Annotated in this window: 50 protein-coding genes and 1 tRNA gene; 36 read left to right on the top strand and 15 right to left on the bottom strand. The window is 71.3% G+C overall.

Translation table 11 applies throughout. The features are described from left to right. Positions 1-692: 692 nt before the first annotated feature. The 6 genes from BMZ92_RS33225 to BMZ92_RS33200 all read right to left on the bottom strand — a co-directional run bounded on the left by BMZ92_RS33225 (position 693) and on the right by BMZ92_RS33200 (position 9053). Positions 693-1622 carry an N-acetylmuramic acid 6-phosphate etherase gene (locus tag BMZ92_RS33225; RefSeq protein WP_091515899.1) on the bottom strand — a complete coding sequence of 310 codons (930 nt, stop codon included), beginning with the start codon at positions 1620-1622 and terminating at the stop codon, positions 693-695. A 20-nt stretch (positions 1623-1642) separates the two neighbouring features. Then, positions 1643-2635 (bottom strand): MurR/RpiR family transcriptional regulator, encoded by a 993-nt coding sequence (locus BMZ92_RS33220; RefSeq protein WP_177228982.1) that lies wholly within the window; start codon positions 2633-2635, stop codon positions 1643-1645. A gap of 253 nt (positions 2636-2888) precedes the next feature. Next, entirely contained in the window at positions 2889-4634 is a 1746-nt protein-coding gene (locus BMZ92_RS33215) for a serine hydrolase domain-containing protein (RefSeq protein ID WP_091515896.1), read from the bottom strand. Positions 4635-4641: 7 nt separating this feature from the next. Further along, on the bottom strand, positions 4642-5880 hold the full coding sequence (locus BMZ92_RS33210; protein ID WP_091515944.1) for an exo-beta-N-acetylmuramidase NamZ family protein: 1239 nt from the start codon (positions 5878-5880) through the stop codon (positions 4642-4644). Further along, on the bottom strand, positions 5877-7673 hold the full coding sequence (locus BMZ92_RS33205; protein WP_245783405.1) for a glycoside hydrolase family 3 protein: 1797 nt from the start codon (positions 7671-7673) through the stop codon (positions 5877-5879). Before BMZ92_RS33205 ends, BMZ92_RS33210 begins: the two co-directional genes overlap by 4 nt. Before the next feature lie 549 nt (positions 7674-8222). After that, complete coding sequence (locus tag BMZ92_RS33200) at positions 8223-9053, bottom strand: HAD family hydrolase (RefSeq protein ID WP_091515891.1); 831 nt, start codon at positions 9051-9053, stop codon at positions 8223-8225. Positions 9054-9508: 455 nt separating this feature from the next. Between BMZ92_RS33200 and ssd the strand changes: the two genes are divergently transcribed. From ssd to BMZ92_RS33160, 8 genes are all read left to right on the top strand, one after another. After that, complete coding sequence (gene ssd, locus BMZ92_RS33195; protein WP_091515888.1) at positions 9509-10579, top strand: septum site-determining protein Ssd; 1071 nt, start codon at positions 9509-9511, stop codon at positions 10577-10579. Further along, on the top strand, positions 10576-11784 hold the full coding sequence (locus tag BMZ92_RS33190) for a TadA family conjugal transfer-associated ATPase (protein WP_091515886.1): 1209 nt from the start codon (positions 10576-10578) through the stop codon (positions 11782-11784). Before ssd ends, BMZ92_RS33190 begins: the two co-directional genes overlap by 4 nt. Continuing rightward, a complete protein-coding gene (locus BMZ92_RS33185) occupies positions 11772-12545 on the top strand; it encodes a type II secretion system F family protein (RefSeq protein WP_091515883.1) in 774 nt (257 codons plus the stop codon). The genes BMZ92_RS33190 and BMZ92_RS33185 overlap by 13 nt, the downstream gene beginning before the upstream one ends. A gap of 131 nt (positions 12546-12676) precedes the next feature. Further along, entirely contained in the window at positions 12677-13102 is a 426-nt protein-coding gene (locus tag BMZ92_RS33180; RefSeq protein ID WP_425425887.1) for a type II secretion system F family protein, read from the top strand. 39 nt (positions 13103-13141) lie between these two features. Continuing rightward, the gene (locus tag BMZ92_RS33175; protein WP_091515878.1) at positions 13142-13369 is read left to right on the top strand and encodes a DUF4244 domain-containing protein; all 228 of its coding nucleotides are present in this window, start codon (positions 13142-13144) and stop codon (positions 13367-13369) included. After that, positions 13369-13737 (top strand): TadE family type IV pilus minor pilin, encoded by a 369-nt coding sequence (locus BMZ92_RS33170; RefSeq protein WP_091515876.1) that lies wholly within the window; start codon positions 13369-13371, stop codon positions 13735-13737. Before BMZ92_RS33175 ends, BMZ92_RS33170 begins: the two co-directional genes overlap by 1 nt. Further along, positions 13724-14062, top strand: a complete 339-nt coding sequence (locus BMZ92_RS33165) for an Rv3654c family TadE-like protein (protein WP_091515874.1) — start codon at positions 13724-13726, stop codon at positions 14060-14062. The genes BMZ92_RS33170 and BMZ92_RS33165 overlap by 14 nt, the downstream gene beginning before the upstream one ends. A 350-nt stretch (positions 14063-14412) precedes the next feature. After that, complete coding sequence (locus BMZ92_RS33160) at positions 14413-15036, top strand: bifunctional DNA primase/polymerase (protein WP_091515872.1); 624 nt, start codon at positions 14413-14415, stop codon at positions 15034-15036. Here the strand turns inward: BMZ92_RS33160 and BMZ92_RS33155 are convergent. Continuing rightward, complete coding sequence (locus BMZ92_RS33155; RefSeq protein ID WP_177228981.1) at positions 15006-17951, bottom strand: DEAD/DEAH box helicase; 2946 nt, start codon at positions 17949-17951, stop codon at positions 15006-15008. The genes BMZ92_RS33160 and BMZ92_RS33155 overlap by 31 nt on opposite strands. A gap of 235 nt (positions 17952-18186) precedes the next feature. Between BMZ92_RS33155 and BMZ92_RS33150 the strand changes: the two genes are divergently transcribed. Next, complete coding sequence (locus BMZ92_RS33150; protein ID WP_091515869.1) at positions 18187-20478, top strand: sodium-translocating pyrophosphatase; 2292 nt, start codon at positions 18187-18189, stop codon at positions 20476-20478. A 136-nt stretch (positions 20479-20614) separates the two neighbouring features. Continuing rightward, on the top strand, positions 20615-21211 hold the full coding sequence (locus BMZ92_RS33145) for a hypothetical protein (RefSeq protein WP_245783404.1): 597 nt from the start codon (positions 20615-20617) through the stop codon (positions 21209-21211). Here the strand turns inward: BMZ92_RS33145 and BMZ92_RS33140 are convergent. Then, positions 21201-21968: a MerR family transcriptional regulator gene (locus tag BMZ92_RS33140; RefSeq protein WP_091515865.1), complete on the bottom strand. Its 768-nt coding sequence runs from the start codon at positions 21966-21968 to the stop codon at positions 21201-21203. The two genes, BMZ92_RS33145 and BMZ92_RS33140, sit on opposite strands and share 11 nt — an antisense overlap. A gap of 121 nt (positions 21969-22089) precedes the next feature. Here BMZ92_RS33140 and BMZ92_RS33135 point away from each other — a divergent pair, with 121 nt between their 5' ends. Continuing rightward, positions 22090-22680, top strand: coding sequence for a hypothetical protein (locus BMZ92_RS33135; protein ID WP_091515862.1), 591 nt, complete (start codon positions 22090-22092; stop codon positions 22678-22680). Here the strand turns inward: BMZ92_RS33135 and BMZ92_RS33130 are convergent. Then, the gene (locus BMZ92_RS33130) at positions 22649-23485 is read right to left on the bottom strand and encodes a S1 family peptidase (protein ID WP_091515859.1); all 837 of its coding nucleotides are present in this window, start codon (positions 23483-23485) and stop codon (positions 22649-22651) included. The two genes, BMZ92_RS33135 and BMZ92_RS33130, sit on opposite strands and share 32 nt — an antisense overlap. Before the next feature lie 313 nt (positions 23486-23798). Here BMZ92_RS33130 and topA point away from each other — a divergent pair, with 313 nt between their 5' ends. The 5 genes from topA to BMZ92_RS33105 all read left to right on the top strand — a co-directional run bounded on the left by topA (position 23799) and on the right by BMZ92_RS33105 (position 31510). After that, entirely contained in the window at positions 23799-26546 is a 2748-nt protein-coding gene (topA, locus tag BMZ92_RS33125) for a type I DNA topoisomerase (RefSeq protein ID WP_091515939.1), read from the top strand. A 55-nt stretch (positions 26547-26601) separates the two neighbouring features. After that, on the top strand, positions 26602-27387 hold the full coding sequence (locus BMZ92_RS33120) for an ESX secretion-associated protein EspG (RefSeq protein ID WP_091515857.1): 786 nt from the start codon (positions 26602-26604) through the stop codon (positions 27385-27387). Between the two features lie 114 nt (positions 27388-27501). Further along, positions 27502-28008: a hypothetical protein gene (locus BMZ92_RS33115; RefSeq protein WP_091515937.1), complete on the top strand. Its 507-nt coding sequence runs from the start codon at positions 27502-27504 to the stop codon at positions 28006-28008. 110 nt (positions 28009-28118) lie between these two features. Next, complete coding sequence (locus BMZ92_RS33110) at positions 28119-30185, top strand: bifunctional MFS transporter/dTMP kinase (RefSeq protein WP_177228980.1); 2067 nt, start codon at positions 28119-28121, stop codon at positions 30183-30185. A gap of 134 nt (positions 30186-30319) precedes the next feature. Continuing rightward, positions 30320-31510 carry a DNA polymerase III subunit delta' gene (locus BMZ92_RS33105; protein WP_091515855.1) on the top strand — a complete coding sequence of 397 codons (1191 nt, stop codon included), beginning with the start codon at positions 30320-30322 and terminating at the stop codon, positions 31508-31510. A gap of 45 nt (positions 31511-31555) precedes the next feature. On the opposite strand, the gene BMZ92_RS33100 is transcribed toward BMZ92_RS33105, so the two are convergent. Further along, positions 31556-33190 carry a hypothetical protein gene (locus tag BMZ92_RS33100; RefSeq protein WP_177228979.1) on the bottom strand — a complete coding sequence of 545 codons (1635 nt, stop codon included), beginning with the start codon at positions 33188-33190 and terminating at the stop codon, positions 31556-31558. 116 nt (positions 33191-33306) lie between these two features. On the opposite strand from BMZ92_RS33100, the gene BMZ92_RS33095 reads away from it, so the two are divergent. After that, a tRNA-Thr gene (locus BMZ92_RS33095) sits at positions 33307-33380 on the top strand. A 59-nt stretch (positions 33381-33439) separates the two neighbouring features. On the opposite strand, the gene BMZ92_RS33090 is transcribed toward BMZ92_RS33095, so the two are convergent. Further along, complete coding sequence (locus tag BMZ92_RS33090; protein ID WP_091515852.1) at positions 33440-34291, bottom strand: helix-turn-helix domain-containing protein; 852 nt, start codon at positions 34289-34291, stop codon at positions 33440-33442. 104 nt (positions 34292-34395) lie between these two features. Between BMZ92_RS33090 and BMZ92_RS33085 the strand changes: the two genes are divergently transcribed. After that, complete coding sequence (locus BMZ92_RS33085) at positions 34396-35151, top strand: SDR family oxidoreductase (protein ID WP_091515850.1); 756 nt, start codon at positions 34396-34398, stop codon at positions 35149-35151. A 1-nt stretch (position 35152) separates the two neighbouring features. Here the strand turns inward: BMZ92_RS33085 and BMZ92_RS33080 are convergent, their stop codons facing one another. Together BMZ92_RS33080 and BMZ92_RS33075 are read right to left on the bottom strand one after the other, a co-directional pair. Continuing rightward, positions 35153-35770: a class I SAM-dependent methyltransferase gene (locus BMZ92_RS33080; RefSeq protein WP_091515927.1), complete on the bottom strand. Its 618-nt coding sequence runs from the start codon at positions 35768-35770 to the stop codon at positions 35153-35155. Next, the gene (locus BMZ92_RS33075; RefSeq protein ID WP_091515847.1) at positions 35767-36399 is read right to left on the bottom strand and encodes a Pr6Pr family membrane protein; all 633 of its coding nucleotides are present in this window, start codon (positions 36397-36399) and stop codon (positions 35767-35769) included. The genes BMZ92_RS33080 and BMZ92_RS33075 overlap by 4 nt, the downstream gene beginning before the upstream one ends. A 93-nt stretch (positions 36400-36492) precedes the next feature. Between BMZ92_RS33075 and BMZ92_RS33070 the strand changes: the two genes are divergently transcribed. The 3 genes from BMZ92_RS33070 (at position 36493) to BMZ92_RS33060 (ending at position 38982) form a co-directional block, all read left to right on the top strand. Beyond that, positions 36493-37074, top strand: coding sequence for a TetR/AcrR family transcriptional regulator (locus BMZ92_RS33070; RefSeq protein ID WP_091515844.1), 582 nt, complete (start codon positions 36493-36495; stop codon positions 37072-37074). Between the two features lie 10 nt (positions 37075-37084). Next, entirely contained in the window at positions 37085-37606 is a 522-nt protein-coding gene (locus BMZ92_RS33065) for a gamma carbonic anhydrase family protein (RefSeq protein ID WP_091515924.1), read from the top strand. A gap of 107 nt (positions 37607-37713) precedes the next feature. Continuing rightward, positions 37714-38982 (top strand): serine hydroxymethyltransferase, encoded by a 1269-nt coding sequence (locus BMZ92_RS33060; RefSeq protein ID WP_091515843.1) that lies wholly within the window; start codon positions 37714-37716, stop codon positions 38980-38982. A 55-nt stretch (positions 38983-39037) separates the two neighbouring features. Here the strand turns inward: BMZ92_RS33060 and BMZ92_RS33055 are convergent, their stop codons facing one another. Next, complete coding sequence (locus BMZ92_RS33055; RefSeq protein WP_091515840.1) at positions 39038-39553, bottom strand: inorganic diphosphatase; 516 nt, start codon at positions 39551-39553, stop codon at positions 39038-39040. Between the two features lie 164 nt (positions 39554-39717). On the opposite strand from BMZ92_RS33055, the gene dacB reads away from it, so the two are divergent. From dacB to folK, 13 genes are all read left to right on the top strand, one after another. Next, a complete protein-coding gene (dacB, locus tag BMZ92_RS33050; protein WP_245783403.1) occupies positions 39718-42093 on the top strand; it encodes a D-alanyl-D-alanine carboxypeptidase/D-alanyl-D-alanine endopeptidase in 2376 nt (791 codons plus the stop codon). Positions 42094-42113: 20 nt separating this feature from the next. Then, complete coding sequence (locus BMZ92_RS33045; RefSeq protein ID WP_091515837.1) at positions 42114-43175, top strand: zinc-dependent metalloprotease; 1062 nt, start codon at positions 42114-42116, stop codon at positions 43173-43175. Continuing rightward, on the top strand, positions 43162-44118 hold the full coding sequence (gene tilS / locus BMZ92_RS33040) for a tRNA lysidine(34) synthetase TilS (protein ID WP_091515835.1): 957 nt from the start codon (positions 43162-43164) through the stop codon (positions 44116-44118). The genes BMZ92_RS33045 and tilS overlap by 14 nt, the downstream gene beginning before the upstream one ends. 3 nt (positions 44119-44121) lie before the next feature. Beyond that, the gene (hpt, locus tag BMZ92_RS33035; RefSeq protein WP_091515832.1) at positions 44122-44676 is read left to right on the top strand and encodes a hypoxanthine phosphoribosyltransferase; all 555 of its coding nucleotides are present in this window, start codon (positions 44122-44124) and stop codon (positions 44674-44676) included. Between the two features lie 117 nt (positions 44677-44793). After that, a complete protein-coding gene (locus tag BMZ92_RS33030; protein WP_091515829.1) occupies positions 44794-45162 on the top strand; it encodes a hypothetical protein in 369 nt (122 codons plus the stop codon). Positions 45163-45178: 16 nt separating this feature from the next. Further along, positions 45179-46558, top strand: a complete 1380-nt coding sequence (locus BMZ92_RS33025) for a hypothetical protein (RefSeq protein ID WP_091515828.1) — start codon at positions 45179-45181, stop codon at positions 46556-46558. After that, entirely contained in the window at positions 46555-47409 is an 855-nt protein-coding gene (locus BMZ92_RS33020; RefSeq protein WP_091515825.1) for an ESX secretion-associated protein EspG, read from the top strand. Before BMZ92_RS33025 ends, BMZ92_RS33020 begins: the two co-directional genes overlap by 4 nt. Then, a complete protein-coding gene (locus tag BMZ92_RS33015) occupies positions 47406-48212 on the top strand; it encodes an ESX secretion-associated protein EspG (RefSeq protein WP_245783402.1) in 807 nt (268 codons plus the stop codon). The genes BMZ92_RS33020 and BMZ92_RS33015 overlap by 4 nt, the downstream gene beginning before the upstream one ends. A gap of 192 nt (positions 48213-48404) precedes the next feature. Continuing rightward, positions 48405-50741, top strand: coding sequence for an ATP-dependent zinc metalloprotease FtsH (gene ftsH / locus BMZ92_RS33010; protein WP_091515821.1), 2337 nt, complete (start codon positions 48405-48407; stop codon positions 50739-50741). Then, positions 50731-51333, top strand: coding sequence for a GTP cyclohydrolase I FolE (gene folE, locus BMZ92_RS33005; protein WP_091515914.1), 603 nt, complete (start codon positions 50731-50733; stop codon positions 51331-51333). Before ftsH ends, folE begins: the two co-directional genes overlap by 11 nt. Before the next feature lie 35 nt (positions 51334-51368). Beyond that, a complete protein-coding gene (gene folP, locus BMZ92_RS33000) occupies positions 51369-52169 on the top strand; it encodes a dihydropteroate synthase (RefSeq protein WP_091515918.1) in 801 nt (266 codons plus the stop codon). Continuing rightward, positions 52162-52521: a dihydroneopterin aldolase gene (gene folB / locus BMZ92_RS32995; protein ID WP_091515910.1), complete on the top strand. Its 360-nt coding sequence runs from the start codon at positions 52162-52164 to the stop codon at positions 52519-52521. Before folP ends, folB begins: the two co-directional genes overlap by 8 nt. Continuing rightward, positions 52518-53009, top strand: a complete 492-nt coding sequence (gene folK, locus BMZ92_RS32990; RefSeq protein WP_091515819.1) for a 2-amino-4-hydroxy-6-hydroxymethyldihydropteridine diphosphokinase — start codon at positions 52518-52520, stop codon at positions 53007-53009. The genes folB and folK overlap by 4 nt, the downstream gene beginning before the upstream one ends. A gap of 87 nt (positions 53010-53096) precedes the next feature. Here folK and BMZ92_RS32985 read toward each other — a convergent pair whose 3' ends face one another. After that, on the bottom strand, positions 53097-53996 hold the full coding sequence (locus BMZ92_RS32985; RefSeq protein WP_091515817.1) for a MerR family transcriptional regulator: 900 nt from the start codon (positions 53994-53996) through the stop codon (positions 53097-53099). A 53-nt stretch (positions 53997-54049) separates the two neighbouring features. On the opposite strand from BMZ92_RS32985, the gene BMZ92_RS32980 reads away from it, so the two are divergent. Continuing rightward, the gene (locus BMZ92_RS32980) at positions 54050-54511 is read left to right on the top strand and encodes a DUF3180 domain-containing protein (RefSeq protein WP_091515814.1); all 462 of its coding nucleotides are present in this window, start codon (positions 54050-54052) and stop codon (positions 54509-54511) included. 69 nt (positions 54512-54580) lie between these two features. Continuing rightward, on the top strand, positions 54581-56662 hold the full coding sequence (locus tag BMZ92_RS32975; RefSeq protein ID WP_143250003.1) for a DUF6779 domain-containing protein: 2082 nt from the start codon (positions 54581-54583) through the stop codon (positions 56660-56662). The last annotated feature ends 641 nt before the right edge of the window (positions 56663-57303 follow it).

Here is a 57303-nt window from a genome sequence, read left to right as displayed (position 1 = left end):
TCAGCGTCGCTTCCCGTTGCCCACCGGGTTCGTCACGACGGACGTGATGCCCTTGACGGCAGTGATCCATTTCGTCCGGGAATTGGTGGACGAGTGCGGCTTCAACAGAGCCCGCCCGACAACCGTCCGCTTGGCTTTGCCGCCTTTGCGACTGCCCTTGCGTCGGTTTCTCGCCCTGGCTTGATTCTCGGCAGCTGTAGTACCGGGAAGGTAGCGGCCCACACGTTCCCCGAGGTGATGCTTCGGGTGAAGCGTCGCATTCAACTCAAGCGCGACTGACCCGCGGCGACCGCTCACCTTTTCACCGGCGAGATTCCGTTGTCCATCACCCAGACAGTGGCAACACACCGCTTCTGCGCAATAGTGTCCGCACTTCGGGCAATCCCACATTCGCGCCACGCAAACCCCCAGGCCATGTGCAAGCTGGTTGTGCTGATCCAGTCGCACGGGAGTTGACAGCCGTTACGCATCTTCGTTTGGAAGGTACAGCGAAATCCAGGGACGAGGAGGGCGCTTTCGCGGCAGACACCGATCGCCTCAAGAAGTGCCCTGACGCGGTAGCTTGCGCCACCCGGCCCCCATGTTCAAGAGCGGTTTCAGTACGGGTTCCGCCCCCATCCGCCGCCGTACGCGAGCGTGATCGAGAAAGCGCTTTCCGGGACCGCGACCCGCGAGCCGCGGTCCGGGAAGTGCTACGCCGAGCAGGCCGCGCAGGCGTCGACCGCTTCGCGGACGTGGCCACCGCTCGCCGCGAGCATCGCGGTCGCCGTGGGGGCGTCCACTCCGCACAGCAGGTGCATCAGCGCCACCTTGAGATCACCGTCCGCCTGGGCGAGTGCGTCGGCGCATTCGCGTTCGCCCGCGCCCGTCGCCTCCCGGAGGATGCGCAGCGTCCGGCCGCGCAGCTTCGCGTTCGTGGCGCGCATGCTCACCATCAGGTTCGAATACGTCCGGCCGAGCTTCACCATCGTCGCCGTCGAAAACGCCGTGAGGATCTGCTTCTGCGCCGTCCCCGCCTTCATCCGCGTGGAACCGGCGATCACCTCAGGCCCGGTGTCGACCGCGATCAGCACTTCCACCCCGGCAGGGCGCATCGCCCGCGGGTTGCCGGACACGAGCGCGGTGTGCGCACCTTTGCGGTGCGCGGCGAGCAACGCGCCCAGCACGTACGGGGTGCGCCCGGACGCGGTCAGCCCGAGCACGAAATCACCCGGCTCGACCGACGCCGAAAGCTCCTCGGCGCCTGCCTTCGCGTCGTCCTCGGCGTTCTCCACCGCGCGCTGCAGCGCCTGCGCGCCACCGGCGTGGTGCGCGACGAACCAGTCCTCCGGCACGTTGTAGGTCGGCACGAGTTCGGCGGCGTCCAGGACGGCGAGCCGCCCTGACGTACCAGCGCCGACGTAGTGCACGCGGTGCCCGTTCCGCAGCGCCTCCACCGCGTAGTCCACGGCGTCCGCGAGTTGCGGCAGCACCGCGGCGACGGCTTCGGGCACCCGGCGGTCCTCGGCGTTGATCACGCTGAGGATCTCGCGAGTCGGCAGGCGGTCGATGTCTGTCGTCCGGGGATTGCGTTGCTCGGTCGGGGAATCGACGTGCACTACCTGACTCGGCACCGTCATCATGCGCCTCATTTCAGTTCTGCTCACTTACCGGTTTCACGGGGACGCCTCCTGCCGTCCGGCCGCACGCCGAGCCGGTGCGCGCCGACCGCTTCCCTGGTGGCGTCCAGCGCCTGGGAAGCGGCCTCCATGTGGCGCTGGGCCACACCGATGAACAGGCAGTCGATGACCGTCAGCTGCGCGATGCGGCTCGCGGTCGCGCCGGAACGGAACGTGGTTTCCCGCGCGGCCGTGGTCAGCACGTAGTCCGCGACCTCGGTGATCGGGGAGCGCGGGAAGTTGGTCAGCGCGACGGTGGTGGCACCGTGCTCACGCGCGACCCGCAGTGCCTCGACCGTGTCGGTGGTCGCGCCGGTGTGGGAAACGCCGATCGCGACGTCGCCGGGGCGGAGGACCGCCGCCGAGGTGAGCATGATGTGCGTGTCGGACCACGCGAAGGACACGCGTCCGATGCGGTGCAGCTTCTGCTGCAGGTCGGCCGCGACGAAGGCGCTCGCGCCCACGCCGTAGACGTCCACGCGGCCGGCCTCGGCGAGCGCCTCGATCACGTGCTCGAGCGTCGCGATGTCGAGCTGGTCGGCGGTCTCCTCGACGGCACGGGCATCGGCGAAGCTGACCTTGCCGACGACCGCGGCGAGGTCGTCGTCCACGCCGATCTCCCCGCCCAGGTTCCTGGTCGACCGCGCCTCGGTCCGGGCGGTGTCGGCAGCGAGAGCGATGCGTAACTGCGGGTAACCACCGACGCCGACGGCCTTGCAGAATCGGGTGACTGTGGTTTCGCTCGTGTTCGCCGCGAGCGCGACCTCGGTGATGCTCCGGCGGGCCACGGCCGACGGGTCGTCGAGCACGACCTTCGCCACCCGCTGCTCGGCACGGGCCAAACCGGGCAGAAGCGACCGAATCCGCACCAACGGGCTGCTTTCAGGCTCTCTGCCTGCGGGAATCGCTTCCGTCGGTGCCGACGCGGTTACGGAATCGGTACCCGACTCCGTGGGAAAGTTACCAACCGTAGGCATTTGAGACAAGGCTACCCACATCCTTCGGGATGATCGCAACTCGCCCGCCCCTGCACGGCCGAGCTGCGCTGACTCAGTTGCCCAGAAAGTCGCCAACCAGGTCAAAGTTGTTAACGTCGAGTTGTTAACGACTTGGCAACTTGTTGTGGTTCCCGAAACAGCCGACGATCGTCGGTAGCCCGCCCGTTCGTCCAGTGCTAGAGGACGCCCGGCCGCATGGTAAGCCGCTTCCGGCTCGAAATCCCGATCTCGGCTAGCGTGAGTTTCGCACCCAGCCGATCGCTGAGAGTGACGTAGAGCGCGCTTCGTCATCCAACAGAGTGCTGTTGTTGCTGGTTATTCGGACACCGTCCACAGCGACGCCCCGGCCGGTGTAGGAGGTGTCCGTGGTGTAGCGCCAGCGAAGAATCACCCGGGCGGACGCCGGTACTTCTGCCGTCACCCGCCACCAAGATCGATGCCCGTGTCCGCTCAAAGACGTGACCGTGCCGGGCGGAGCGCCACGACCAGCGGCGTGTAACGGCACCGCTTGCCATGTAACGCCGTCTTCGCTGGCCTCCAGAACGAGCGGATCCGTGGCTTCGGTGTCGACGAAGGCGTCGAATTCGACCCGCGTCGCGCCAGGGGGCTGTAACACCGGTGTCGTCAGGGTGCCGGTGCTCGAATTGCCCAGACCGCTGAACCACGCCTCCGGCCCGTGCACGGGCTCGACCGCCATCGCCTTGGCGAGCGCCGTCGCCCAGGTCTCGCGGGCCAGGTTGATCGACCCCCAGTTCCGCGAGGGGTGCACCCGGTTGGTCAACAGGATCGCGATCGACCGCGACTCCGGATCCAGCACGAACGTCGTCCCGGTGAACCCGGTGTGCCCCGCCGTCACCGGCGAGGACAAGGCGCCCATGTAGAACATCTGGTCCAGCTCGAACCCGAGGCCGTGCTCGTTCCCCGGGAAGGCCTGGTTGTGGTTCGTCAGCATCTGCTGCACGGTCTCCGGGCGCAGGATGCGCGCATCCCGGTAGCTGCCGCCGTTGAGGATCGCCTGTCCGAGCACCGCCATGTCCCCTGCGGTGGAGAAGATGCCGGCGTGCCCGGACACGCCCCCGAGTGCCCACGCGTTCTCGTCGTGGACCTGCCCCCGCACGAGGCCACGCGGCGGGTTCGTCTCGTACTCGGTCGCGGCTATCCGGTCGAGCTTGCTCGCCGGCGGGTTGTAACCGGTGTCGGTCATGCCCAGCGGCTGCGTGATGCGGTCGTGCACCACCTTGTCCAGCGGCGAACCCGTGAGCTGCTCGACCAGGAACCCCAGCGTCATCAGGTTGATGTCGGAGTACAGGTACGCGGTACCGGGCGGGTGCACGAGCGGGCTGTCGAGCACCGCCTTCCGGCGCGCGGGGATGTCGGCGTACCCCTGCCAGAGCGAAGGACTGGGGTCGGCGTCGAGCCCGGACGTGTGGGTCAGCAGCTGCTGCACCGTGACGTCCTGCTTGCCGTTCGCCGCGAACTCGGGCAGGTAACGCGCCACCGGCGCGGAGAGGTCGACCTGACCGGACTCGACCAGCTGCATCACGGCGATCGACGTGAAGAGCTTGGTGATCGACGCCATGTCGAAGATCGTGTCGGGGCGCATCGGCACCTGTTGTGCGGCAGGAAGTTCGGTGCCCGCGGCGTCGGCGTAGCGCAACGCCTGCCCCGTCGCGTACTGGTCGACGATCACCCCGTCGTGCGCCAGGAGCCCCACGGCGCCGGAGAAGCGCGGATGCCCTGTCTCGCGATCGCTTTGCGTCCAGTTCTCCAGGAACTGCTCGGCCGCGTGGATCGGGGCCCCGTCGAGACCGACCTCCGCGGGCGCACCCGGCCGCAAGACGGTGTTGGCGGGCGCGAAGCCCTGCTGCGGCCGGTCGAACCGGCCCACCCACGGCTGGTGCACCTCGGCGATGGCGCTCGCTCCTGGCAGGGTCAGGGCCGCGACGAACAGCGCGACCACGAGTTTGCCGATACGCATGACAACCTCACCAGTAGATCAAGTAGGGCCGTCGGCGGCTCACGAACCCCGCCAGCTCGGCCTGCCACGACCCGACGACCTCGTCCACCCCGGCACCCGCGTCGATCATCGTGCGCAGCCGGCCGGAGCCGGACAGCTTGTCGATCGCCAGGTCCGGCCGCCAGCCGAACAGGTCGGGGTGCAGCTTCTTCGCGGTCACCAGCATCGCCACGGCTGTGCGGATGGCGTCGAACGAGTGCGGCTCGGTGACCGTCAGCTGTACGCCCCCACAGGTCTCGTTGACGAACTTGCCGAACGTGGGCACGAAGTAGGTCTCGCGGAACTCGACGCCAGGCAGGTGCAACGCGGAAAGAGCGTCCCGCCACCGCCAGTCGACGCCCGGCGCACCGATGATCTCGAACGGACGGGTGGTGCCGCGTCCTTCGGAGAACAGGGTGCCCTCGAACAGGCAGAGCCCGGGGTACACGAGCGCGGTGTCCGGGGTGGGCATGTTCGGGCTCGGCGGGATCCACTTGAGCCCTGTCTGGCCGAACAGCATGTCGCGCCGCCACCCGCGAACCCCCACGACCTCCAGGTCGAGGTCCGCGGACGGCAGGAATTCACCGGTGAAGAACCGGGCGAGCTCACCGACCGTCATCCCGTGCTGCTGCACGATCGGCTGCAGGCCCACCCCGGAAGCGAACCGGGGATCGAGCATCGGCCCGAGCGCCGTGCCGCCGACCGGGTTCGGCCGGTCGAGGACGACGAAGGTGGCGCCGACGCGAGCCGCGGCGACCATCGCCGTGTACATGGACCAGATGTAGGTGTAGAAGCGGGCACCCACATCGGCGATGTCGAAGACGATCGTGTCCACCTCGGCCTTGGTGAACATCGCCGCGAGGCTGTCCGCGCTGGCGCCGTACGCGTCGTACACCGGGATTCCCGTGCGGGGGTCGGTGTAGTTGCCCTCCGAACCACCTGCCTGGGCGCTGCCCCGGAAGCCGTGCTCGGGACCGAAAGCCGCGGCCGGACGGACTCCCGCCGCAACCATCGAGTCGACGATGTGGGTGAAGTCGGCCAGCACGCCTGTGGGATTGGACAGCACCCCGACCTTGCGGCCCGCGAACCTGCGCCAGCCCTGTGCCGCGAGCTGATCGGCGGCCGGGACCACCCCGGGCGGAACGGCTTCGGCGATCGCCGAACCCCCGGCGAGCAACGGGGTCGCGACGGCACCTGCCGCGAGGAACCCGCGACGGTTGAGGCTCACCACGTCAGCCCCGTCCCGAAGGGGTACAGGACGGTCCGCCCGTCACTGCCCGCCGGGATCGACACCGGCAGCTTGCCCTGCGGCGAGATCTTCCCGAGCAGCACCATGGCCAGCGAACGCATCGTGACGTCGCGCCAGTCATACGTCGCCACCCACGTCGGCACGTCGGCATAACCCGGGTCGTACGGCTCCTGGACGGTGACCGCGACGACGGGTTTGCCGGTAGCCAGCAGACTCCGGACCAGATCCTGTTGCGCCGTCGACGTCCGCAGCCCGTTCGTCAGGACCACCACCGTGTCGGACCGCTGCGCCGCGGAGACCGCCTCGTCGATCTGGCTCGCCGTCGGGCTCGCACCCGTGGACACCGCCGTGCCGCCGAGCTCCTTCGCCAGGGTGGCGACCGGTTCCGCCGGATAACCGGGATAGCTCGGGTTGTTCCAGCCCGCGACCAGGATCCGGCCCGGGTTCTTGAGCGGCAACAGCCCGGCGTCGTTGCGCAGGACGGTCGTGGTGCGGTCGGTCAGCTGCTGGATCGCCGCCAGGTGCTCGGGTGTGCCGACCGTGCGGTTCACCGCCCGCTCGTTGACCAGTGGCTTGGCGAGGATGCCGCGCTTGATCTTGAGTTCCAGGATGCGCAGCACGCTCTGGTCGATGCGCTGCTCGGTGAGCCTGCCGCTCCTGACCGCGTCGAGCACGCCGTTGATCGCGACCCCGAGGTCCGGCGGCATCAGCATCTGGTCCACGCCCGCTTCGAGCGCCAGCACGGGGATCTCCGAGTCGGGGTGCAGCTGCCGGACGCCCGCCATCTGCAGCGAGTCGGTGACCACCACACCCTGGTAACCGAGTTCGTTCCGCAGGATGCCGGTCATGATCGGCTTCGACAGCGTGGCCGGCTCTCCCGACGGGTCGAGGCTCGGCACCGTGATGTGGGCGGTCATGATCACGTCGATACCCGACTTGATGGCCGCCTGGAACGGCGGCAGGTCGATCTGCCGCCACTGCTGCTCCGTGCGGCTGATCACCGGCAGGCCCGTGTGGCTGTCCGTCGCCGCGTCACCGTGCCCGGGGAAGTGCTTGGCCGCGGAGGACACGGTCTGCGTCGCGGGCCCGGCGTCCTGGTACCCCTCGACCTCGGCGGCGACGAGCTCTCCGGTCAGCGCGGGGTCCGCCGAGAACGAGCGGGACCCGATGATCGGGTTGAGCGGGTTCGAGTTCACGTCGGCGTCCGGCGCGAAATCCTGGTTGATCCCCATGGCACGCAGTTCGTGCCCGTTGATCGCGGCGAGCCGCCTGGCGTCCTCGGCGCTGCGGCCCGCGCCGACCGCCATGTTCGCCGGGTACTCCGTTGCCGGCGCGGCGATCCGCGTGACGCGGCCGCCCTCCTGGTCGATCGAGACGATCAGGGGCAGGCGCGCTCCGGAGGACAGGGCCGCGCGCTGCAGGCCGTTGGACAGCTTCGCGACCTGGACGGGGTCGTCGACGTTGTCCGTACCCGCGTTGTTGAAGTAGATGACCCCGCCGGGGTGGTAGCGCTCGACCACCTGGGCCGGGGTGTCGACGCCGTACTTCGTGCGGTTGCCGGGGTCGGCCTGGTCCGCGGACTTGCCCCACACGTCGGCGACGAAGAGCTGCCCGACCTTCTCCTCGAGACTCATCCCCCGCAGCAAGGCAGCGGCCTGCCGGTCGACACCCGGAACCCCCGGTTGCGCACCCGCCTGTCCGGCGGCACCGACCCCGGTCACGACGAGCAGACCGGCGACGAGCGCGGCGAGCGCATGGTTCCTCCGGATCACGAACGGCCTCCCTCCAGTGCCGGCCACCGCGGAAATAATTCCACCGGAAGCGGCCGGTACGGGGAAGCTACTCACTCGCCGGGACGCAGGTCAACGCTCGTATGTCTTTCGGCGTACGCCGTTTCGGGGTAAGGGGTTCGGCCCCGACCCGGCGTTCCTGCGGTGCGGCGGCGTGCGGAACGCCGGGCGTCGGGGAACCACCCCCCGAACGTGCGCGGGCGCCGCCGGCGGTGAGGCCGGCGGCGCCCGCCGGCGCGGACCACTCGGGTGACCAAGCGTGCAACTCGTGTCGTACCTACGTGGACTCGGCGTCCGGCGTCCCGGCACGCAGTCCCTCGACGACAAGCCTCCCGCGGCGCGCTGCGCGTGGGTGCCCGGAGGTCCGCGCACGGAGATCTTTCGGGGTGGATCGGGGCTCATCTTCGTCCCGTTCCCTGGCCGACAAGATGTCCGCACTCACTTTGTACCCAGTGATGGCGGTCACTTCAAGGGGTCTGTCGAGTGCACCGGTACAGAGACTCGATTCGGTGATGAGAGCACGCTGAGCGACTATTCTGGACTGCCGCCGCGCTTGCGCCGGGCCAGTCCGTACCAGGTCACGCCGGCCGCGGCCATCGCTCCCAGGCCGACTCCGACGGCGAGTGTCGTGGCGGACGGCGCGGGGATGCGGTTCCGCAGGGAAACCGGGTTGTCGAAGGTCAGGATCGGCCAGTTCCGTTCGGTCGCGAGCCGTCGCAGCGCGCGATCCGGGTTCACCGCGAACGGGTTGCCGACGACCTCCAGCATGGGCACGTCCGTGCTCGAGTCCGTGTACGCGAAGCAGCGCGACAGGTCGTAGCCGTGATCCGCGGCCAGCTGCTTCGCCGCGACGGCCTTTTGCTCGCCGTAGCAATAGAAATCGACCTGACCCGAGTACCGGCCGTCGACGACCTCCATCCTCGTCGCGACGCTGCGGGTGGCGCCGATCATGTCCGCGATGGGCGTGACGACCTCCTCGCCCGCGGCGGACAGCACGATCACGTCGTGCCCCTGCGCCTTGTGCGACGCGATCAGCTCGGCGGCCTCCTCGTACACGAGCGGATCGACGATGTCGTGCAGCGTCTCGTTCACGATCGCGCGAACCTGGGCCACGTCCCAGCCCGTGCAGAGCGCCGAGATCTCCGCGCGCATCCGCTCCGTCCTGCCCTCGTCCGCGCCGGACAGCGAGAAGACGAGCTGTGCGTACGCGCTCTTCAGCGCGGCTCGCCTGCTGATGAGGCCCTGCCGCATCAGCGGTTTGCTGAAGGCGAGCGCGCTGGACGACGCGATGATCGTCTTGTCGAGGTCGAAGAAGGCCGCGACGGGGCCTGTGCTCGCCGGCGAGCTGGTCGGTTCTGCCACCCGTTCAGGATAGAAGCTTTCCGCCAGCGCGCCGGTGAGGTGACGACGGGTGCTTGCCCCGGCGGGTGAATCCGTTACCCCGCTTGGAAAACGTTTGCTGGTGACGTTATCGAATTGTGGGTCTGCCGAAAGGCGCTCGGGCGCTGGTCCCGGAGTTACAGTGGGGCGACCGGTGATCCACCGGCTTGGTTCAGCCCGACCCCCCGGGGCTGAACCCCCGGCGACCCCCGCCCCTCCCCCCTGGCGGGGGTCGCCTCTTCCCTGGTCGGGACACTCCTGTTGATTTCGCCCATCAGTGCGAATCCTGTGCGGGGTGAATCACGATCCAGCGAGTTGTCCACAACACCCCGGTTGTCCACAGCCTGCCCAACTCCTTCTTGTCCTTCCCCGCTCCGCCGGGCAAGGCTGTTCCCAACTCGATTTCCTTCCCGTGAACCGCTTTCCTGGGGGTAGCGATGACCGACGTCCGTCCGCTCGTGATCGTGTCCGACGAGGCACTGCTCGACGAAGTCCTGCGGCTCGCCGCCGCGGTGGGGTGCGCCGTCGAGCGCGCACCGGACCTGGCTTCGGCGGGCGCCGCGTGGGCGAGGGCGCCGTTGGTGCTCATCGACGAGGAGGTCGTGGAAGGCGAGGTCGGATTGCCCCCGCGGGCGAAGGTCTTCCTCGTCACGAAGGGCGAACCGAGCAAAAGTACCTGGGCGAGTGCTTTCGCGGCCGGAGTGGAGGAGGTGCTGTCCCTGCCCGATGCCGAGCCGGTACTCGTCGGTGCGCTGGCCGACGTCGCGGAGGGGCCGGGTGTGCCGGGTGGTTGCGTGGTGGGTGTGATCGGCGGTCGCGGTGGTGCGGGCGCTTCGGTGTTCGCCTCGGCGCTCGGCATGGCTGCCGGGCAGGACGGTGCGCTGCTGGTCGACTGTGACCAGCTGGGTGGCGGGCTCGATCTCGTGCTCGCGGCGGACGCGGCGGAAGGCGCACGTTGGCCCGCGCTGTGCTTCGACGGCGGCCGCGTTCCCATCGAGGCGCTGCGCTCGGCGTTGCCCGAGCACCGGCATCGGCTCGGGCGGTTCCCCTTCGTCTCCTGTGACCGCAAGGGTGATGGGCCGACGAGCCAGGCCGTGGCGTCCGTTGTGGACGCAGGTCGCCGCGCGGGGATGGCGGTGGTCTGCGATCTGCCACGGCACCTGAACGCGGCGGGCAGGGCCGCCGTCCAGCGGGCGGATCTGATCGCACTCGTGGTGCCTGCCGAGGTGCGGGCGTGTGCGGCCGCGCGGCGTGTGGTCGAGGGACTGGGCGTGGACAAGGTACGGCTCGTGGTCCGCGGTCCCGCGCCGGACGGGCTCATGCCGCAGGACGCGGCCGAGCACATCGGCATTCCCCTGTTGACGTCGATGGCCCCGGAGCGGTACCTCGACCGTCACTTGGAACGCGGGGAGTTCGTGCCTCGTCCGCGGAGCCCGCTGATCACCGCCGCCCGGATCGTGCTCGCGGCGGCACGCCAATGGGCTCGCCCGCACGAGGTGGCGGCGTGAAGGGGGAGTTGCTGGAGCGCGTCCGTCTCCGGCTCGCGGGCAGCGGCGCCCCGACGGACCCGATGGCGCTCGCGGAAGCCGTGCGTGCGGAGGCCGGCCGTCCGGTCGGCCACGGGGAAGTGCTCGACGCGCTCCGGGTGCTTCGCCACGAGTTCACCGGAGTCGGCCCGCTGGAGTCCTTGCTCAGCGAAGGAAGCACCACCGACGTGCTCGTGACAGCGCCTGACGAGGTGTGGGCGGACGGCCCGGAAGGCTTGCGGCGCACGGATATCCGGTTTCCCGACGAGGAAGCTGTTCGCAGGCTGGCACAACGGCTGGCGCTCGCGGCGGGCCGGAGGCTCGACGACGCGCAGCCCTATGTGGACGGTTGGCTGCCCGGCAGCGGGCCACGCGGACGGGTCCGCCTGCACGCTGTGCTACCGCCCGTGGCGGCGGATGGCACGTGCATCTCGCTCCGGGTCCTGCGGCCCGCGGTGCACGACCTCGAGACACTGAGGACGCTCGGCACCTTCGACACCGCGGGCGCCGCACTAGTCAAAGCCGTCGTCGACACCCGGCTGGCGTTCCTGGTCACCGGCGCGACCGGGGCGGGCAAGAGCACGCTGCTGGCGGCCATGCTCGGCGCCGTCGCGCCGCAGGAGCGCATCGTTTCCGTCGAGGACGCGGGCGAGTTGCAGCCGGAACACCCGCAATTCGTCCGTCTGATCGCCCGTCCGCCCAACATCGAGGGCGCCGGTGAGATAACCCTGCGCGATCTCGTGCGGCAGGCGCTGCGCATGCGGCCGGATCGGCTGGTGGTCGGCGAGGTCCGCGGACGTGAAGTCTGTGAGTTGCTCAACGCGCTCAACACGGGCCATGAAGGGGGCGCGTGCACCGTACACGCGAACTCTCCGTCGGAGGTGCCCGCTCGCCTCGAAGCGTTGGCGGCACTGGGAGGTCTGTCCCGCGATGCCCTGCACAGCCAGCTCGCCGCGGCCGTGCAGGTGGTCCTGCACATGCGCCGGGACGGTGCCGGCAGGCGCCTGGCCGAAATCGGGGTTCTGACCCGGGAAGACAACGGCGATGTCCGCGTACTGCCGGTTTGGTCGAACGGCAGCTGGACGAAGCGCCGAGTTCTCCTGACCAGCCTGCTGAAAGGCCGCGGAGTCCGCTTCTGCCAGGGCGGGCTCCTCCAGGAAGCGGAGGGGGAGTCATGCCGGACGTGATGCTGGTTTGTGTGGCCGCCGCCCTTTTGCTGTGGCCCGCGATCAGACCGCCCAAAGCTCGCCTTGCCGCGCTCACGCGCGTCGAGCCGCGTCGGCGCTCCGCCACTCTGGATCGACGCTGGTTGGTGGCACTTGCGGTGGTGCCGGTCGTCGCGCTGTCGGGGCCTGTGGGCGGCGTGGGAGCGGCATTGCTGGTGCTGGCCGTGCACTGCCACCGGAAGGCGCGGAAGCGATTCCGGGCCGAGGTGACGACCGCGAATTCAATGGCAGAAGCGCTCCAGGCCCTCGTGGCCGAGCTCCGCAGCGGTGTCTCGGCGGTCACCGCTGCCGAGCGAGCTGCCCGCGATGCTCCGGCCCCGGTCGCGCCGGCGTTGCGTGCGCTGGCTGTCTCGGCGCGGTTCGCCGTCGACCTTCCTCGGGGCGCGGAACCGCACGACCAGGTCGCACAAGCCTGGACGCTCAGCCGGCGGCACGGGCTGCCGCTCGCCGAGTTGCTCGACGCCGTCCGGCGGGACGTCGTCGCCCAGGCCCGCTTCATGACGAGAGCCGACGCGAACATGGCTGGGCCACGAGCCAGCGCCGTCGTACTCGCGATCCTGCCCGTGGTCGGGGTGCTGCTCGGAGAGGCGATCGGAGCGCATCCCCTGCACGTCCTCGTCGCCACCCCGCCGGGGCAGGTCGTCCTCATGCTCGGCTCGGTACTGCTCCTGGCCGGGGTCGTCTGGAGCGAGCGTCTGACGAGGCTTGGAGTGGCGCGATGAACAGCGCGAGTCTCGCCCTCGTGGCCGCTGCCCTGCTGGTACTGCCCGCACGGAGGAAGTACACGTCGTCTCTCGGCCGCCGCCCGAAGCCTTCGAGTCTTCCTCGACTGCGGAAGCGCCGGTCCAGGCCCGTGTGCCTCGCAGGAACGTGGGACCTGTTCGCCGCCTGTCTGCGTGCGGGGCTGCCGATTCCGACGGCGTTGTCCGCGGTCACCGGAGATCTGACTGGTCCCGACGCCGACGCTCTGCGAGCGACCGCGAACCTGTTGCGCCTCGGTGCCTCTCCCGCCGAAGCATGGGCGCCGGCGCGAGCCGGTCCGGGCACCGCGGAGCTCGCGAGAGCAGCTGAGCGCACGGCGCGCTCGGGAAGTGCGCTCGCGGATGTCGCGGAAGAACTGGCGGACCGGCTCCGGGCCGCACTGGTTGACGAGGCGGAGGCCAAGGCCCAGCGAGCCGGGGTGCTCATCGCCGGGCCGCTCGCGCTGTGTTTCCTCCCCGCCTTCCTCTGCTTCGGGGTGGCACCGGTCGTACTCGGGCTCGTAAGCCAGTTCACCTGAACCAACCGCTACTCGAACAACTACGGAAAGGACCCAGGCATGTACTGGCAGGCAACCGGGCGTCACAGCCAGCGCAAGATCCGCTGGTGGCGTCGCTGGCTCCGCCCCTTCACGAAGGCGGACGACGGGATGAGCACCGTCGAATACGCGATCGGCACCGTGGCCGCGGCGGCGATAGCGGCAGTCCTCTACAGCATCCTGAGCGGTGACACGGTGGTCTCGATCCTGACCAACCTGATCATGAGTTCGCTGTCGTTGAAGACCTGATGACCGGAACGGCGACTCATGAGCGGGATCGTGGCGCTGTCACCGTCGAGGCAGCGATCGCTCTCACCGCGCTGACGCTCGTGTTCGGTTTGCTGCTCGCCGGCCTCGTCGCGGTGGTCGGGCAAGTGCGGTGCACCGACGCGGCAGGTGAGGCGGCTCGTCTCGCTGCCCGAGGAGACCGGACCGGCGCCGAGATGGCCGCGGCGCGGATCGCCCCCGTGGGAGCGCGGATCACCATCGAGGCGACGGGAGAGGAGGTCGTGGTCGAGGTGGCGGCCGAACCGATCGGCGGCCTGCTTCCCGGCGTCCACCTGCGGGGGCGCGCTTACGCACTGCTCGAGCCTGGAGTTCCCGATGCTCCGGGATGACAGGGGCGTGGCGACGGTCTGGACGGCGGTGGCCACCACCGCGCTGGTGGCCACCGCGGGGCTGCTGTTCTCGCTCGGCTCGGTGATCGTGACCCGGCACCAGGCCGCCGCGGCCGCGGATCTCGCGGCGCTCGCCGCGGCGGGACGCGCCGAACAAGGCGATCTCGCGTGCCAGGCCGCGGAGGCCGTGAGCAGGCGGATGGGGGTCCGGCTCGTCGTCTGCCGTTTCGAGGAGTGGGATGCGCTCGTCGAAGTGGAGGCCGACGTACCGGGCGCCTGGGGAAGCCTTTCGGCGCGGGCGAGGGCGGGACCGGCGGCGCGATGAGCGGCATCTGCCGCGGCGAACGGAATCACCGCGGCAGCGGATGGACGGTCGGTCCCGAGCGGCGAGCGGTCGGGTGGCCGAACGGGACGAGTGGTGGTCGAGGGCGTGAAACCCCTTGTAGGGCAAGGAAGAAGTGTGTGATGGCTCACGATCGGGGGACAAGCCTCGATGCCGTTGGTCGTCGCGCGGTGATCGACAGCGGGCCTTCAGCGCGGGCGGTGGTGCGACGTTCACTCGTCGTTCCGGAGCGGCCGGTTGTCGAGCGCCCACTTCCGGCACTCTGCAAATTGCCGTTTATTGAGATCAGAAAGCCACCGCGGGCGGTGGAGCGAACGAGGAGTTGTTGACGGATGTTGGACACGGATTGGTCGGATAGCTGGCGGGACGCGTTCCGCATCGAGCTGCGTGCCGAGGCGATCGGACTCGCCTGGCACGGGTGGCCGGTGCTGCCCGGCACGGTTCCGGCGAACGAGGCCGGTGCCGAGGCGTGGTCGGGACCGGTGCCGGTGCACCACGACTGGGCCGACCGGCTCGGCGCCCACCCGGGCGAGGTCGCGCAGTGGTGGAGCGGCAACCCGTACAGCCTGCTGGTCGGCACGGGCTTGGTGCTGGACGCGGTCGAGGTCGACGTCGAGCTGGGCAAGCGCGCCGCGCGTCTGCTCCGCGCGACCGGTCACCCCGCGCCGATCGTCGCGACGCCGGACGGTCGCTGGCTGTTCCTGACCACGGTGGCAGGCAACCTCCCCGAGCAGCTCGCCACCAGCGGTGAGGTGCGGTGGCACGGTGAGGGCAGCTGGATCCCGCTGCCGCCCACCCCGTTCCAGCACGGTGTCGTGCACTGGCGCGTCCGGCCCGACGTGTGGAGCTGGCGTCTGCCGGAGGCCGATGTCGTGCACTCGGTCCTCATCCGCGCTCTCGACCAGTCCGCTGCCGCGGACCGGGCTCAGCTCGTCGCGGCGGTGTCCGCGGCCTGAACCTCCACGTGGCCGTACCGGCTCCCGTGCTGACGCACCGCCCCGAGCACGGTGTCCAGTACAGCCACCGCCCCCGCCTTGTCCAGTGGGTCGTTGCCGTTCCCGCACTTCGGTGACTGCACACAGGACGGGCATCCCGCCGGGCACTCGCAGGAGACAATGGCCTCCCGCGTAGCGGCCAGCCAAGGGACCAGAGCGGCAAAACCGCGATCGGCGAATCCCGCGCCTCCGGGATGGCCATCATGCACGAACACCGTCGCCTCCCCGGTGTCAGCGTGCAGCGCGGTCGACACCCCGCCGATGTCCCAGCGGTCGCACGTAGCGAAGAGCGGTAGCAGGCCGATCGCCGCGTGCTCGGCGGCATGCAGGGCGCCGGGGATGCGCGCGGGCTCCAGCCCAGCGCCCCCCGGCGTCCTGCCACTTCCCCCGCCAGTCCTCACCGGAGGCGCCCCGGTCTCGGCCGGATCCCCGCCGTTCCCCGCCGAACGCGCGCCGGTTCCGATAGGACGCTCGCCGGTTCCCGTCAGCCGCTCGCCGGTCTCGGCCGGGTCCGTGCCCGCAGCGACCGCAGGTACGCCGTCCTCCGCCGCGAGTCCGCCGATTCCCGCCGAACGTCGGTTGGCTTCAACCGCACGGGCGCCGCTCCCGGCCGGAGTTTCACCGCTGCCGGGCAAAGCCCCGTCGCTCCGGGCGGCGGCCCCGCCGCGCCCAGCCGCAGCCTCGCCGCTCCTGGCCTCGCCGACCCCGTCGGCGAGCCTCGCGGCCACCCCAGCACGCACCTCCCCAGCCGCCACCGCCCGTCGCGCCTCGGCTCCCGCCACCGGCCGTCCCGCCTCCCCAGCCGCCACCGGCCGCTGGGCCTCGGCTTCCGCCGCCGGCCGTCCCGCCGTCGGCCGCCGGGCCTCGGCTCCCGCCGCCGGCCGCTGGGCCTCGGCTCCCGCCACCGCCCTTCCCGCCTCGGGCTCGGCCGCCATCCGGGCGCCCTCGAGGAGCTCATCCGAGATCGTGTACCAGACCGCGCGGGTTTCCAGGCGCTGGGCGGGCAGGTCGAGCGCCACCTGGTCCAGGATTTCCCCAGAAGGACGGCGGCGCAGGTAACCCACCACCTGCGAAGTCACCGCCACGTCGCCCAAGCAGACCGTTACGCCGCCGTAGTCCACCCGCTCCTGCACGGCCAGGACGCTGATGTCCGCCAGCTCGCGCGCCGACGTCGTCCACTCCGGGTCCTCCGCGTGCACCAACGCCACCCCGGCCTCGAGATCCAGCTCGTCCACCACGTACGACGACCCCTGGTGCAGGTACACCGCCCCCGGGTGCACCGTCGCGCACGCCGAACCCGGGTCGACCGTGCCCAGCAACCGCGACGTGTCCGCCTCGACCACCGCGATCTGGTCCCCACCGGACCCACGGATGTCGACCTCGTACTGCGGCCTGTCCCGCGACGTCCAGTACCAGCCGCTCGGTCGCCGGCGCAGCACCTTGTCCGCCACCAGCGCGTCCAGGACGCCTCGCGCCGCGTCCCCGCCGAACGTGTCCAGCTCCTGCGCCGTCAGCGGCAACTCTGCCGCCGCACACGCCAGCTGCGGCGCCAGCACGTACGGGTTCGCGGGATCCAGCACCGCCGTCTCCACCGGGCGCTCCAGGATCGCCGCCGGGTGGTGCACCAGGTACGTGTCCAGCGGATCGTCGCGCGCGACGAAGACCACCAGCGCTTCGTCACCCGACCGGCCCGCGCGACCCGCCTGCTGCCAGAACGACGCGAGCGTGCCCGGATAACCCGCCAGCACCACCGCGTCCAGCCCCGCGATGTCCACACCCAGCTCCAGCGCGTTCGTCGTCGCCACGCCCAGCAGCTCACCGGACAGCAACGCGCGCTCCAGCTTCCGGCGCTCCTCCGGCAGAAAACCCGCGCGGTACGCCGCGACCTGCTCCGCCAACGTCGGGTCCACTTCGGACAGAATCCGCCGCGCACCCAGCGCCGTCAGCTCCGCGCCGCGCCGCGACCGCACGAAAGCCAGCGTGCGTGCGCCCTCCACCACCAGCTCCGCCAGGATCCGCCCCGCCTCGGCCCCCGCGGACCGGCGCACCGGCGCCCCGTTCTCCCCCGAAAAGTCCTCCAGCAGCGGCGGTTCCCACAACGCGACCGTCCGCGCCCCACGCGGCGACGCGTCCTCCGTCACCGCCTCGCATTCCTGCCCGATCAGGCGTGACGCGAACTCCGCGGGCGAAGCCGTCGTCGCGGACGCCAGCACGAACACCGGCGACGACCCGTAATACCGCGCCACCCGCTGCAGCCGCCGCAACAACAACGCCACGTGCGACCCGAATACGCCGCGATAGCCGTGGCACTCGTCGACGACGACGTACTTCAGCTTCCGGAACAACCGCGACCACCGCGCGTGCGAGGCGAGGATGCCGCGGTGCAGCATGTCCGGGTTCGTGAACACCCACCGCGCGTGCGCCCGCACCCAGTCCCGCTCCGCCATCGGCGTGTCCCCGTCATAGGACGCCGCCCGCACTCCCGCGATTTCCAGCTCCGACACCGAACGCAACTGGTCGGCACCCAGCGCCTTCGTCGGCGACAAGTAGAGCGCGCACGCCTTCTCGTCCTCGACCAGGTCCGACAGCACCGGCAGCTGGTACGCCAGCGACTTGCCCGACGCCGTGCCGGTCGAGATCACGACGTTGCGGCCCGCGTGCGCGAGGGACGCGGCCTCGATCTGGTGCGCCCACGGCTGGTCCACCCCGCACTTGCGGAGCGCGGCGACCACGTCCGCGTCGGCCCACTCGGGCCAGTCCACGCAGCGGGCCCGCCGAGCCGGCTGCTCGGCCACGTGCGTCACCGGGTTCGCCGACTCCGGGATCCCCGCCGTGACCCGGCCCAGCAACCGGCGGGCGCGCTCGATCTCCGCCACGAATCCAGGATCGCACACGTGTACGACAGCCCCGCCGCATCACGCGTTGATCATGAACAGTGAGCAGACTCACATGCACGCAGCGTGTTCATTGCGGGACGCCCTGACCGTGGCGAAGTCACTACCAATACACTCCGGCAAACCGACACCACTTGTGGTGTACATCCCATGCCAGCGTCGGCATTGCTTCCGCGGTGAGGCCGTCGCTGGTGCAGGCGACGTTTCAGGAGGACGGATGTCCCGGCAATTCCTCGCGGAGGGCCTCGAGCTCTCCGGGGGTGACTACGCCATCGCCGGCGTGGTCGCCGTGGTCGCCCTGATCGCACTCGTCATCGGCTACTTCCTGCTCAAGGAGGTGCTGGCCACGGGCCAGGGCACCGCCAAGATGCAGGACATCGCCAGGGCGGTGCAGGAGGGGGCGGCTGCTTACCTCAAGCGGCAGCGCAACACACTCTCGATCTTCGGCGTGGTGGTGTTCCTGCTGCTCTTCGCGCTCCCGGCGGACGACTGGAACGAGCGCATCGGCCGCTCGATCTTCTTCCTCTTCGGCGCCGGTTTCTCCTTCACCATCGGCTACCTCGGCATGTGGCTGGCGACGAGGGCGAACCTGCGCGTCGCCGCCGCCTCGCGGGAGCAGGGCGGCAGGGAGACGGCGATGCGGGTCGCCTTCCGCACCGGCGGCGCCGTCGGGATGTTCACCGTCGGGCTCGGCCTGTTCGGCGCGGCCGTCGTGGTGCTCGTCTACACGGGGCACGCGCCGAAGGTGCTGGAGGGCTTCGGCTTCGGCGCCGCGCTGATCGCGATGTTCATGCGTGTCGGCGGCGGCATCTTCACGAAGGCCGCCGACGTCGGCGCCGACCTCGTCGGCAAGGTGGAGCAGAACATCCCCGAGGACGACCCGCGCAACGCGGCCACGATCGCCGACAACGTCGGTGACAACGTGGGTGACTGCGCCGGTATGGCGGCGGACCTGTTCGAGTCCTACGCGGTGACCCTGGTCGCCGCGCTGATCCTGGGCAGCACCGCGTTCGGTGCGGACGGCCTGATCTTCCCGCTGATCGTGCCGGCCATCGGTGTGATCACGGCGGTCATCGGCGTCTACATCACCAAGGCGCGGGCGAACGAGAGCGGCCTGACCACGATCAACCGCTCCTTCTACATCTCCGCGATCATCTCGGCGGTGCTGTGCACGATCGCCGCGTTCGTGTTCCTGCCCAGCTCGTTCGCCGAGTTCGGCCCGGAGTACGCCAACGACGGCAACCCCGCCGTGATCGCCTTCGTCGCGGTGCTCATCGGCATCGTGCTGGCGGGCCTCATCCTCCGCCTCACCGGTTACTACACCGGCACCGAGCACGGCCCGGTGAAGAACGTCGGCAAGACGTCGGAGACGGGTGCCGCGACGGTCATCCTCTCCGGCATCTCGGTGGGCTTCGAGTCCGCGGTGTACACGGCGGTCGTCATCGGTGCCGCGGTGTTCGGCGCGTACCTGCTCGGTGGCGCGGTCGCGCTGTTCGCGGTGGCGCTGGCCGGCACCGGTCTGCTGACCACGGTCGGTGTCATCGTCGCGATGGACACCTTCGGCCCGGTCTCCGACAACGCGCAGGGCATCGCCGAGATGTCCGGTGACGTGGACGAGAACGCCGCGCAGACGCTGACCGAGCTGGACGCGGTCGGCAACACCACGAAGGCGATCACCAAGGGCATCGCGATCGCCACCGCGGTGCTCGCGGCGACGGCGCTGTTCGGCTCCTACCAGGACTCGATCACCAAGGCGCTCAGCGGCATCGGCACCACCGCCGGCGGCGTGAAGTCGTTCATCGACACCATCGTCAGCCCGAACACGCTCGTCGGCGTGATGATCGGTGCCGCGGTGGTGTTCATGTTCTCCGGTTTGGCCGTGAACGCGGTTTCCCGCGCGGCGGGCGCGGTGGTGTACGAGGTGCGCCGCCAGTTCCGCGAGATCGCCGGGATCATGGAGGGCACCACGCGGCCCGAGTACGGCAAGGTCGTGGACATCGTGACCCGCGACTCGCTGCGTGAGCTGGCGACGCCGGGTCTGCTCGCGGTGTTCGCGCCGATCGCCGTCGGCTTCGGCCTCGGCACGGGTGCGCTCGCCGGGTACCTGGCGGGTGCGATCGCCACCGGCACGCTGATGGCGATCTTCCTCGCCAACTCCGGTGGCGCGTGGGACAACGCGAAGAAGCTGGTCGAGGACGGCAACCACGGCGGCAAGGGCTCCGAGGCCCACGCCGCGACCGTCATCGGTGACACCGTCGGCGACCCGTTCAAGGACACCGCCGGTCCGGCCATCAACCCGCTGATCAAGGTGATGAACCTGGTCTCGGTGCTGATCGCGCCGGCGATCGTGCAGTTCTCGGTCGGTCCGGACGCCTCGTTCGGCGTGCGGCTGGCGATCGCGCTCGTCGCGCTCGCGATCATCGTGGTCGCGATCGTGGTGTCGAAGCGGCGCAGCACGGTCATCTCCGACTCGCCCGCGTCGACGCAGGAACCCGCGAAGACCGCCTGAGTTCGAACCGCCGCGGGCCCGTCACACGTGCGTGTGTGGCGGGCCCGTTCGGTTCTCCGGTGGCGGGGGCAGGGTTTGCGGAGAGCGATCATGTCGGTACCGTCGAGAGAAGTTCGCGTTGGCGGGAGGTGTTCGCGTGCGACCCGGGAAGGTCGGTTTCCTGGCGCTGCTCACGGGTCTGGGTATCGGGCTCTCGGGCTGCGGCCAGCCACCTGCCGAGCCGGGTGCGATCCAGTCGGGTGGTCCCGGGCTTTCCCAGCGTGACGTGCAGCGACAGGACGAGATCACCCGCTGGGCCAACGACTACTGCGTGGCCGTCGGTTCGCTCGTGGACAACCTGGCGACGATGCCCACGGTCGATCCGAGCACGCCCCGGCGGGCCGTCCAGACCTCCAGCGACCTGCTCGGCTCGATGATCGGCGGCCTCGACCGCGCGGTCGCCGGGCTGCGGGCGCTCCCTGCCGCGCCCCTGCCCGAGGGGGACTCCGTGCGGACCGACACCGTCACCGAATTGAGTGGTGTTCGGGTCCGCGCCGCCGAGGCGAAGGCACGCCTCGACGACGCGGGTGACGCGCCGACGATCGACCAGGCCACGCTGGGCGAAGCCCGCGGCCCGCTGGACGAGGTGGCGAAGCTGAACCTGCTGTCCGGCCTCGACGCCGTCCCCGACCTGCGGACCGCGGTCGCCCGCGCCCCGGTCTGTCAGCAGCTGACCGTTCGCACTACCGAGTGAGCCGCGCGGCGGCGAACGCCGCGATCGCGTCCCGCAGGTACTCCGCGAACCCCGGGTGCACGGCCTCGTACTGCCTGCGGAACCGTTCGTCCTCCGCGTAGGCGCGGCCGAGGCCTGTGTAGGACTCCGCGTCCGGCGTCCAGTGGTTCTTGATCCACTCGTAGTGGCCGGCGACCGCGTCGAGCACCCGCTCGTCGTCGACCGGGACGCCGGCCTTGGCCAGCTCGGCGAGCTTCGCCGTGGCCTCGCTGCCCTGGCGGTTGACCTCGTCCCACTTCTCCTTCGACCAGTTCTTGCTGCGCTCGTAGGACTCGGTGGCGGTGTCGCCCCACCGGTCCGCGGCCTCCTTCGCGAGCTGCTCGGCCTTCTCGGAGCCGGGCGCGAAGCCCTCGAACATCCGCTCCACCTGCATCTCGATCCCTCCTTCCAGTTCGGTGATGGTGCGGGCGACGGTGGCGGCGAGCCGGTCCAGCCGATCGCGCTCCGCCAGCAGCCACTTCCGGTGCAGTCGCAGCCCCTCGGCCTGCGAAACGGAGCCGGACAGGATCTCCGCGATCCGGTCGAGGCCCAGCCCCAGCTCCCGCAGCAGCAGGATCTGCTGGAGCCGCACCAGTTGTTCGCGCCGGTAGAAGCGCCTCCCGCTGGGATCGGTGTGGTCCGGTGGCAGCAGGCCGATCTCGTCGTAGTGCCGCAACGTCCGCGAAGTGACCTTCGCCAGCCGTGCGACCTGCACGATCGACAGGACCTGATCCGCCATCTCGCCTCCTCCCGTCGTCCCTGGAACCGAAGGTAGAGGTTGACGCTACGGCAACTTCAAGACTTTTTTCCCACGTTCAGGACTCGCGGGGAATCGAACGGATGTTCTACCCTGGTGCGCTGTGGAGCAGCTCTCGTTCTTCTCGGCGGAGGCGAGCGGGCCCCGGCTCGCCGACCTGGCCGGAGTCCTGTGCGGGCAGGGGCGGATCGTGAGCTTCGGCCGCACGGCGGCCCGGCTTTCCGTGCCGCTGACCGAGCTGTGGCGCGCCAAGGTCCTCGCCGCCGAGTTCGCGCGGCGCGGGGTGCACGCGGACGTGCTGCGCGACGAGGAAGGGCTGCTCGTGCGCACCGCGTTCCGGGCCGACCTCATCCACCTGGCCAGGGCGTGGCAGCCGGGTGAGGAGAAGAAGCCGCCGCCGGGTTTCCGGCTGACCGGCGGTGCGTTGCGGATGTGGGCGCTGGCCGCCGGGCAGCCCAACGGCAACCACTACCTGCTCGCCGTGGACGAGGACGCCGGGGAGCTGCTCGCCGGTGCCTGCCGCCAGCTCGGCCTGCCCGCGCAGTGCGTCGGTCCGCGGGCGGGCGGCCCCGCCGTGCGGGTCACGGGCAAGCGCAGGCTCGCCACCCTGGAGGAGCTGATCGGGGCGCCGCCGCCCGCCGCGGTGGACGTGTGGCCCGGCTTCAGGCCGCCGGTGCCGGAGACCGCCGCGTGAGCGCGGCGGGCCTGGGCAACGCGCAGCCCGGCCGGTCCAGCGCGATCTCGCTGTTCACGAGGCAGGGGACGAGCAGGGCGGTCTGCTGGCCGTAGGAACGGCCCTCCAGCACCGTGACGGTGCCCTGTTCGTCCACCTCGCAGGGGTTGTCGACGGTGCAGGAATAACCCTCGTCGTTACCGGTGTTGTTGACGCCGACGACCTCGCCGGTGGCCGTGTCGACGACGGGTGAGCCCGAGGTGCCGTGGATGGTCTTGCACTCCGGCGTGTACCGGATGGAGTTCTTCCAGGTCCAGTCGCCCTCGCGCAGTGAGTACAGCACCCGCTCGATGGAGCAGGTCCACGTGCGCTGGAAGAAGCCGGAGATCACGCTGATGCGGGTGCCCTCCTTGGCGGGCGCAGCGGCGAGCGTCAGCGCCTGTCCGCCGAGGGCCGTGAGCTGGTCGTAGGTGGAGTCGAGCTGGTACAACGCGACGTCGGTATCGGTCATCGTGGCGTAGACGAGTTTCGTCGAACGCAGCGTGGTGAGCTCGGAGCCGTCCTCGCGGAGCAGGTGCATGGTGCGGTTCGTGGGCCGGTTCAGCACCACGACGCCCGGCGCGGGCATGCCCGCTTCGTCGCAGTGACCGTTGGTGAGCACGAGCGCGTGGTCGCCACCGAGGGAGTCCGGGGTGCGGACGACGGCGCCCGAGCAGTTGCTGAGTTCCACGGTTCCGGCGTAATCGCCGGTGGGCGCGGCTGTCGCGGGCAGCGTGCCCAGCGCGAGGAACAGCGTGAACAGGACGAAGAGGCAGCGGCGGACCATGACGCCGCAGCGTAGTGGAACCGTCACCGAAAGACCCCGCGAAGCACGTGTCCCGCGTCACGTGCTAGGTGTGGAAGAGAAACGCCGTCCAGGTCGGCGCCGATGCGCTTCACACGGGAAGGCGGCGTGTTGAGCCACCTGGGCGGACATGACCGGCCATCAGCGTGCACACTGGCTGGTTGATACAGCGTCGCCGAGCGGGCGACGGGAATGAGCGGAGAGCGACAGCGTGGCAGCACGGACCAAAAGCACCGCGGCGCGGAGCGCCTCGTCCGGGGGCGGCGGCCGGGCTGGGGGGCCCCCCGGCCGAAGGCTGGGGGAGGGTGGGACCGACGGCGAGGCGACCAACGGCTCGGGCCGTCGGCGGCTCGTGATCGTCGAGTCGCCCACGAAGGCCCGCAAGATCGCTCCCTACCTCGGCCGCGGTTACGTGGTCGAGTCCTCGGTCGGCCACATCCGCGACCTGCCCAGGGGCGCGGCCGACGTGCCGGCCAAGTACAAGGGGGAGGCGTGGGCGCGGCTCGGCGTGAACGTCGACCACGACTTCGAGCCCCTGTACGTGGTGAGCCCGGAGAAGAAGGCCAAGGTCACCGAGCTCAAGAGCCTGCTCAAGGACGCCGACGAGCTGTACCTCGCCACCGACCCCGACCGCGAGGGCGAGGCGATCGCGTGGCACCTGCTGGAGACGCTCAAGCCCAAGGTGCCGGTCCGCCGCATGGTGTTCCACGAGGTCACCGAGCAGGCCATCCGCGCCGCCGCGGCCGACACCCGTGACCTGGACGCCGACCTCGTCGACGCGCAGGAGACCCGCCGCATCCTCGACCGGCTCTACGGCTACGAGGTCTCGCCGGTGTTGTGGAAGAAGGTCATGCCGAAGCTGTCGGCAGGCCGCGTGCAGTCGGTGGCGACCAGGATCATCGTGGAGCGCGAGCGCGAGCGGATGCGCTTCAAGTCGGCGTCGTACTGGGACATCTCCGCGACGATGGACGCCGGTGCGGACGCCACGCCGCGCACGTTCCCCTCGCGGCTGATCTCCGTGGACGGCGCCCGGCTTGCCACCGGTAAGGACTTCGGCTCCGACGGCAAGCTCAAGGCGTCGGCGAAGGACGTCCGCGTGCTCGACGAGACCGGGGCGAACCGGCTGGCCGAGGGCCTGCGCGGCCGGGACTTCAAGGTCGCCAGCGTCGAGGAGAAGCCGTACACGCGGCGCCCGTACCCGCCGTTCATGACGTCGACGCTGCAGCAGGAGGCCGGGCGCAAGCTGCGGTTCTCGTCGGAGCGGACGATGCGCATCGCGCAGCGGCTGTACGAGAACGGCTACATCACCTACATGCGTACCGACTCCACGACGCTGTCGGAGTCGGCGATCACGGCCGCCCGCAGCCAGGCCACCGAGCTGTACGGCAAGGACTACGTCTCGCCGAGCCCGCGCCAGTACAACCGCAAGGTCAAGAACGCGCAGGAGGCCCACGAGGCGATCCGGCCGGCCGGTGAGGTGTTCCGCACGCCGGGCCAGGTCGCGGGCGAGCTGGAGGCCGACGAGTTCCGGCTCTACGAGATGATCTGGCAGCGCACCATCGCGTCGCAGATGGCGGACGCGAAGGGCACGACGATGTCGGTCCGGATCGTCGGCACCGCGAGCACGGGCGAGGAGTGCGTGTTCTCCGCGTCGGGCCGCACGATCACGTTCCCCGGCTTCCTCAAGGCCTACGTCGAGGCGGTGGACACCGAGTCCGGCGGCGAGGCCGACGACAAGCAGAGCAGGCTGCCGCAGCTGGTGAAGGACCAGGGACTGACGGCCGCGGACCTGACGCCGGACGGCCACAACACCACGCCGCCGCCGCGGTACAGCGAGCCGAGCCTGGTCAGCAAGCTGGAGGAGCTGGGCATCGGCCGCCCGTCGACGTACGCGTCGATCATCAACACCATCCAGGACCGCGGCTATGTGTGGAAGAAGGGCTCCGCCCTGGTCCCGTCGTGGGTCGCCTTCGCGGTGGTGGGGCTGCTGGAGCGGCACTTCGAGCGGCTGGTGGACTACGACTTCACCGCCGCGATGGAGGACGAGCTCGACCGCATCGCCTCCGGTGACGAGCAGCGCACGCGCTGGCTGTCGCGGTTCTACTTCGGTGGCGAGCAGGGCGTGGACGGCTCGATCGGCCGGCTCGGCGGGCTCAAGAAGCTGGTCGGAACGGGTGTCGAGGACATCGACGCGCGTGAGATCAACTCGATCCCGCTGTTCACCGACGACCAGGACCGCACGGTGTACGTGCGCGTCGGCCGCTACGGGCCGTACTTGGAGCGCGAGGTCGACGGCAAGTCGCAGCGCGCGAACCTGCCCGAGGACCTGCCGCCGGACGAGTTGACGGCGGAGATCGCGGAGAAGCTGTTCGCGACTCCGCAGGAAGGCCGTTCGCTGGGCACGGATCCGGTGTCGGGGCACGAGATCGTGGCGAAGGAGGGCCGCTTCGGCCCTTACGTCACCGAGGTGCTGCCGGAGCCCGAGGAACCCGCCGACGGCAAGAAGACCAGCAAGGCGAAGAAGCCGAAGCCGCGCACGGCGTCGCTGTTCAAGTCCATGGACATCGAGACCGTGACCCTCGAGGACGCGCTGAAGCTGCTGTCGCTGCCGCGGGTCGTGGGCAAGGACCCGGAGTCGGGCGACGAGATCACGGCGCAGAACGGCCGCTACGGCCCGTACCTGAAGAAGGGCACGGACTCGCGCTCGCTGGAGACCGAGGAGCAGCTGTTCACCGTCACCCTCGAAGAGGCGCTGAAGATCTACTCGGAGCCGAAGCGCCGTGGCAGGCAGGGTGCGGCCAAGCCGCCGCTCAAGGAGCTGGGCAACGACCCGGTGTCCGGTAAGCCCATGGTGGTCAAGGACGGCCGGTTCGGTCCCTACGTCACGGACGGGGAGTTCAACGCGACCCTCCGCAAGGCCGACAGCATCGAGGAGCTGACCGCGGAGCGGGCGGCCGAGCTGCTGGCGGAGAAGCGGGCGAAGGGGCCGGCCCCGAAGCGCAAGGCGCCGGCGCGCAAGAAGGCGGCCGCCGCGAAGAAGTAGGGGTCGAACAGGCGTTCGACCAAAATTGTCGGTACCCCGGTGCAGACTGTCCCCCATGAGCGACGCACCCGGGTTTCCGACGGTCTTCGAGCTGGTCGACGAGGTCATCCGCCCTGTGACGAGGGCGGTGCCCCGCCGGCCGTCCGTGCTGCGGTACTACGACCCCGAAGGTGATCCCGAGCTGCCGATGGGGCCGCCCGCGGCCGGCGTCGTCGAGGAGGCCGAGCGGCAGACGAGGTGGCACGCGGCGCTCGGCGCGCTGGGGCTGTCCCGTGAGGGCGAGCTGACGCCGGACGCGCTGGCGTTGTTCCGGGTCCTGCGGCGCGGTCCCGTGCGGGGCGCGGTCACGGCGGTCTTCGCCGACCGGCTGGTGCCCCTGAGGATGCACTTCTTCGGCGACCGGGAAGCGTGTGCCGTGCTCGAGTACAGCGGCGCGAGGGTCGCGCTTAACACGGGCCCGGCCGGGGAGCTGCCTGCCAGGGTCGCGGCCCGCCTCCCGCGTTGCCCGGCCGGGCCGGGGGAGATCGTGCGGATAGCGGCGGATCCGCTGGGCCGGGTGTCAGCGGAGCAGGCGGCCGAGGTGGCCAGGCTGCGGGCGCTGGCCGCGCGGCCCAGGACGGGCACGGCGGTGTTCGACCTGACGATCGGGAGCAGGATCCTCGCCGAGCACCCGCGGGGCGCGGTCGTCCTGTTCGACACCGACCTCGGCCGGTACCTGCTGATCACCGCCCTGCTGCCGGAGGGTGACTGGGTGCTGTACCTCGCTCCCGCCACGCGGCAGCACGTCGCGCACTGGATCGGGCACTCCGTGCTGGCGCACCTGGAGGCGGCATGCGGCTGATCGCCTGTGCGCTGCGTGATCTTGTCCTTACCCGGTTGGGCCAGTGCGGGCGCCGGATCGCCCACTACCCTGGACGGAAAGCGGGCGAGGGGCGAGCGAGAACAGGGAGTGGTCATGCCTGCCAGGAACGACGAGTTCGGCGACGGCACGCAGAGCGGGTTGCCGCCGGTGACGTTCGGCGACGCGCTGTCCGGCTCGCTCGACGATGGCGACGACCACGACGACTTCAAGCTGACCAAGGTCGCTTCTCCGGTCCGCCCGGACCCCTCCGCCGTGCGCGAGCTGGTGGACGCCGCGATGTCCGAGGGTGGTGGCGGGTCCTCCGAGCGGGGGGCCATGGTGGACCAGGTGCCGCCCGCGGTGCCGGCCCAGCCGATCCCGCCCGCGCAGCCGCTGGGCATGCTGCCGCGGCAGCGGTCCCGCCCCGGGCTGCTGTCCCGGGGGCGGCCGCAGCTGCGGATGCCCCGGTTTTCCCTGCCCCAGCCGAATGTCCGGCGGGTGCGCCCCTCCAGCGGGTCCACCGCGATGATCGTCGCTATCCTGCTCATGATCATCTTCGCGGTGGTCGCGATCGAGTTCCTTTCGAGCCTGATCAGCAGCATCTCCGGGCTGTTCGGCTAGCCCGAAGCGGCCGCGCTCCACCCGACGGAGCTACCCTGACGTCACCGGTCCGGTGACGCGGTGGCGCATGCCCAGGGAATCTTCACCGGCACCACGGGCAACCAAATGGGGTGGGTCGGATCAGCGAGGGCGTGCAGACGAAAGCCGAGGCGGAGGCGCCGGCTGGTCGGGACGGGTCCACGATCTACCGCGCCCGGCGCGTGCTGGCCATCCGTCCCTTCCGGCGGCTGTGGGGCGTCACGTACCTGTGCAGCGTGGCGGACTGGCTCACGATCCTGGGGGTCACGAGCCTCGCCACGAAGCTGACCGGGAACTACACGGCGCAGAACTTCGCGTTCACCGGCGTGCTGCTGTCCGCGTTGCTGCCCGGGCTGATCTTCGCGCCGCTCGGCGGGCTCCTCGCCGACCGGTTCGACCGGCGCAAGGTGATGTTCGTGGCCGACCTGCTGCGGTGCGGGTTCGTCATGTCGATCGCGTTCGTCGGCACGGGCTGGTGGCTCTACATCGCGAACTTCCTGGCCAGCGCCAGCGCGATGATGTGGATCCCGTCGAAGGACGCCGCGGTGCCGAACCTGCTGCGCAGGCCGGACCAGGTGGAGACGGCGAACCAGCTGGGCATGGTGATGACGTACGGGCTGGCGGTCCTCTCCGCGGGCGCGATCTACTCGATCGTCACCGGCATCGGGCCCGCGCTGCACCTGCCGCCGTCGCTGTTCGGCGACCTCGGGTTCGCGAAGGTCATCGTGCTGCTCATCGGGCTGCTGTACCTGACGAGCGCGATCCTGATCATCACGCGGATCCCGGAGCTGTCGAGGCGGAACGTGCACACGCCCGTCGCGGTGGCGCCCAAGCCGGCCGCGGACGCGCCTTCGGGCGGCCTGGCCGGGCTGGTCCGCGACGGGGCGCGCTTCGTCAGGAGCACGCCGCTCGTGCGGGGGCTGCTGATCGGTGCGGCCGGTGCGTTCGCGGCCGGTGGCGCGGTGGTGGGTTCGGCCAAGCCGTACTCGTCGAGCCTGCTCGCCGGGGACGCGGCCTGGGGTCTGCTGCTGGTCGCGGTGTTCGTCGGGCTCGCGACGGGCATGGGCGGGGCGCCGAAACTGGCGCGGCGGCTGCCGCACGACCGGCTGTTCGGCATGTCGATCGTGGTGGCGGGGCTCGGGCTGATCCTCGTCGCGCTGTCGCCGCACCTGGCGGTGTCGCTGGTGGCGGTGGCGATCGTCGGCGCCTGCGCCGGTGCGGCGTTCCTGACCGGCGTGACGATCATCGGCTCGCAGGTGGACGACGCGATCCGCGGCCGGATCAACGCGATCTACCAGTCGATGATGAAGATCATCGTGTTCGGCTCGACGGCGGTCGTGCCGCTGCTGATCGGGTTGACGAAGCCGAGGACGGTGCAGGTCTGGGGCAACCCGATCATCATCGACGGCACGCGGCCGGTGATGCTCGGCGGCGGGATCCTGGCGGCGATCGTGGGCGTGATCGCGTACCGGCAGATGGACTCGCGCCGCGCCGAGACGATCATGGCCGACCTGCGGAACGTGATCCGGCGCCGGCCGCGCCGGGCGAACGGCCTGCTGATCGCGCTCGAGGGCACCACGGCCGCCGACACCGCGAACCAGGCGGCGAGGCTCGTGGAGTGGCTGCGCTCGGTCGGGCCCCGGCCGGTCGTGTTCGCGGCCGACCCCGCGCTCGACGACGAACGGCTCGCGAAGCTGGTCACCGGTGCGTCGCTGTCGGGGGCGCGGGCGCAGGCGCTGGCCGCCGCCGCGGTGCGGGCCGACATCGTCGAGCGTGACGTGCAGCCCGCGCTGGACGCCGGGTCGATCGTGGTGATGGAACGGTTCGTGGACTCGCCGCTCGCGCACCTGTCGGCCGTGGCCGGGCTGGACTCGAAGGAGCTGGAGGGCCTCGCCGACTGGGCGACGGGCAGGCTCCGGCCGGACGTGACGGTGCTGCTGGACGCCACCCCCGTCGACGGCGACCCGGGCCCGGTGTCCATCGAGGACCAGTGGCGGGTGCAGACGCTGCTCAGCGAGATGGCGGCGGCCGACCCGGACCACTACATCGTCGTGGACGGAGACGGCGACGAGGACGAGGTGGCGGAGCGCGTGCACAGCGCCGTGCGGGCGGTGCTCGTGGGCCGTCGTGCGGGGCTCGCGCCCCTGGAAGCCGTCTAGCAGAGGGAGCTGGCCGAGCAACTGCTGCGACGGCCCGATGGCGCCGACACCGGTGGCGGCGGTGCCCGGCCGGATGGCAGGGTGAGCGGCGCCCGGGCAACGGGTGGACGTGTGCGGAGTGCGGTGGAGGCTTGATGGGATCGGTCTGGTCTCAGCTCGTCGGGCAGGAGCCCGCGGTGGAGGTGCTGTCGTCGGCGGCCGATGCGGCGGCGAAGATCGTCGTCGGTGAGCCCGTGCCCGCGGGCTCGATGACGCACGCCTGGCTGCTGACCGGCCCGCCCGGGTCGGGGCGCTCGGTCGCCGCGCGGACCTTCGCCGCGGCGCTGCAGTGCGTGACCGGCACCGGCTGCGGCGAGTGCACCGGCTGCCGCACCGCGCTGCACGGCACGCACGCCGACGTCCGGCTGGTCGTGCCCGAAGGGCTGTCGATCTCCGTCGCCGAGATGCGGGCGCTCGTCCAGGCCGCCGCGCGCCGCCCCACGACCGGGCGCTGGCAGGTCGTCATCGTCGAGGACGCCGACCGGCTCACCGAGGGGGCATCGAACGCCCTGCTCAAGGCCGTCGAGGAGCCGCCGGACCGCACGGTCTTCCTGCTGTGCGCACCCTCCGACCACCCCGAGGACGTCTCGGTCACCATCCGCTCCCGCTGCCGCCTGGTGAACCTCCGCACGCCTCCGCGCGAGGCGATCGCCAAGGTGCTCGTCGAACGGGACGGCGTGGACCCGGAGCTGGCCGAATGGGCCGCGGCGGTGTGCGGCGGTCACGTCGGCCGGGCCCGGCGGCTCGCGACGGACGAGCAGTCACGCAAGCGCCGCGAGACCGTGCTGCGCATCCCGCTGGGCTTGCGGCGCCCCGCCGACGTGTTCGCCTGCGCGGACGAGCTGATCGCGGCGGCGGAGGGCGACGCGACGGAGGAGAGCAAGGCCCGCGACGAGAGCGAGAAGGCCGAACTGCGCAACGCGATGGGCGGCGACGCGACCGGCAAGGGTGTGGCGGGGGCGAAGCGCGCGGCCGAGGCCGCCGTGAAGGCACTGGAGAAGCGCCAGAAGTCCCGTGCGACGCGGACGCAGCGGGACACGCTGGACCTCGCGCTGGTCGACCTCGCCGGTTTCTACCGCGACGTGCTGGTCACCGCCAGCGGCGCGAAGGCCGTGCTGAACCACCCGGACCACGCGAACGACGCCGTCGAAGCGGCCCGCACCTGGACGCCGGAGTCCACGCTCCGGCGCCTGGAAGCGGTCCTCGCCTGCCGCGAGGCGATCCTGTGGAACGTGAAACCGAGGATCGCCGTGGAGGCCATGGTCACCGCTCTGCGCCACGGCTGACCACGCCACGGCCGACCCGGAGGCCGGCCGCGGCACGCGCGGTCACTACGAGCGGGGCCTCGGCGACGGCTTGACCACGGCGGCCTTCCGCCGCCGGTTCGGGATCGCCGCCACCAGCACGACGCCGAGCAGGAGCATGCCGGTCCCGGTCCAGAACAGCGGCACCGCAGAGTAGGCGCCCGCCGTGTACGCCAGCTTCGCGGGCACGCCCGGAGCCGGGTTGCCGACGGGCGTCACCGGGGTGGTCGTGCCGCACACGACGCCGCCCGTGGGGGTGTAGGCGCGGCCGATCTGCTCACCGAGCGAAAGCTGCGCGAGCGACGACGGCAGGGAGCTCGCCTGACCGGCGGGCAGCAGGTTCTTCAACGCCGTCGTCGGCAGCACCTGCAGGTCCAGCATCCGGGCGGACGCGCCGAGCTGGTAGCCCTCGAACGGCGTGGTCAGCTGCTGGCCCTTCTGGTTCAGCTCGCCGATGCTCAGCCGGAGCACGCCGAGGTCCAGCACGGTGCCCGCGGTGTCGTTCACCTGCTGCAACCCCTTGGTGGCGGTGGCGACGAGCCCGCCGACGACCGGCAGGTCCGCCACCGGCCCGAGCTGCTTCGACAACTGCTCCAGCGGCAGGCCGATCGGGATGTCCTTCGTGGGGTGCTGCGCGTCGAGGGTGTACAGCACCGTGTCGCCGCGCTGGATGGTGATCACCGGCGCCGAGTACTCGACCTTCGAGGTGGCCTTGTCACCCGTCGAAGTGACCTTCAGCGTCGGCTGGCTCACGACCTTCAGCGACAGCTCCAGCGGCGTGCCCTTGAGAATCTCCACGTCCGCGGCCTGCAGCGTCGACACCGACTGGACGGCCTTGTTCTTCGAGCCCGGCAGGTCGACCAGCTGGACCACCGACCGCGACGACAGCGTGTTGGGCAGGCTCAGCAGCGAGCCGGCGCCGTTGGCGGGGGTCTGCCCGCCGCCGGAGAGAAGCCCGCCGAGCGACTGCAGCCCCTTGGCCGGGTCGAAGCCCTCGGCGAGCGACGGCAGGTTGGTCAGCCCGCTCAGGGGCAGGTTCGGCATCGAGGGGATGACGTTGAGCAGCGACAGGCTCGCGATGGAGGTGCTGGCGTCCGCGATCGTGCCGACGCACGGGCCGAGCGTCTCGCTCCAGCGGGCGTGCACGTTGCCGTTCAGCAGGCCCACGTTGAGCAGCGGGTTCTGGGGCGCGTTCAGCCCGCCGCTGATGCCCTTCTCGTTGTCCGGCAGCGCGGTCTGGGTCAGGCTGCCGGGTGCCTGTGGCGCGTTGCCGGCGACGGCGAGCCCGAGCGGCGACGACTGGGCGATCGCGCGCTCGTAGGTCAGGTACGACTCGGAGTTCGCCTGCGCGCTGGACAGGCCCATGCCCGCCTCCAGCGCCGACTGCTTCGGCAGCTCGCTGCCGTAGCCGGGGAGGATCGTCGTGGTGTCGACGGCGTTGGGCAGCAGGCGCAGCACCCCGAGCGCGGCCGCCGCGTCCGCGACCGCGTGCCCCAGCGGCTGGGGGTTCGACGGCGAGGAGATCGGTGCCTGGCTGGGGTTGGCGGGCTGGGGGATGGGCGTCGTCGGGATGGTGCTGTCGGCCACCGCCGGGGTGGCCGCGAGCACGAGCACCGCGGCGGACACGGGCAGAGCCAGCACACGAGGCAGGCGTCGGCGCATGCGGGAGTCCCTCCAGGAAAGCAACCGGGCCGGCTGCTGTGACCGGCGTCGCGAAGCCTAACGAGGCAGGGGGTGGGAAGTGACGACAGGCGGGCCGCTACACTCGTACGTGCAACGCCGCCTTAGCTCAGTCGGCCAGAGCGGCTCACTCGTAATGAGCAGGTCGGGGGTTCGATTCCCCCAGGCGGCTCAGGCGTTGACCAGGCCCTTCCCGGGACACCGGGGAGGGCCTGGTTGTTTTCACGGGTCCTACACGTGGCTGGTCCGGTCCTGTTGCGCCGGCGAACCGGTGCTGGCCATGGACGCGAGGAGGCGCAGTTTCTCGTCGCTTTCGCTGCCCTGGTCCGCGTAGTACAGGACCAGGAGCACGCCGTCCACGGGGAGTTTGTCCCGGTGCAGGTGCAGTTCGCCGACGACGGGGTGGTTCACCGTGGTCGTGCCGCCGTCGAGGCCGCGCACGTCGTGGCGGGCCCAGAGGGTGCGGAACCGTTCGCTGGACAGGGCGAGCTCGCCCACGAGTTCCACGATCCGCGGGTGGTCGACGTCCTCGCCGATGGAGTTCCGGAACGCGGCGATGAAGTTCTCGGTGGAGCGGGCCCAGTCCTTGTGGAACGCCTGCTCCTCCGGGTCGAGCAGCAGCGAGCGCAGCCGGTTGTGCCCCGGCTGGAGGCGCGGCGAGAGCGCCACCGCCAGCTGGTTCGAGGCGAGCACGTCGAACGCGCGCCCTTCCACGAACGCGGGCACCTGCACGCTCGCCAGCAGCTGGTACAGCCGCGGGGGCACGCGTTCCGGCTTGGGGCGCCGCCGCGGCCTCGGGCGGGACGCGGACAGGCTGAGGAGGTACTCCTGCTCGAGCTCGTCGAGGAGCAGGACCCGCGCGAGTGATTCGAGGACCTGCGGTGACGGGTTGCGGTCGCGGCCGCGTTCCAACCGCAGGTAGTAGTCCGCGCTGATGCCCGCGAGCATCGCGACCTCCTCCCGGCGCAGCCCGGGCACGCGGCGTTTCGCGCCCGCCGGAAGACCCACCTGCTCCGGGGTGACCAGCGCTCGCCGGGCGCGGAGGTAGCTGCCGAGCAGGTTGGCGCGCTCGTCCTCGCTCATGTCTCCCACGCTAGTTCAGCGTGCCTCCCGTTGAGGGGGTCCTGGCAGGACCCTGGAAAACGGGGGTACTGCCTACGACCGGGAAACGGGCCAACACTGGATTCATGAAGATCAGCAACCGCACCGTTTTCATCGCCGGTGGCACGTCGGGGATCGGACTCGAACTGGGCCGCCGCTTCGCCGCCGCGGGCAGCGCCGTCATCCTCGGCGGCCGCCGCACCGACCTGCTCGCCGAGCTCGAGGGCGAAGGGTTCGCGACCGTCGAGATCGACGTGGCCGACCAGGACAGCGTCGACCGCGCCCGCGACGCGATCCTCCGCGACCACCCGGGCCTCGACGCGATCGTCACCATGGCCGGGGTCGGGTTCCCCGAGGACCTGCGCGACCCAGCGCACTTCACCGCCGCGAAGCAGACGATCGACATCAACCTCCTCGGCACCATCCGCGTCATCGACGCGTTCACCCCGCACCTCATCGACCGCGGCACCGGCACGATCATCACGGTGTCCTCGGGCATCGGGTTCCTGCCGTTCCCGCTCATGCCGACCTACGCCGCGACGAAGGCCGCGGTCCACGCCTACTCCGAGGCGCTGCGCGCGCAGCTGGACGGCACCGGCGTCGAGGTCGCCGAGCTCGTTCCCCCGGCTGTCGCCACGCACATGGGAAGCGCCAACCCGAATGCGCTCGGCCTCGACGAATTCGCCACCGAGGTGATGGGCCTGCTCGAGACCGAGCCCACGCCACGCGAAATCCTCGTCGAGCGCGTGCTGATGCACCGGTGGGCCGAGCGGGACGGCACCTACGACGAGCTGGTCGCCCAGCGGTCCCGGGCGCTCGCCACACTCCCCGGACGCCAGTAGGTCAACGGGCGAACACGATCGCGGCCGGGGCCTTGTCGGCCGGGGTCAGGACGGTTTCCGACTCCACGGCGAAGCCGGCCGCGGTCAGCCATGTGCGCATGCGCGCGACGGGGTGCAGGTGGACGTGCACGTTCATCGGCAGCCCGCCGTAGCCCTGCGTCTTCCGGTTGATGCGGTCGCCCTCGTGGAAACCGACCAGCAGGGTGCCGCCGGGGCGCAGGACGCGCCTGAAGTGCGCGAACACGCCCGGCAGCTCCTCGGCGGGCACGTGGATCAGCGACCACCACGTGATCAGCCCGCCGAGGGAGGCGTCGGCGAGGGGGAGGTCCGTCATCGAGCCGATGGCGAACCGGGTGTCCGGGTACTCCCGCCTCGCCACGTCGACCATCCCCGGCGAGAGGTCGATCCCGAAGGCGTCGAGCCCCAGCTTCCGCAGGTGAGCGGTCACGTGCCCCGGGCCGCAGCCGACGTCCGCCACCGGGCCACCGCTCACCAGGTCGGCGAACAACGCCAGCGTCGAGCGCACGTACGGGTTCTCCGTGGGCGAGTTCCGCACCTGGTCCGAGTACTGGACGGCGACCGTGTCGTAGGAGGTGCGGGTGTCGGCGAGCCAGGTCATGCCCGCGACCATAGCCGTGGCAACCGCCGGTCGAGCAGCATCGCCGCTGCTGCCAGCGCCAGGAACAGCACCGCGATCACGACGCAGTTGAGCGCCACGCGCGGGTAGCCGAGCTCGTCCGCCTCCAGGAACGGGTACGGGTAGAACCCCGTGATCGCCCCGCGGACGAGCGTGAAGGCGAGCCACAGCAGCGGGTAGGCCAGGCTCCACCACACGATCCGCGGACCGAGCGTCCCGTGCGGCCCGAACAGCAGCCAGCCCAGCACGCCGAGGATCGGCGAGACCGTGTGCAGCAGCTGGTCCGCGACCGCGCCGGCCGGGCTCAGTTCCACGAGCCCGGCGAGCGCGACGTGGTAGACGACCCCGGTCACCGCGATCGCGAGCACCCCGTCGAGCCGCAGCGTGCGGAACACCGTGGACTTCCGGTCCGGATCCAGCGCGAGCAGCAGGCTGGTGCCGCCCACGAGCAGGTTGGACAGGATCGTGAAGTAGCAGAACACGTTCGCCACCCGTGCCGCCGTGGACGGGAAGAGCCCTCCCGTGTCCCCCGCGGTGACGACGAGCTGCACCACGATGCCCGCCGCGACGACCAGTGCCGTCAACCCGAACCAGCTGCGCGCGATCTTCATGCCCCGAAATGTACTGTCCACTGTAGTCGGTTCATGGGACGTGCGTCCTGAGAGTTAGGCTGCGTGTCCACATCGCACGGTGAAAGGGGTTTCGTGGCCGTACTGCCGCCGGGCCGACGCAACCGGCTCTCACCCAACCAGCTCGCGAAGCAGGAGCAGATCGTGGACGCGGCGCGCCGCGTGCTCGTCCGCGACGGGCTCGCCGGGTGCACCGCGCGGGCGATCGCGGCGGAGGGACCGCTCACGAAGAGCGCGATCCACTACTACTTCTCCGACATCGACCTGCTGATCGACCGCGCGATGGCGGCGCTCGTCACGGACTTCCTCACCGGGCTGCGCCTCGTCGCGGACAAGTACGACGACCCGCGCGAACGCCTGTGGGCCGTCCTCGAAAGCTACCTCGGCACCTTCGCCGAGCACCCCAACGCCGCCTTCGCCTGGTTCGAGTACTGGGTGGCGGTCGGCCGCGCCGACAACGTGCAGGCCGCCGAGGTCACGCTCCGCTCGGTCATCGAGCTGCTCACCGACCTGCTCGACGACGTCGGCATCGACGACCCGCGGGCCCGCGCCCGCGCGCTCCAGTCCTACCTGCTGGGCGCCGTCGTGCAGCAGCACGTCCGGCGGCGGCCCTTCGCGGTCCTGCGTGAGGAGATCGAACTCCTCTGCCTGGCATAGGGTGCGGTCCATGCCTCTGTTCTCCTTCGAGGGCGTCAGCCCGACCGTGCACCCCGACGCCTGGATCGCCCCCACCGCCACCCTCATCGGCGACGTCGTCATCGAGAAGGACGTGTCGATCTGGTACGGCGTGGTCATCCGCGCGGACTTCGGGAAGATCATCATCCGCGAGGGCGCGAACATCCAGGACAACTCGGTGCTCCACGTCAACGACGGCATGTGCGAGGTCGGCCGGAACGTGACCGTGGGCCACATGTGCTTGGTGCACGACTGCACGGTCGGCGAGCAGGCGCTGATCGGCAACGGGTCGACCGTGCTGGACAAGGCGGTCATCGGGGAGCGCGCGCTCGTCGCGGCGGGCGCGACCGTGACGCCGAACACGGAGGTGCCCGCGGAGCACATCGCGATGGGCAGCCCGGCGAAGAAGTTCGTCCCGCTCACCGACTCCGCTCGAGCGTGGGTCGAGCACAACGCGGCCGTCTACCAGCAGCTCGCCCGGCGGCACGCGGAAGGCATCGCCCCGGTCCACTAAGCTGGGGCCGTACAGCGACTGGCGCCGTAGAGGTGGAGCACCACCGGGAAGCGACCGACGAGGCCGGCACCGCGCGCCTGGGTGTGGCCAGTGTCAGGAGTAGGGACATGACGCACCAGCCACCGATTCCGACCCTCACCGCCGCCGACCCGGAGATCGCCGGGCTGGTGGAGGACGAGGCGAAGCGCCAGGCCGAGAAGATCCGCCTCATCGCCTCCGAGAACTACGTCTCGCAGGCCGTGCTCGAAGCCACGGGCAGCGTGCTGACGAACAAGTACTCCGAGGGCTACGCGGGCAAGCGCTACTACGAGGGCCAGCAGTACATCGACCAGGTCGAGCTGCTGGCCATCGAGCGCGCCAAGTCGCTGTTCGGCGTGGACCACGCCAACGTCCAGCCCTACTCCGGTTCCCCGGCGAACCTCGCCGTGTACCTGGCGTTCGCGCAGCCCGGCGACACCGTGCTCGGCATGGCGCTGCCGGACGGCGGGCACCTCACCCACGGCTGGAGCGTGTCCGCGACCGGCAAGTGGTTCAACGCGGTGCGCTACGGCGTCCGCAAGGAGACCGGCCGCGTCGACCTCGACCAGGTGCGTGACCTGGCTCGCGAGCACCGGCCGAAGCTGATCTTCGCGGGTGGCACGGCGATCCCGCGCACGATCGACTTCCCGGCGTTCGCGGAGATCGCGAACGAGGTCGGTGCCGTGCTGGTCGCCGACATCGCGCACATCGCGGGCCTCATCGCGGGTGGGGCGCACCCGTCGCCGGTCGGCCACGCCCAGGTCATCACCACGACGACGCACAAGACGCTGCGCGGCCCGCGTGGCGCGATGATCCTCTCCGACGCCGAGCACGCGAAGGCCGTGGACAAGGCGGTGTTCCCCGGCCTGCAGGGCGGCCCGCACAACCACACCACCGCGGCCATCGCGGTCGCGCTGGGCGAGGCGGCCAGGCCCGAGTTCCGCGACTACGCGCACCAGATCGTCGCCAACGCCAAGGCGCTCGCGGAGGCGCTGATCGAGCGCGGCTTCGACCTGGTGTCCGGCGGCACGGACAACCACCTGCTGCTCGTCGACCTCACCAACAAGCACCTCGGTGGCAAGCCGGCCGCGCAGGCGCTCGACCGCGCCGGGATCGAGCTGAACTACAACACGGTGCCGTTCGACCCGCGCAAGCCGTTCGACCCGTCCGGTATCCGGCTCGGCACGGCGGCCATCACCACCCGCGGCCTCACCCCGGAGCACCAGCCGCAGATCGCGGAGTGGATCGACCGGACGATCGCCGCGGCGACCGCCGAGGACGAGGCGGCGCTGGGCAAGATCGCGGGCGAGGTGCGTGACCTGCTGGCGGCGTACCCGATCCCCGGCTACCAGGCCTGAGACGCGAAAACGGCCGGCCGCCCCTGCAGGGGTGGCCGGCCGTCGTGCGCTGCGGTCAGTGCTCGCCGTTCTCGGCGGCTTCCTTCGCGAGCCGGTCGGCTTCGCGCTGGTAGGAGCGCTCGATCTCGGCCTCGGCCTCCACGCGGCCCACCCAGTTGGAGCCCTCGACGCTCTTCGCCGGCTCCAGGTCCTTGTAGACCTGGAAGAAGTGCTCGATCTCGAGCTTGTGGAACTCGTTGAGGTGGTGGATGTCGCGCAGGTGCTCGGTGCGCGGGTCGTCCGCGGGGACGGCCAGGACCTTGTCGTCAGGGCCCTTCTCGTCGGTCATGCGGAACATGCCGATGGCGCGGCAGCGGATGAGGCAGCCGGGGAAGGTCGGCTCCTGCACCAGCACCAGCACGTCGAGCGGGTCGCCGTCCTGGCCGAGGGTGTCGTCGATGAACCCGTAGTCGGCCGGGTACTGCGTGGCCGTGAAGAGGGTGCGGTCCAGCCGGATGCGCCCCGTCTTGTGATCCACTTCGTACTTGTTGCGCTCCCCTTTGGGGATTTCGATGGTGGCGTCGAACTCCACGGCGATCCTCGCTGAACTCGTCTTTTGGGCCGCCCCTGGCGGCTCACGGTTTTGCTGACTGGTCTTCACTAGTGTGGACCACACGCCATTGGGAAGTCGCACCGATGTCGTCTTGACTACTGTGAGTTTGGCCCCTGGTGCGCCGACGCGATGAGGAGGGGTGCGTGCCGACGCACGAAGAAGAGCCGGCCTGGCCATCGGACGATTCGGACGACGCGGCGGAGGCTGCCGCTCCCCAGCGGGTGTCGCTGCCGGAGCAGCAGACGGTGTGGGTGCCGCGCCCGAAGGCTGCTGAGGCGGAGGCCGAGGGGGCGGAGCCGCCGGAGGACGACGAGGGGGGCGACGGGGAGGCCGAGGAGGCGCCGGAGGCTGCCGAGGAAGCGCCGGAGGCTGCCGAGGAGGAGCCCGAGCGGTCTGATGACGCTGGGGAGACGGCCGCTTTCGAGACGGTGCCGCCGCAGGAGGAAGCCGAGCAGTCCGGCGATGCTGGGGAGACCGCCGCGCGGTCCGGCGATGCTGGGGAGACCGCCGCTTTCCAGACGGTGCCCCCGCAGGAGGAGCCCGAGCGTGGGCAGCAGTCCGAGGACACCAGCCAGACCACGGTCTTCCAGCGCCTCCCCAAGGACGACGACAGCCAGGCCACGCTGTTCCAGCTCCGGTCGGAGAGCCGTGAATCGAAGGGTGGCGACAGCCAGGCCACCGCGTTCCAGCCGCGCCCGGAGAGCCGCGAGCCGGAGAGCGACGACAGCCAGGCCACCGCGTTCCAACCCCGCCCGGAGAGCCGCGAGTCGCAGAGCGACGGCAGCCAGGCCACCGTGTTCCAGCCGCGGCCCGAGAGCAGCGAGCGGAGCGAATCCGGCGCCGGTGAGCAGGTCACCGAGCCCCGGCGCCTGCCGGAGCCCCCCGCCTCCCGGCCGCCCGCCGCGGACGACACGCAGGTCATGCGCGCCGTGTCGCCGCAGGACCAGCGTCCTCCCGACGAGCAGGACGAGCAGCGGCAGCCGTGGGCGCAGCGCCCCGCACCGCCGCAGCGGCCGATCCCGCCCGCGGGGTCGGGGCACGCCCAGCCCATGCGCATCGAACCCACCGGCGAGGTGCGCCCCGCACAGGCCGTGCAGCCCGCGGAACAGCCACCCGCCGAGGAACCGCCTCGCCGGGGCAGACGGCGCGGGCTGCTGATCGGTGCCGTGGTGCTCGTCCTGGTCATTGCCGTCGGGGTGGCGCTCGCGCTGCCCCCCGTGTCCAACCGGCTCGGGCTGCCGTGGGCGCCGAACTTCCCGAAGGGCGACGAACCCGAACCCGCCGCCGTCACGCTCGCCCTGCACGCGCCCAGCACCGACGCGCCCACGCCGACCAGCTCGGGTGTCAGCGGGCAGCTGGCCGGGCCCGCGAGCAGCGGTGCGCTCGGCACGCTCGCCGGCATCGTCGTCGACCCGGCCAGCGGGCAGACCCTGTGGAACCACAACCCCGGCCAGCTGCTGACCCCCGCCTCGGCCACGAAGCTGCTCACCACCGCCGCCGCGCTGCTCACGCTCGACCACGGGATGCAGCTGACCACCAAGGTCGTGCAGGGCTCGTCCCCGGACACCGCGATCCTCGTCGCGGGAGGGGATCCGACGCTGTCGTCGCTGCCGGACGGCCAGGAGTCGATCTACCCCGGCGCCGCGCACCTCGACGACCTCGTCGCCCAGGTCAAGCAGGCCTCCGGCGGCAGGATCAAGAAGGTCCAGATCGACCTGTCCCTCTACAGCGGCTCGCACACCGGGCCCGGCTGGGCGCCCGAGGACACGCCCTCGAACTACGCCGTCGAGATCGTGCCCGGGATGCTCGACGCGGGCCGCTCGAACCCGAAGGTCGACGAGGTCAGCCGCACCGCCGACCCCGCCGGTGACCTGCTGCGGACCTTCGCCTCGCGGCTCGGTGCCTCCGCCGCGGGCAACGCCACCGCGCCCAAGGACGCCAAGGTGCTCGGCGAGGTCAAGTCGGCTCCGCTCACCGAGCTGGTCGACCGCGCGCTGCAGATCTCCGACAACGTCCTGGCCGAGGCGATCGGCCGCCAGACCGCGATCGCGAGCGGCGCCGCCGCGAGCTTCGCCGGCACCGGGCAGACCACGCTGAACGTGTTGAGCCACAACGGTTTCGACGTCACGGGAGCCGTGGTCAACGACGGCAGCGGGCTGTCGCCGGCGAACAAGGTGTCGCCACGGCTGCTCGCCCAGCTGCTCACCGTCGCCGCCGCACCGGACGACAAGGACCCGCGCACGGCGAAACTGCGGCCACTGCTGGAAGGGCTGCCGGTCGCGGGTGGCAGCGGCACGCTCGAAAGCCGCTACCAGGACGCGGCGTCGTCGCCCGGCAAGGGCTGGGTGCGCGCCAAGACCGGCACCCTGTCCGGCGTGAGCACCCTCGCGGGTCTCGTGCTGGACGCCGACGGCCGTGTGCTGGTGTTCGCCTTGATGTCCAACGGGTCCAACATCACCGCCGCCCGGCCTGCGCTGGACGCCGTCGCGGCCGCGTTACGTGGCTGCGGATGTCGTTAGCGGCGGGTAGCGTCGGAACAATGAACAGCACGGTGAGCGAGGAAAAGACGCGTCCGGTCGTCGACTGGTCGCTCGCCGCGTCGACCGGTGCGTTCCTCGTCCGCGGCGGTCCTTCGGTGCCCCGCACCGAAGCGCGCCTCGCGGTGAGCGAGCTGCGTGAGCTGACCGTGGACGCGGAGGCGCACGTCCGCGAGCTGACCGGGCTCGGCGCGGGTCTGCCCCTCCTGCCCGGCGAGGTCGTCGACCGGCCCGGCTGGGTGCGGTCCGCGGCCGCCGGTCTCGACGCGCTCACCGGGAACGCCCTGCGCACGCTGCCGTCGAACCCGCTCAGCCCCGTGCTCGCGGGCAGTGCGGGCGTGCAGACCGGCGTGGTGCTGGCGTTCCTCGCGTCGCGCGTGCTCGGCCAGTACGACCCCTTCGGCGGTGACCGCGGCCGGCTGCTGCTCGTCGCGCCGAACGTCGTCACGGCGCAGCACGCGATGCAGGTGCCCGGCCGGGACTTCCGGATGTGGGTGTGCCTGCACGAATGCACCCACCGCCTGCAGTTCACCGCCGTCGACTGGCTGCGTGCCTACTTCGCCGACGAGGTGGAGCGGCTCGTCAGCGGGCTCACCGAGGATCAGGACGGCGTGACCGACCTGCTGGGCCGCCTGCCTGAGGCGATCCGCGAAGCCAGGCGCGCCAAGGCCGATGGCGGGGTCGCGGCGCTGACGCGGCTGCTGCGCTCGCCGCAGCAGCGCGAGGTGTTCGACCGGCTGCTCGCGTTGTCCACGCTGCTGGAGGGGCACGCCGACTACGTGATGGACGCGGTGGGCCCGGACGTCGTCCCGGCCGTGGAGATGATCCGCGCCCGGTTCACCGCCCGGCGGTCCGGCGGCGGGCTGCTCGACCGGCTCCTGCGCACCCTGCTGGGCATCGACGCGAAGATCCGCCAGTACGCCCAGGGTTCGGCGTTCACGCGGCACGTCGTCGGCCGGGTGGGCATGAGCGGTTTCAACGCCGTCTGGACCTCGCCCAACACCCTGCCCACCCGAGCGGAGATCACCGACCCCGAGGCGTGGGTCAGGCGTGTCCACGGCTGAGGCCCTGATCCCCGTGCGGCGCGCCGTGCGGGGCTTCCTGGCCGCTCATCCGCGTGTCGACTTCGACGTGGCCGTCTCGGGCGGCGCGGATTCGCTCGCGCTCGCCGAGGCCGCGGCGCACGAGGGGCACAAACTGGGGCTGCGGGTCCGCGCACTGGTCGTGGACCACGGGCTGCAGCCCGGCTCGGGCCGGGTGGCGCGGGAGGCCGCGGAGGCGGCGCGCGGGCTCGGCGTCGACGAGGCCGAGGTGCTGCCGGTCGAGGTCACCGGCGCGGGCGGGGTCGAGGCGGCCGCCCGCCGTGCCCGGTACTCCGCGCTCAGGAGCAAGGGCCGTGGGCTGGTGCTGCTCGGGCACACGCGGGACGACCAGGCCGAGACGGTGCTGCTCGGGCTCGGCCGCGGTTCCGGGCCGCGCTCGATCGCGGGCATGAAGCCGTTCGACCCGCCGTGGGGCCGCCCGTTGCTGGACGTGCCGCGGGCGGCCACGCGGGCCGCCTGCGCCGCGCTGGGCGTGGAGCCCTGGGAGGACCCGTTCAACACCGACCCGAGGTTCACGAGGGTGCGCCTTCGGGCCGAAGTGCTGCCGCTGCTGGAAGACGTCCTGTCCGGTGGGGTCGCCGCCGCGCTCGCCCGCACCGCCACGCAGCTCAGGGAGGACCTGGAAACCCTCGACGCGCTGGCCGGGGAGTTCCGCACCGACGAGGAGACGCTGGACGCGAAGGAGCTGGAGCCGGTGCCTCCCGCGTTGCGCCGCCGTGTGCTCCGGCGCTGGCTGCTCGGCCGCGGCGCGTGTGATCTTTCCGACGGGCACCTGCGCGCGGTGGACGCCCTCGTCGGCGAATGGCGTGGTCAGGGCGGTGTGTGGGTACCCGGTGGGTTGGTCGTAGTGCGGACGCATGGCAGGCTGAGCATGAATCGTCGCGAAGCAGCCAGAGGGGAATGACCCGTGTACGAAGGCGAGATCGCCTCCGTGCTCGTCACCGAGCAGCAGATCCAGGACAAGATCAACGAACTCGCCAAGCAGATCGCGGCGGACTACGCGCGGGACGGCGTCACCGGCGACCTCCTGCTCGTGGGCGTGCTGAAGGGCGCGGTCATGTTCATGACCGACTTCGCCCGCGCGCTGCCGATGCCGGCGCAGCTGGAGTTCATGGCGGTCTCGTCCTACGGATCGGCGACCTCGTCGTCGGGTGTGGTGCGCATCCTCAAGGACCTGGACCGCGACATCGCGGGCAAGCACGTGCTGATCGTCGAGGACATCGTGGACTCGGGGCTCACGTTGTCGTGGCTGCTGAAGAACCTGGCGAGCCGCAACCCGGCCTCGCTCGAGGTGTGCTCGCTGCTGCGCAAGCCCGAGGCGGTGAAGGTGGACGTGCCGGTCCGCTACGTCGGGTTCGACATCCCGAACGAGTTCGTCGTCGGCTACGGCCTCGACTACGCCGAGCGCTACCGCGACCTGCCCTACATCGGCACTCTCGATCCCAAGGTGTACAGCAGCTGAATTGGGAACCTGGGCTTGGTCAAACGCGTCATAGGGGCTGGCCTAGTGCGTTAACCTAAGCGAACAGGGGTAGCCGGGCGGGCACGCCCGGCATCGACTTGGGGCAGGAGAGAACCGATGGGGAACAGCAGCTTCTCGGATGCCGCGGCGTTCCGCAGCGCGGCGGTGAGCGGTCAGCTGGGGGTGGACCCGGACGCCGCGCAGACGGTGCTGAAGAAGATCCGCGCGGGCAAGGACTCCGTGGAGAACCTGCTCCGCAACGCCGGTGCGCTCGCCGAGGCCCCGAAGCTCGGCGCGAACCCCGTCGGTGACGCGATCGCGGCCAAGTTCGCCCAGCGCGCGGACGGCGGCGGTGACTCCTACACCACCGCGCTCCAGAACCTCTACGGCCAGTACGAGCAGGCCGAGCAGGCCATCGTCGCGGCGATGAGCCACTACCACCAGATCGACCAGGACGCCGCGGACGCGCTGTCCGGGCGCGCGTGAGCCAGGGGGCGGCAGCATGAGCGGCTTCGACGACCAGAGAAACTCCGGCGCGGGCGCGCCCTCCACCGTCCCGCTGGGCGACAACGGGGAGACGGCGGCGCTCGTCGAGCAGGCGCGCAACAGCGGTGGCGGCTTCGACTACGGCTCGGACCGCGCGATCGCGAGCCCGCCGAACTGGGCCTCGCAGGAGAGCGAGCAGCTCTACCAGGGCGCGACCGTGAACAACGACCCGGCGACGGCCGAGTCCACCGGCCAGCTGTGGAAGGCCCACGGCGACGAGCTGCACCAGGCGGCCAACGACCTGTACAACGCGATCGCCGAGCTGGGCAACGCGTGGGTCGGCCAGGGTGCCGCGTCCGCGCAGGGCGCGCTGGTGGGCATCGCGGGCTCCAGCCAGCAGGCCGGGGACGCCGCGCACACGATGGCCAACCGCATGGCGCAGCAGGCCGCGGCGGCCGCCGAGGTCAAGAAGATGCCCGCCCCCAAGAACTTCGACCCCGGCAGGCAGACCGCGGCGATGCTCGCCGGTGGCCCGGCCGCCATGGTCAACGACATGAAGGCGCAGGCCGACGAGGCCAGGGCCGTGCACGAGCAGCAGGTCCAGTACTTCAACGCCTACACGCAGGCGATGGCCGAGGTGGACGACTCGACCCCGAGCTTCGGCCCGGAGTCGCTCGGCCTGCCGCCGGACGGCGCGATCGGCGCCACGAAGGCGTCCTCGGTCGCGGGGTCCACCTCGATCGTGGGTGCCTACGGCGGCGGTGCGCTCGGCCCCGTGGCCGGCCTGGCGGGCACCGGCGTCGACGGCGGCCGCGGCTCCGCGTTCGGTGCGCATCTCGGTGAGATCGGTGGCGCGGCGGCGGGTGCCGGCACCGCGGGTCCGGGTGCGGGTGCGCCCGGTGCCCCCGGCGCGCCGGCGCCGGGTGTGGTCTCCGGCGCGGGTGTCGCGCCGGCGGCGCACACCACGGCGGTGTCCACGTCCTCGTCCGACGGTGGTTCCGCCGCGCTCGGCGTCGGGCTCGGGCTGGCCGGTGCCGGGCTGGGTGCCGCCGCGGGCAAGGCGGTGCTGGGCCGGGGCAACAAGACCGCGGCCAAGCAGGAGTCGGACGAGACGGCCGCCGCGAGCACCGACCAGGCGCAGCAGCAGGGCCACAGCGCGGCGGGCGCCACGCCGCAGGGGCAGCTGATGTCGCCGAACGGCACGATCGGCGGCTCGGCGGGCACGCCGCCGCCCGGGATGGGCGGCATGGGCGCGGCCGGTGCCGAGGGCGCCGAGGACGAGGAGCACAAGCGCGCCTCGTACCTCGTCGAGGCCGACCCGGACTCGGCGTTCGGCGCGAACGTCTCCACCGCTCCTCCGGTCATCGGCGCCTGGGCCGACGAGGACGAAGAGTGACGCGTGCGGAGCTGCTGACTCCGCTGGAGCTGGACTTCCTGTGGGAGTCGTTCGGGGGCGGTGAGCTCCCGTACCCGCTGGAGTTCCGGTCGCACGGGGCGACCATGGACGAACGCGCGCACCTGCGGCGGCAGGCTCTCACCGAGCTGGCCCGCCGCGGGGTCGCGGACGGCCGCGGGCGCCCCGAGCCGCACGTGGAGAACTACTTCGAGGTGCTCGCCTCCGCCGAGGTGAGCCTCGACTCCGTGCACCTGCCGGCGCCGAACGCGCGCCCGCTGCTCGCCGTGGCGGCCGCGCTCGGCGGCCAGGGCGTGCTCGCCGTGCAGGACGAGCGTGGTTTCCACTTCCACCCCGCGCCCGCGGACGGGCTGGCCAGCGCCATCGTGTCGCTGCTGCCCGCCGCGCCGCGCGGCACCGAGAAGTCGATCACCGTGCCGCTCGAACAGCTGATGACCGACACCGGGGCGGACTTCCTGCAGCGGCGGGTGGCTGATCCGGGAAGCACAGCGGCGCGCAGCGCCACCACCGGGGGTGGTGGTCGGGCGACGGGTGGGCGGGTGAGCGCGGACGAGGACCGCAAGGCGCTCGCCCGGTTGCAGGCCCAGCCGCGGCTGCGGGGCGGCCAGATCGGCGCGAACGCCCGCGGCCGCGTCAGCGGCAAGGTGCGGACGCCGGTGCTGAGCTGGTTCGACACCGACTCGGGCCGCTACTTCACGCAGGCCAGCCGCGGGCACGACGGCCGCGACTGGATCACGATCGCGCCCGCGGACGCGCCGTCCCTCCGCCATCGGCTCAATGAGATGCTCTCCGGTGCCGCCAGCACGACGATGGCACCGGGAGGAGCATGGTGACGGGCGGGCAGGAGTTCTTCACGCCGCTGACGTTCGACTTCCTGTGGGAGGCCGCCGGGCTCGGCGAGCTGCCGTACCCGCTGCGGGTGCGCTCGCACGGCGCGACGCTCGACGAGCGGTCGGCGCTGCGGCGGCGGGCGGACAACGAGCTGCGGGCACGCGGTCTGCGTGACCACTTCGGCAGGCTCGAACCGCACGTGGAGGACTGGTTCGCCGTGCTGGCCCGTCCCACGCTGAGCGTGGACGCGCTGCACATCCCCGACTACCAGCAGCCACCGGTCGGCGTCCTCGCCGCGTCAGACGGCACCACCGGCGTGATCGCCATCCAGACCGCGGACGGCATCTGGATCCGGCCCACGTTCCCCGAGGGCCTCGCCTCCGCCGTGGTCGACCTGCTCCCGGCCGGCAAGCGCGGCACCGAGGCGTCCATCACCCTGCCGGTGGAGGAGGCGCTGCGGATCCCGCCGAACCGCGTGCCGGTCACCCCGGACGGGGAACCGGAGCCCACGCGGGCGCGCCGCCGCACCTCGCTGAGCGAGCAGGTGGCCGACCCGCGCGAGTCCTACGCGCGGCTCGCGGGCCAGCCGCGGCTGCGTGGCGGTCAGCTCGCAGCGAACAGCTTCAGCGAGCTCGCCGGCAGGCGGCGGTCGCCGGTGCTGGCGTGGTTCGACACCGCGTCCGGCCGCTACCTCAGCCTTTCCCGCCCTGGTGGGGACGGCAGGGAGTGGATCACGGTCGCTCCCGCCGACGCCAAAACGCTCCGTTCGCGGCTGTCCGAGATGGTCGCGAGCGTGACTTCCTGACCCTGCGGGAACCGTGCGCCGCGACCGGCCGTTGAGCAGCCGGAGACTAGTGCGGGTGCCGAGGTCCGCCGGACTGTACCCTGGGTAGACGGGTGTCCCCCGCGCCCCGCAAGTCGTTGTGTACACCGTGACGGCGGATGTGAGCATCTACCGCCTAACCAGGGAGGGTCAAGGCCAGCACGGCCGAGGCATATGGACCGGAAGCGCCTGCTCAGGAACCCACTGCTGTGGATCGTCGCGGTTCTGCTGCTCTACTTCGCGTTCAGCACCATCTTCGACAGCGACCGCGGCTACACCCAGGTCGCCACTTCACAGGCCATCGCGCAGATCAACGCGAACAACGTGAAGGAAGCGAACCTCGAGGACAAGGAGCAGCAGCTCAAGCTGTCGCTCAACAACAAGATCGACGTCGACGGCCAGCAGGTCGACCAGATCATCACGCCGTACCCGTCCGACGCGGCGCGGCCCATCTACGACCTGCTGGTCTCGAAGCCGAACGTCAAGTTCACCACCACCGTCACGCAGCAGTCCTGGATCTCCCAGCTGCTCATCTACATGATCCCGCTGGGGCTGCTGCTCCTGCTGCTCATGTGGATGATGAACAACGCGCAGGGCGGCGGCAACCGGGTGCTGAACTTCGGCAAGTCCAAGGCCAAGCAGCTCAACAAGGACATGCCCAAGACCACCTTCGGTGACGTCGCGGGCGCCGACGAGGCCGTCGAAGAGCTGTACGAGATCAAGGACTTCCTGCAGAACCCGGCGCGCTACCAGGCGCTGGGCGCGAAGATCCCGAAGGGCGTGCTGCTCTACGGCCCGCCCGGTACCGGTAAGACGCTGCTCGCGCGCGCGGTCGCCGGTGAGGCCGGGGTGCCGTTCTACACGATCTCCGGTTCCGACTTCGTCGAGATGTTCGTCGGTGTCGGTGCCTCCCGCGTGCGTGACCTGTTCGAGCAGGCCAAGCAGAACGCGCCGTGCATCATCTTCGTCGACGAGATCGACGCGGTCGGCCGCCAGCGCGGCGCGGGCCTCGGCGGCGGGCACGACGAGCGCGAGCAGACGCTGAACCAGCTGCTCGTCGAGATGGACGGGTTCGACTCGCGGGGCGGCATCATCCTGATCGCCGCCACCAACCGGCCCGACATCCTCGACCCGGCGCTGCTGCGCCCCGGCCGGTTCGACCGGCAGATCCCGGTGTCCGCGCCGGACCTGCGTGGCCGCCGCGCCATCCTCGAGGTGCACTCGAAGGGCAAGCCGCTCGCGCAGGGCGTCGACCTGGACGCGCTGGCCAAGCGCACCGTGGGCATGTCCGGTGCCGACCTGGCGAACGTGATCAACGAGGCCGCGCTGCTGACGGCCCGCCAGAACGGGCACGTCATCACCGACGCCGCACTGGAGGAGTCGGTGGACCGCGTGATCGGCGGTCCCGCGCGCAAGAGCCGGATCATCTCCGAGAAGGAGAAGAAGATCACGGCCTACCACGAGGGCGGGCACGCGCTCGCCGCGTGGGCGATGCCGGACCTCGAACCGGTGTACAAGCTGACGATCCTGCCGCGTGGCCGCACGGGCGGGCACGCGCTGGTCGTGCCCGAGGACGACAAGCAGCTGATGACGCGCTCGGAGATGATCGCGCGGCTGGTGTTCGCGCTGGGCGGGCGCACGGCCGAGGAGCTGGTCTTCCACGAGCCGACCACCGGCGCGTCGTCCGACATCGAGCAGGCCACCAAGATCGCCAAGGCGATGGTCACCGAGTACGGCATGAGCGCGCGGCTCGGCGCGGTCAAGTACGGCCAGGACCAGGGTGACCCGTTCCTGGGCCGCTCGGCGGGCCGCCAGGCGGACTACTCGCTCGAGGTCGCGCACGAGATCGACGAAGAGGTGCGCAAGCTCATCGAGACCGCGCACACCGAGGCGTACGAGGTGCTCAACACCTACCGCGACGTGCTCGACGACCTGGTGCTGGAGCTGCTGGAGAAGGAGACCCTGCAGCGCAAGGACCTGGAGCGGATCTTCGCGACGGTCGAGAAGCGGCCGCACATCACCGTCTTCAACGAGTTCGGTGAGCGCGTGCCGTCCGACAAGCCCCCGATCAAGACGCCGCGTGAGCTGGCGATGGAGCGGGGCGAGCCGTGGCCGGACGAGGAGGAGCAGAAGCCCGCTCCGCGTCCCGCGCCGACGCCGGTCAGCACCGCCCCCGGCGGTGGCGACCTCCCCGGTGGCCCGCCGTACGCCCAGCCCGAGCCGCCGTCGAACCCGTACGCCCCGCCGTCCAACGGTGGTGGCCGGTACAGCCCGTCGAACGGCAGCACGCAGTGGCCGCAGCCTTCGGGCGGTCACGCGGGCCCGCCGAACTACGGTGCCCCTCCCGGGTGGACCCCGGCGACGCAGCCGGGTGGCCAGCAGTGGCGCCCGCCGGCGGAGGAGTGGCGGCAGCAGCCGGGTGAGCAGCAGCAGGGCGGCTGGTTCGGTGGTTCCGGCGAGGGACAGCACCGCCGCGACCCCGACGAGCAGGACGGTCAAAATCGACAGTGAGCTGACCCGCGAGGACGGGCCGGTGTTCGACCAGGCACGTGCCGAGAAGGCCGTGCGGGAGTTGCTGCTGGCCGTCGGCGAGGATCCGGACCGGGACGGGCTGCGGGACACCCCGGCCCGGGTCGCGCGGGCTTACCAGGAGATGTTCGCCGGGCTCTACACGGACCCGGACAGCGTGCTGGACCGGACCTTCGACGAGTCCCACGAAGAGATGGTGCTGGTCACGGACATCCCGATCTACTCGACCTGCGAGCACCACCTGGTCCCGTTCCACGGGGTGGCCCACGTCGGCTACATCCCGAACGGGCAGGGCAAGGTCACGGGGCTGTCCAAGCTCGCGCGGCTGGTGGACCTGTACGCCAAGCGGCCGCAGGTGCAGGAGCGGCTCACGTCGCAGGTCGCCGACGCGCTGGAGCGCAAGCTCAAGCCGCGTGGGGTGATCGTCGTGATCGAGGCGGAGCACCTGTGCATGTCGATGCGGGGCATCCGCAAGGCCGGAGCCCGCACGACGACCTCCGCGGTGCGCGGGTTGCTGCAGTCCTCCGCCTCGACCCGCGCGGAGGCCCTGGAGTTGATCAAGGGCCGCCGGTGAGCACGGCCCTGCCGTCGCCCGGGCGCTGCGTGGTGATGGGCGTCCTGAACGTCACGCCCGATTCGTTCTCCGATGGCGGTCGCTACCTCGACACCGGTGCCGCCCTCGCGCACGCGCACGAGATGTGGGCGCGGGGTGCCGACGTCATCGATGTCGGCGGGGAGTCCACGCGGCCGGGAGCGTCCAGAGTGGACGCCCAGACGGAGATCGACCGCGTGCTGCCCGTCATCCGTGAGCTCGCGGCCGACGGGCTGTGCCTGTCCGTGGACACCACGCGCGCCGCGGTCGCCGAGGCCGCGGTGGACGCGGGCGCCGCGATCATCAACGACGTCTCCGGCGGACTGGCCGACCCGAACATGGCGAAGGTCGCCGCCGCCACCGGTGCGCCGTGGATCCTCATGCACTGGCGTGGGCACAGCAAGGACATGAACCAGCTCGCGCGTTACGACGACGTCGTGGCCGAGGTGCGCGCCGAGTTGACGGCACGGGTGGACGCGGCGTTGGGTGCGGGTGTGTCGGCGGAGAACATCGTGCTGGATCCCGGTCTGGGCTTCGCCAAGCACGCGCCGCACGACTGGGCGCTGCTGCACGACCTTCGGTCCTTTGTGGACATGGGCTTTCCGGTGCTGGTCGGCGCGTCCCGTAAGCGCTTTCTCGGGCGCCTGCTCGCGGACGAGCACGGCGAGCCGAGGCCACCGTCCGGCCGCGAGGACGCGACGGCGGCGATCTCCGCGCTCGCCGCGGCCGCCGGTGCGTGGGGCGTGCGGGTGCACTCGGTGGGGGCGTCGCTGGACGCTGTCACCGTCGCCGCGGCGTGGGAGCGTGGCCGTGGGTGACCGGATCACGCTCACCGGCCTTCGGGTGTTCGGCAGGCACGGCGTGTTCGAGCACGAGAAACGCGACGGGCAGGAGTTCGTCGTGGACATCACCGTGTGGCTGGACCTGACGCCCGCCGCCGAGACCGACGACCTGAAGCGGACGCTGCACTACGGCGAACTCGCGCAGCTCGCGGCGGACATCGTCGGCGGCGAGCCCTACGACCTCATCGAGAGCGTCGCGGGGAAGATCGCCGACGAGGTGATCCGCGACGAACGGCTGACCGCGGTCGAGGTGACCGTCCACAAGCCGTCCGCGCCCATCCCGCTCACGTTCGACGACGTGGCGGTGACCGTCCGGCGGGAACGATGAGCCGCGCGGTCCTTTCGCTGGGCTCGAACCTCGGCGATCGGCTGGAGTACCTGCGCTCCGTCATCACCGGCCTGGGCGATGTCGTGCGGGCGGTGTCCACTGTGTACGAAACGAAGCCGTGGGGTGTCGAGGACCAGCCGGACTTCCTCAACGCGGTGTGCATCGTGGACGATCCGGCGCGGGACGCGTGGGCGTGGCTGCGGGCGGGGCAGGCGCTGGAGCAGGCCGCCGGCCGCGTGCGCGAGCTGCGCTGGGGCCCGCGGACGCTGGACGTGGACGTGGTGACAGTGGACGGCGTGCGTTCGGATGATCCGGAACTGCTGCTGCCACACCCCGGCACGCCCGAGCGGGCGAGCGTTCTCGTCCCGTGGCACGAAATCGAGCCGCACGCGGTCCTGCCCGGCCACGGCCCGATCGCGGACCTGCTGGCCGCACTGCCGGAGGCGGACCGGGCAGGCGTGATCGCCCGGCCCGACCTCCGGCTGTGACGCGGCCGTAGTGCTGAGGTCGCTTTCAGACGTACCGAGGGTCGGCCGGGCGGTCGTGGTCGCCCGGCCCGGCCTCCGGCTCCGAAATCACGCTCGCAGCGCCGCCACGAGCCACTCCACCGAGGGGTAGCGCGTCGGGATCGGCGGCCAGCCGTTCATGATCGCCATGAGCTGCCAGTACCGCTCGGCACGCGCGTCGTTGCCCTCGTCGATGCGGTCCGCCAGGGTCCGCTTGTCCATGCCGAGGGCCCCGGCCGCCTCATCGGCCAGCGCGCGGCCCTCCGGCGACGACGGCGCGACCCCGGCGTCCAGGAACGCCTTCGCCCGGTCGGTCCAGTCGCACCACAGGTCCTGGCGCTCCGCGAGGACGCGCAGGTCCTCCTGCCGCGCGTGCCGTTCGCTCATCCCGCGGATCAGCGCGCGGAACGACGGGTCCCGGACCAGCTCCGCGAACTCCACCCACGCCTCCACCTGCTCGGGCGTCGGATCGTCCGGGAGCGTCGGTTTCGCCGAGCGCATTCGCACCAGGAACTCGTCCTCCTCGCCGAGCCCCGCGACCATCTCGTCCCAGAACTCGTCGACCAGCCGGGCGCGCTCCTCGTCGGACATCGATGCCAGCTTGTTCATCAGCTTCACTTCCTCTGGTTCGGATTCCCTCTTCACGACCGCACGCAGCACCGCGCGCCGCAGCCGCAGGCGCCGGATCTGCTCGTCGAGCGCCTCCAGGTGCCGTTCGGCCAGCTGCGGCACGGAAGCCCGCGCCGCGAGCACCTCGGCGATGTCGTCGAGGCCGAGGCCCAGCTCGCGCAGGGTCCTGATCAGCTCCAGCCGGGCCAGTGCCCGGGTGTCGTAGATCCGGTACCCCGCCGCCGTGCGGTCGGTGGGCGGGAGCAGCTCCTCGTCGGAGTAGAACCGGATGGTCTTGACCGGCAGGCCGGTGCGGCGTGCCAGCTCCCCGATGGTGAACGTCCTGCCCACGGAATCCATGCTGATGTCTCCAGTCACTGGAGAGTCAAGTGTCGCACGGTACGGTTGAAACCATGCACTTCACACGGCCCCGCGAGCTGATCGTCGCCGGGCTGGTGGGCGTCGTGCTGGCCTACCTCGCCTTCAAGTTCGCCTACTCCTCGCTGCCCCGGCTGCCGAGGTACGCGGGGATCACGCTCGTGGTGATCGCCGCCGTCGAGACCGTGCTCGCCTTCTCCATCCGCACGCGAATCCGAAGTGGACGGTTGACCGGCGCGATCGGGGTGGCGCGGGCCGTGGCGCTCGCGAAGGCGTCTTCCCTGCTCGGCGCGCTCATGTTCGGGGCGTGGCTAGGGGCGCTCGTGGCGCTGGTACCGCGGGCCGACGAGATCACCGCGGCGGCCAACGACCTCCGCAGCGCGATCATCGGCGCGATCAGCGCGGTGGTGCTGACGGCGGCCGCGCTGTGGCTCGAACACTGCTGCCGCACCCCGGAGACACGTGATCAGGATCGCGACGATCACCCGACCGGTTAACGCTGAGAACCGACCGTTCGAAGTACCGACTAGGTCTCAGACGGGTAACTAGAGGGTACGGTGTTCGGCATGACTGGCGTGGGCGACGACTCGCGCGGCCGCCTACTGGGCAGGCCGTGGTTCGTCGTCGGCTTGGCCCTCGCCGTGGCCGCGACCCTCGCGCTCGTGCTGGCCGACGACATCCGTTACCTGCGGCTGGGCATCGTCGCCGCGTTGTGGGCGGCCCTCGTCGGCGCGTTCCTCGCGGTCCGGTACCGCAAGCAGGCCGCCACCACCGAGGAGGCGGTCGCGCAGGCGCAGGAGGTCTACGAGCTGGAGCTGGAGCGCGAGATCGCCGCCCGGCGCGAGTACGAGCTCGAGATCGAGAACGACGTGCGCGCCAAGATGCAGGCCGACGCCAGGGAAGAGCTGGACTCGCTGCGCGCCGAGGTCGCCGCGCTCAGGGACAACCTGCAGTCGCTGTTCGGCGGCGAGGTGCTGCTCGAACGCATCGCGCTGACCGCGCAGGCCACGCGGATGCGGGCGTTGCGCGAGGAGCAGAAGATCGTCGAGGGGGACAACGGCTTCACCCCGCCGCAGCTGACAGCGAGCGCGAACCGGCCGCCCGAACGGCCGACCGAGCACCTCGACCGCGTCCGGGAAAAACCACAGGCGCGGCCAGTCGGGCGGGCGGCCGCGCCGGAGCCCCGCCGCCCCGAACGTTCACTCGACCTCCCGCCCCGCCGCGCGGAACCCGCGGCGCAGCGGCAGCCAGGCGGACACGCCGCGGCGAGCGTCGCGAAGGCCGCCGCCGAGGCGCGTGCCGCCCAGCAGACCCGCGTGAACCCGCCGCCGCCCAGGAAGCAGGAACCCGCACCCCGGTTCGGTAGCGCGGCCGAAGCGACGCGGCCCGCGTTCAGCCCGTCCGAGCGGCGGCGCAGGCAGGCGCCGGCCGCGCCGCAGCCCGAGCCGGTGGACGAGCCCACCCAGCTCGCGAAGCCCGTCGACGCCGACTGGACCGCCGCGTGGGAGAAGACGTCCGGTTCGACGAGCGAGCTGCCGTCGTCGAACGGGCAGGGGAACACCGCGCCCGCCACCCCGGAACCGCCGGCCGCGCGTGCCGCCGAGCCGCGCCGGGCCGAGCGGTCCCGGCCGCGGATGGAGCCCGTGCAGCCGCGGTTCGAGGGGCGGGCGGAGCGCTCGCGGCCGCGGATGGAGCCCGTGCAGCCGCGGATGGAGCCCGTGCAGCCGCGGTTCGAGGCGGCCGCGGCGAAGAAGGAGTCCCGGTTCGAGGCGTCCCGGCCGCGCATGACGCCGGTGGAGCGGCCCGAGCCGCGCTTCCAGTCGTCGCGCCCGGCGATGAAGCCCGTCGAACCGGAACCGCGGTTCCAGGCCTCGCGGCCCGCGAGCGAGCCCGCGCAGCCGGAGCCGGAGTCGCGGTTTGAGTTGTCGCGCCCGGCGGTGGAGCCCGTCGAACCGGAACCGCGGTTCCAGGCCTCGCGGCCCGCGAGCGAGCCCGCGCAGCCGGAGCCGGAGTCGCGGTTTGAGTTGTCGCGCCCGGCGGTGGAGCCCGTCGAACCGGAACCGCGGTTCCAGGCCTCGCGGCCCGCGAGCGAGCCCGCGCAGCCGGAGCCGGAGTCGCGGTTTGAGTTGTCGCGCCCGGCGGTGGAGCCCGTTGCGTCGGAGTCGCGGTTTGAGTTGTCGCGTCCGGGCGTGGAGCCGGTTGCCCCGGAAACTCGGTTTGAGCTGTCGCGCCCGGCGGTGGAGCCGGTTGCCCCGGAATCTCGGTTTGAGCTGTCGCGCCCGGCGGTGGAGCCCGTCGCGCCGCCCGAGGACGACCTGCCCGCGGCGTCCAACCCCACGCTGCCCGAGGAGGTCCGGCGGCTGGCGCAGGAGTTCCGCGGTGGCCGTCGCCGCCGTCCGGACGACGAGGAAAGCCCCGCCGAGCAGTCCGGAGGCGGCCGCCGGCGCCGTCCGGAGGGGGAGCCGCCGTCGTGGCAGGCGCCCTCGCACGGTAGTCACGCCAAGCCCGACCCCGAACCCCCGACCGGCCGCCGCGCCGCCCCGGAGGAGGGCGGTTCGCACTCCGCGGGCCGGTCGGTGAGCGACCTGCTCGCCGCCCACGGCACGACGGACGCCATCCCCCGGCGCCGCCGCCGCGCGGAGGACTGAGGTACCGGCTCGGCAGACGTGCCGGGGGTGGCATCGCGGCGCCGATGCGCCTGCGCTGACCACACGCCCGCCGTGCGGGGGCTTGGCGCGCCGCCGCCGCGCGCGGGGTCTGATCACCCGCGCCGCTGCTGAGGCTTGGCGCCCGGCAGGCGTGCCTGGGCTGACAAGTGCCGCTGCCACGCCGCGGTTGATCAGGCGCCGCTGCCGCTATACGGAGGCTTGGTGCCCGGCAGAATGCCCGGGGTGGCAGCGCCGCTGCGCGTCGGGGCGGACCCGCGCCGCCCGCTGCGCGGAGGCCCGACAGACGTGCCGGGGCTCAACCACCCGCCGCCCGAAGGCTCGCCGCCCACGGCACGACGGACGCCATCCCCCGGCGCCGCCGCCGCGCGGAGGACTGAGGTACCGGCTCGGCAGACGTGCCGGGGGTGGCATCGCGGCGCCGATGCGCCTGCGCTGACCACGCGCCGCCCGAAGGTGCGCCGCACCGCCACCGCGCCGTTCCGTGCCCCAGCCCAACCCTTCCGCCACCCGCCAGAAACCACCGCCCCCCGTTACCTTTTTCGTGGTTCCTGATCAAGGAGCTGTGGTCGCCAGGTTCGGTATGACTGATGCCCCCAGTCGAGGTCATGATCCGGGGGGTG

The sequence above is a fragment of the Amycolatopsis sacchari genome (assembly GCF_900114035.1).
In the GTDB taxonomy this organism is placed as follows: domain Bacteria; phylum Actinomycetota; class Actinomycetes; order Mycobacteriales; family Pseudonocardiaceae; genus Amycolatopsis_E; species Amycolatopsis_E sacchari.
This window is presented reverse-complemented; position numbering and strand designations above follow the sequence as displayed.

Coding starts and splice junctions, on each gene's coding strand:
- BMZ92_RS33225 (WP_091515899.1), bottom strand. CDS start 1,622: ATGATGACGGTGCCGAGTCAGGTAGTGCACGTCGATTCCCCGACCGAG.
- BMZ92_RS33220 (WP_177228982.1), bottom strand. CDS start 2,635: ATGCCTACGGTTGGTAACTTTCCCACGGAGTCGGGTACCGATTCCGTA.
- BMZ92_RS33215 (WP_091515896.1), bottom strand. CDS start 4,634: ATGCGTATCGGCAAACTCGTGGTCGCGCTGTTCGTCGCGGCCCTGACC.
- ssd (WP_091515888.1), top strand. CDS start 9,509: ATGACCGACGTCCGTCCGCTCGTGATCGTGTCCGACGAGGCACTGCTC.
- BMZ92_RS33185 (WP_091515883.1), top strand. CDS start 11,772: ATGCCGGACGTGATGCTGGTTTGTGTGGCCGCCGCCCTTTTGCTGTGG.
- BMZ92_RS33175 (WP_091515878.1), top strand. CDS start 13,142: ATGTACTGGCAGGCAACCGGGCGTCACAGCCAGCGCAAGATCCGCTGG.
- BMZ92_RS33170 (WP_091515876.1), top strand. CDS start 13,369: ATGACCGGAACGGCGACTCATGAGCGGGATCGTGGCGCTGTCACCGTC.
- BMZ92_RS33165 (WP_091515874.1), top strand. CDS start 13,724: ATGCTCCGGGATGACAGGGGCGTGGCGACGGTCTGGACGGCGGTGGCC.
- BMZ92_RS33160 (WP_091515872.1), top strand. CDS start 14,413: ATGTTGGACACGGATTGGTCGGATAGCTGGCGGGACGCGTTCCGCATC.
- BMZ92_RS33150 (WP_091515869.1), top strand. CDS start 18,187: ATGTCCCGGCAATTCCTCGCGGAGGGCCTCGAGCTCTCCGGGGGTGAC.
- BMZ92_RS33140 (WP_091515865.1), bottom strand. CDS start 21,968: ATGGCGGATCAGGTCCTGTCGATCGTGCAGGTCGCACGGCTGGCGAAG.
- BMZ92_RS33130 (WP_091515859.1), bottom strand. CDS start 23,485: ATGGTCCGCCGCTGCCTCTTCGTCCTGTTCACGCTGTTCCTCGCGCTG.
- BMZ92_RS33120 (WP_091515857.1), top strand. CDS start 26,602: ATGAGCGACGCACCCGGGTTTCCGACGGTCTTCGAGCTGGTCGACGAG.
- BMZ92_RS33115 (WP_091515937.1), top strand. CDS start 27,502: ATGCCTGCCAGGAACGACGAGTTCGGCGACGGCACGCAGAGCGGGTTG.
- BMZ92_RS33105 (WP_091515855.1), top strand. CDS start 30,320: ATGGGATCGGTCTGGTCTCAGCTCGTCGGGCAGGAGCCCGCGGTGGAG.
- BMZ92_RS33100 (WP_177228979.1), bottom strand. CDS start 33,190: ATGCGCCGACGCCTGCCTCGTGTGCTGGCTCTGCCCGTGTCCGCCGCG.
- BMZ92_RS33090 (WP_091515852.1), bottom strand. CDS start 34,291: ATGAGCGAGGACGAGCGCGCCAACCTGCTCGGCAGCTACCTCCGCGCC.
- BMZ92_RS33085 (WP_091515850.1), top strand. CDS start 34,396: ATGAAGATCAGCAACCGCACCGTTTTCATCGCCGGTGGCACGTCGGGG.
- BMZ92_RS33080 (WP_091515927.1), bottom strand. CDS start 35,770: ATGACCTGGCTCGCCGACACCCGCACCTCCTACGACACGGTCGCCGTC.
- BMZ92_RS33075 (WP_091515847.1), bottom strand. CDS start 36,399: ATGAAGATCGCGCGCAGCTGGTTCGGGTTGACGGCACTGGTCGTCGCG.
- BMZ92_RS33065 (WP_091515924.1), top strand. CDS start 37,085: ATGCCTCTGTTCTCCTTCGAGGGCGTCAGCCCGACCGTGCACCCCGAC.
- BMZ92_RS33060 (WP_091515843.1), top strand. CDS start 37,714: ATGACGCACCAGCCACCGATTCCGACCCTCACCGCCGCCGACCCGGAG.
- BMZ92_RS33045 (WP_091515837.1), top strand. CDS start 42,114: ATGAACAGCACGGTGAGCGAGGAAAAGACGCGTCCGGTCGTCGACTGG.
- BMZ92_RS33030 (WP_091515829.1), top strand. CDS start 44,794: ATGGGGAACAGCAGCTTCTCGGATGCCGCGGCGTTCCGCAGCGCGGCG.
- BMZ92_RS33025 (WP_091515828.1), top strand. CDS start 45,179: ATGAGCGGCTTCGACGACCAGAGAAACTCCGGCGCGGGCGCGCCCTCC.
- ftsH (WP_091515821.1), top strand. CDS start 48,405: ATGGACCGGAAGCGCCTGCTCAGGAACCCACTGCTGTGGATCGTCGCG.
- folP (WP_091515918.1), top strand. CDS start 51,369: ATGGGCGTCCTGAACGTCACGCCCGATTCGTTCTCCGATGGCGGTCGC.
- folK (WP_091515819.1), top strand. CDS start 52,518: ATGAGCCGCGCGGTCCTTTCGCTGGGCTCGAACCTCGGCGATCGGCTG.
- BMZ92_RS32985 (WP_091515817.1), bottom strand. CDS start 53,996: ATGGATTCCGTGGGCAGGACGTTCACCATCGGGGAGCTGGCACGCCGC.
- BMZ92_RS32980 (WP_091515814.1), top strand. CDS start 54,050: ATGCACTTCACACGGCCCCGCGAGCTGATCGTCGCCGGGCTGGTGGGC.
- BMZ92_RS32975 (WP_143250003.1), top strand. CDS start 54,581: ATGACTGGCGTGGGCGACGACTCGCGCGGCCGCCTACTGGGCAGGCCG.